The sequence below is a fragment of the Nocardioides ganghwensis genome (assembly GCF_014779655.1).
Lineage (GTDB): Bacteria > Actinomycetota > Actinomycetes > Propionibacteriales > Nocardioidaceae > Nocardioides > Nocardioides ganghwensis.
This window is the reverse complement of sequence record NZ_JACXYX010000012.1, coordinates 1-54,607: the sequence shown is the minus strand read 5'-3', so window position 1 is coordinate 54,607 and position 54,607 is coordinate 1. Positions and strand designations below refer to the sequence as shown.

55 protein-coding genes (1 of these 55 cut by a window edge) are annotated in these 54,607 nt (G+C 72.5%); 21 read left to right on the top strand and 34 right to left on the bottom strand.

Annotated features, from left to right (window positions below; translation table 11 throughout):
• The 3 genes in view from gltX to IEZ24_RS14420 are tightly spaced (at most 23 nt apart) and all read right to left on the bottom strand, a layout consistent with a single transcriptional unit that may run on beyond the window.
• Positions 1 to 828, bottom strand: the 5' portion of a protein-coding gene (gene gltX, locus IEZ24_RS14430) for a glutamate--tRNA ligase (RefSeq protein ID WP_129454681.1). Its footprint begins 639 nt before the window's first position; 828 of the gene's 1,467 nt are visible here — the first part of the coding sequence; it begins with the start codon at positions 826 to 828; its stop codon lies off the left edge, out of view.
• A gap of 23 nt (positions 829 to 851) precedes the next feature.
• The gene (locus IEZ24_RS14425) at positions 852 to 1,664 is read right to left on the bottom strand and encodes a fumarylacetoacetate hydrolase family protein (RefSeq protein WP_129454679.1); all 813 of its coding nucleotides are present in this window, start codon (positions 1,662 to 1,664) and stop codon (positions 852 to 854) included.
• A 22-nt stretch (positions 1,665 to 1,686) separates the two neighbouring features.
• Positions 1,687 to 3,048 (bottom strand): pyridoxal phosphate-dependent decarboxylase family protein, encoded by a 1,362-nt coding sequence (locus tag IEZ24_RS14420; RefSeq protein WP_129454677.1) that lies wholly within the window; start codon positions 3,046 to 3,048, stop codon positions 1,687 to 1,689.
• 92 nt (positions 3,049 to 3,140) lie between these two features.
• Here IEZ24_RS14420 and IEZ24_RS14415 point away from each other — a divergent pair, with 92 nt between their 5' ends.
• Positions 3,141 to 4,046: a 3-methyladenine DNA glycosylase gene (locus IEZ24_RS14415; protein ID WP_129454823.1), complete on the top strand. Its 906-nt coding sequence runs from the start codon at positions 3,141 to 3,143 to the stop codon at positions 4,044 to 4,046.
• Here IEZ24_RS14415 and IEZ24_RS14410 read toward each other — a convergent pair.
• Both IEZ24_RS14410 and IEZ24_RS14405 read right to left on the bottom strand, forming a co-directional pair.
• The gene (locus IEZ24_RS14410) at positions 4,034 to 4,675 is read right to left on the bottom strand and encodes a sulfotransferase family 2 domain-containing protein (RefSeq protein WP_129454675.1); all 642 of its coding nucleotides are present in this window, start codon (positions 4,673 to 4,675) and stop codon (positions 4,034 to 4,036) included. The genes IEZ24_RS14415 and IEZ24_RS14410 overlap by 13 nt on opposite strands.
• Before the next feature lie 41 nt (positions 4,676 to 4,716).
• On the bottom strand, positions 4,717 to 6,267 hold the full coding sequence (locus IEZ24_RS14405; protein ID WP_129454674.1) for an amino acid permease: 1,551 nt from the start codon (positions 6,265 to 6,267) through the stop codon (positions 4,717 to 4,719).
• 226 nt (positions 6,268 to 6,493) lie between these two features.
• Between IEZ24_RS14405 and IEZ24_RS14400 the strand changes: the two genes are divergently transcribed.
• From IEZ24_RS14400 to IEZ24_RS14375, 6 genes are read left to right on the top strand one after another with little or no spacing between them, the layout of a single operon-like run.
• On the top strand, positions 6,494 to 7,870 hold the full coding sequence (locus tag IEZ24_RS14400; RefSeq protein ID WP_129454672.1) for a glutamine synthetase family protein: 1,377 nt from the start codon (positions 6,494 to 6,496) through the stop codon (positions 7,868 to 7,870).
• Positions 7,871 to 7,913: 43 nt separating this feature from the next.
• Entirely contained in the window at positions 7,914 to 8,630 is a 717-nt protein-coding gene (locus IEZ24_RS14395) for a gamma-glutamyl-gamma-aminobutyrate hydrolase family protein (RefSeq protein WP_242498438.1), read from the top strand.
• Positions 8,627 to 10,009 (top strand): aldehyde dehydrogenase family protein, encoded by a 1,383-nt coding sequence (locus IEZ24_RS14390; protein ID WP_242498437.1) that lies wholly within the window; start codon positions 8,627 to 8,629, stop codon positions 10,007 to 10,009. The genes IEZ24_RS14395 and IEZ24_RS14390 overlap by 4 nt, the downstream gene beginning before the upstream one ends.
• A complete protein-coding gene (locus tag IEZ24_RS14385; protein WP_129454670.1) occupies positions 10,006 to 10,794 on the top strand; it encodes a 3-oxoacyl-ACP reductase in 789 nt (262 codons plus the stop codon). Before IEZ24_RS14390 ends, IEZ24_RS14385 begins: the two co-directional genes overlap by 4 nt.
• 4 nt (positions 10,795 to 10,798) lie before the next feature.
• A complete protein-coding gene (locus tag IEZ24_RS14380) occupies positions 10,799 to 11,530 on the top strand; it encodes a FadR/GntR family transcriptional regulator (protein WP_129454668.1) in 732 nt (243 codons plus the stop codon).
• A 48-nt stretch (positions 11,531 to 11,578) separates the two neighbouring features.
• Positions 11,579 to 12,199 carry a pentapeptide repeat-containing protein gene (locus tag IEZ24_RS14375; protein ID WP_224745354.1) on the top strand — a complete coding sequence of 207 codons (621 nt, stop codon included), beginning with the start codon at positions 11,579 to 11,581 and terminating at the stop codon, positions 12,197 to 12,199.
• Positions 12,200 to 12,203: 4 nt separating this feature from the next.
• Here the strand turns inward: IEZ24_RS14375 and IEZ24_RS14370 are convergent, their stop codons facing one another.
• Positions 12,204 to 12,755, bottom strand: a complete 552-nt coding sequence (locus IEZ24_RS14370) for a TetR/AcrR family transcriptional regulator (protein WP_129454666.1) — start codon at positions 12,753 to 12,755, stop codon at positions 12,204 to 12,206.
• Positions 12,756 to 12,891: 136 nt separating this feature from the next.
• On the opposite strand from IEZ24_RS14370, the gene IEZ24_RS14365 reads away from it, so the two are divergent.
• Genes IEZ24_RS14365 through IEZ24_RS14355 form a run of 3 tightly spaced genes read left to right on the top strand, consistent with a single transcriptional unit; the run spans position 12,892 to position 14,829 of the window.
• The gene (locus IEZ24_RS14365; protein WP_129454664.1) at positions 12,892 to 13,503 is read left to right on the top strand and encodes a biotin transporter BioY; all 612 of its coding nucleotides are present in this window, start codon (positions 12,892 to 12,894) and stop codon (positions 13,501 to 13,503) included.
• 7 nt (positions 13,504 to 13,510) lie between these two features.
• Positions 13,511 to 14,221 carry an energy-coupling factor ABC transporter ATP-binding protein gene (locus IEZ24_RS14360; RefSeq protein WP_129454662.1) on the top strand — a complete coding sequence of 237 codons (711 nt, stop codon included), beginning with the start codon at positions 13,511 to 13,513 and terminating at the stop codon, positions 14,219 to 14,221.
• Complete coding sequence (locus tag IEZ24_RS14355; protein ID WP_129454660.1) at positions 14,218 to 14,829, top strand: energy-coupling factor transporter transmembrane component T family protein; 612 nt, start codon at positions 14,218 to 14,220, stop codon at positions 14,827 to 14,829. Before IEZ24_RS14360 ends, IEZ24_RS14355 begins: the two co-directional genes overlap by 4 nt.
• A 17-nt stretch (positions 14,830 to 14,846) precedes the next feature.
• Here IEZ24_RS14355 and IEZ24_RS14350 read toward each other — a convergent pair whose 3' ends face one another.
• The 3 genes from IEZ24_RS14350 to IEZ24_RS14340 are packed head-to-tail and all read right to left on the bottom strand — an operon-like array spanning position 14,847 to position 17,242.
• Positions 14,847 to 15,233, bottom strand: coding sequence for a VOC family protein (locus tag IEZ24_RS14350; protein ID WP_129454659.1), 387 nt, complete (start codon positions 15,231 to 15,233; stop codon positions 14,847 to 14,849).
• 8 nt (positions 15,234 to 15,241) lie between these two features.
• Positions 15,242 to 16,648 (bottom strand): amidase, encoded by a 1,407-nt coding sequence (locus IEZ24_RS14345; RefSeq protein WP_207206770.1) that lies wholly within the window; start codon positions 16,646 to 16,648, stop codon positions 15,242 to 15,244.
• A 39-nt stretch (positions 16,649 to 16,687) separates the two neighbouring features.
• Positions 16,688 to 17,242, bottom strand: coding sequence for an NAD(P)H-dependent oxidoreductase (locus tag IEZ24_RS14340; RefSeq protein WP_129454657.1), 555 nt, complete (start codon positions 17,240 to 17,242; stop codon positions 16,688 to 16,690).
• Positions 17,243 to 17,315: 73 nt separating this feature from the next.
• Here IEZ24_RS14340 and IEZ24_RS14335 point away from each other — a divergent pair, with 73 nt between their 5' ends.
• On the top strand, positions 17,316 to 17,906 hold the full coding sequence (locus IEZ24_RS14335) for a TetR/AcrR family transcriptional regulator (protein ID WP_129454655.1): 591 nt from the start codon (positions 17,316 to 17,318) through the stop codon (positions 17,904 to 17,906).
• Positions 17,907 to 17,930: 24 nt separating this feature from the next.
• Here the strand turns inward: IEZ24_RS14335 and IEZ24_RS14330 are convergent, their stop codons facing one another.
• Positions 17,931 to 18,602: a DUF305 domain-containing protein gene (locus tag IEZ24_RS14330; RefSeq protein WP_207206769.1), complete on the bottom strand. Its 672-nt coding sequence runs from the start codon at positions 18,600 to 18,602 to the stop codon at positions 17,931 to 17,933.
• Between the two features lie 183 nt (positions 18,603 to 18,785).
• Here IEZ24_RS14330 and IEZ24_RS14325 point away from each other — a divergent pair, with 183 nt between their 5' ends.
• Positions 18,786 to 20,579 carry an LVIVD repeat-containing protein gene (locus IEZ24_RS14325; protein WP_129454653.1) on the top strand — a complete coding sequence of 598 codons (1,794 nt, stop codon included), beginning with the start codon at positions 18,786 to 18,788 and terminating at the stop codon, positions 20,577 to 20,579.
• Positions 20,580 to 20,625: 46 nt separating this feature from the next.
• On the opposite strand, the gene cimA is transcribed toward IEZ24_RS14325, so the two are convergent.
• From cimA to IEZ24_RS14305, 4 genes are all read right to left on the bottom strand, one after another.
• Positions 20,626 to 22,308 (bottom strand): citramalate synthase, encoded by a 1,683-nt coding sequence (gene cimA / locus IEZ24_RS14320; RefSeq protein ID WP_129454651.1) that lies wholly within the window; start codon positions 22,306 to 22,308, stop codon positions 20,626 to 20,628.
• Between the two features lie 247 nt (positions 22,309 to 22,555).
• The gene (locus tag IEZ24_RS14315) at positions 22,556 to 22,972 is read right to left on the bottom strand and encodes a hypothetical protein (protein WP_129454649.1); all 417 of its coding nucleotides are present in this window, start codon (positions 22,970 to 22,972) and stop codon (positions 22,556 to 22,558) included.
• A gap of 135 nt (positions 22,973 to 23,107) precedes the next feature.
• Positions 23,108 to 23,614, bottom strand: a complete 507-nt coding sequence (locus tag IEZ24_RS22565) for a zinc metalloprotease (RefSeq protein ID WP_397191109.1) — start codon at positions 23,612 to 23,614, stop codon at positions 23,108 to 23,110.
• Positions 23,615 to 24,289: 675 nt separating this feature from the next.
• On the bottom strand, positions 24,290 to 25,939 hold the full coding sequence (locus tag IEZ24_RS14305) for a serine/threonine-protein kinase (protein ID WP_129454646.1): 1,650 nt from the start codon (positions 25,937 to 25,939) through the stop codon (positions 24,290 to 24,292).
• Between the two features lie 89 nt (positions 25,940 to 26,028).
• Between IEZ24_RS14305 and IEZ24_RS14300 the strand changes: the two genes are divergently transcribed.
• Complete coding sequence (locus IEZ24_RS14300; RefSeq protein WP_242498436.1) at positions 26,029 to 26,385, top strand: TraR/DksA family transcriptional regulator; 357 nt, start codon at positions 26,029 to 26,031, stop codon at positions 26,383 to 26,385.
• A gap of 19 nt (positions 26,386 to 26,404) precedes the next feature.
• Here IEZ24_RS14300 and IEZ24_RS14295 read toward each other — a convergent pair whose 3' ends face one another.
• Positions 26,405 to 26,983 (bottom strand): hypothetical protein, encoded by a 579-nt coding sequence (locus tag IEZ24_RS14295; RefSeq protein ID WP_129454644.1) that lies wholly within the window; start codon positions 26,981 to 26,983, stop codon positions 26,405 to 26,407.
• A gap of 97 nt (positions 26,984 to 27,080) precedes the next feature.
• Between IEZ24_RS14295 and IEZ24_RS14290 the strand changes: the two genes are divergently transcribed.
• Together IEZ24_RS14290 and IEZ24_RS14285 are read left to right on the top strand one after the other, a co-directional pair.
• Positions 27,081 to 28,226 carry a sensor histidine kinase gene (locus IEZ24_RS14290; protein ID WP_129454642.1) on the top strand — a complete coding sequence of 382 codons (1,146 nt, stop codon included), beginning with the start codon at positions 27,081 to 27,083 and terminating at the stop codon, positions 28,224 to 28,226.
• A complete protein-coding gene (locus IEZ24_RS14285) occupies positions 28,223 to 28,867 on the top strand; it encodes a response regulator (protein ID WP_129454640.1) in 645 nt (214 codons plus the stop codon). Before IEZ24_RS14290 ends, IEZ24_RS14285 begins: the two co-directional genes overlap by 4 nt.
• Here the strand turns inward: IEZ24_RS14285 and IEZ24_RS14280 are convergent.
• Genes IEZ24_RS14280 through IEZ24_RS14260 form a run of 5 tightly spaced genes read right to left on the bottom strand, consistent with a single transcriptional unit; the run spans position 28,846 to position 33,790 of the window.
• Entirely contained in the window at positions 28,846 to 29,526 is a 681-nt protein-coding gene (locus IEZ24_RS14280) for a DUF2306 domain-containing protein (protein ID WP_129454638.1), read from the bottom strand. The two genes, IEZ24_RS14285 and IEZ24_RS14280, sit on opposite strands and share 22 nt — an antisense overlap.
• Before the next feature lie 58 nt (positions 29,527 to 29,584).
• Complete coding sequence (gene nhaA, locus IEZ24_RS14275; protein ID WP_207206768.1) at positions 29,585 to 31,450, bottom strand: Na+/H+ antiporter NhaA; 1,866 nt, start codon at positions 31,448 to 31,450, stop codon at positions 29,585 to 29,587.
• Positions 31,447 to 32,535: a branched-chain amino acid aminotransferase gene (locus IEZ24_RS14270; protein WP_129454636.1), complete on the bottom strand. Its 1,089-nt coding sequence runs from the start codon at positions 32,533 to 32,535 to the stop codon at positions 31,447 to 31,449. The genes nhaA and IEZ24_RS14270 overlap by 4 nt, the downstream gene beginning before the upstream one ends.
• Before the next feature lie 24 nt (positions 32,536 to 32,559).
• Entirely contained in the window at positions 32,560 to 33,639 is a 1,080-nt protein-coding gene (locus IEZ24_RS14265) for a 3-isopropylmalate dehydrogenase (protein WP_129454634.1), read from the bottom strand.
• 10 nt (positions 33,640 to 33,649) lie between these two features.
• Positions 33,650 to 33,790, bottom strand: a complete 141-nt coding sequence (locus IEZ24_RS14260) for a hypothetical protein (RefSeq protein WP_165356050.1) — start codon at positions 33,788 to 33,790, stop codon at positions 33,650 to 33,652.
• A 426-nt stretch (positions 33,791 to 34,216) separates the two neighbouring features.
• On the opposite strand from IEZ24_RS14260, the gene IEZ24_RS14255 reads away from it, so the two are divergent.
• The 3 genes from IEZ24_RS14255 (at position 34,217) to IEZ24_RS14245 (ending at position 36,961) form a co-directional block, all read left to right on the top strand.
• On the top strand, positions 34,217 to 34,783 hold the full coding sequence (locus tag IEZ24_RS14255; RefSeq protein ID WP_129454632.1) for an O-methyltransferase: 567 nt from the start codon (positions 34,217 to 34,219) through the stop codon (positions 34,781 to 34,783).
• A gap of 158 nt (positions 34,784 to 34,941) precedes the next feature.
• Positions 34,942 to 35,574, top strand: a complete 633-nt coding sequence (locus IEZ24_RS14250; protein ID WP_129454630.1) for a hypothetical protein — start codon at positions 34,942 to 34,944, stop codon at positions 35,572 to 35,574.
• A 40-nt stretch (positions 35,575 to 35,614) separates the two neighbouring features.
• Complete coding sequence (locus IEZ24_RS14245; RefSeq protein WP_129454628.1) at positions 35,615 to 36,961, top strand: signal peptidase I; 1,347 nt, start codon at positions 35,615 to 35,617, stop codon at positions 36,959 to 36,961.
• Here IEZ24_RS14245 and yczE read toward each other — a convergent pair.
• Positions 36,923 to 37,648: a membrane protein YczE gene (yczE, locus tag IEZ24_RS14240; protein WP_129454627.1), complete on the bottom strand. Its 726-nt coding sequence runs from the start codon at positions 37,646 to 37,648 to the stop codon at positions 36,923 to 36,925. The two genes, IEZ24_RS14245 and yczE, sit on opposite strands and share 39 nt — an antisense overlap.
• A 62-nt stretch (positions 37,649 to 37,710) precedes the next feature.
• Between yczE and yczR the strand changes: the two genes are divergently transcribed.
• Positions 37,711 to 39,162, top strand: a complete 1,452-nt coding sequence (gene yczR / locus IEZ24_RS14235; RefSeq protein ID WP_129454625.1) for a MocR-like transcription factor YczR — start codon at positions 37,711 to 37,713, stop codon at positions 39,160 to 39,162.
• 40 nt (positions 39,163 to 39,202) lie between these two features.
• Here the strand turns inward: yczR and serA are convergent, their stop codons facing one another.
• The gene (gene serA / locus IEZ24_RS14230) at positions 39,203 to 40,798 is read right to left on the bottom strand and encodes a phosphoglycerate dehydrogenase (protein WP_242498435.1); all 1,596 of its coding nucleotides are present in this window, start codon (positions 40,796 to 40,798) and stop codon (positions 39,203 to 39,205) included.
• A gap of 167 nt (positions 40,799 to 40,965) precedes the next feature.
• Between serA and IEZ24_RS14225 the strand changes: the two genes are divergently transcribed.
• Positions 40,966 to 41,538 carry a YdeI/OmpD-associated family protein gene (locus tag IEZ24_RS14225; protein WP_129454622.1) on the top strand — a complete coding sequence of 191 codons (573 nt, stop codon included), beginning with the start codon at positions 40,966 to 40,968 and terminating at the stop codon, positions 41,536 to 41,538.
• Between the two features lie 4 nt (positions 41,539 to 41,542).
• Here IEZ24_RS14225 and IEZ24_RS14220 read toward each other — a convergent pair whose 3' ends face one another.
• The 7 genes from IEZ24_RS14220 to IEZ24_RS14190 all read right to left on the bottom strand — a co-directional run bounded on the left by IEZ24_RS14220 (position 41,543) and on the right by IEZ24_RS14190 (position 49,359).
• The gene (locus IEZ24_RS14220; RefSeq protein WP_129454621.1) at positions 41,543 to 42,256 is read right to left on the bottom strand and encodes a DsbA family oxidoreductase; all 714 of its coding nucleotides are present in this window, start codon (positions 42,254 to 42,256) and stop codon (positions 41,543 to 41,545) included.
• A gap of 39 nt (positions 42,257 to 42,295) precedes the next feature.
• Complete coding sequence (locus tag IEZ24_RS14215; RefSeq protein ID WP_129454619.1) at positions 42,296 to 43,795, bottom strand: purine-cytosine permease family protein; 1,500 nt, start codon at positions 43,793 to 43,795, stop codon at positions 42,296 to 42,298.
• 77 nt (positions 43,796 to 43,872) lie between these two features.
• The gene (gene ilvC, locus IEZ24_RS14210; protein ID WP_275938079.1) at positions 43,873 to 44,901 is read right to left on the bottom strand and encodes a ketol-acid reductoisomerase; all 1,029 of its coding nucleotides are present in this window, start codon (positions 44,899 to 44,901) and stop codon (positions 43,873 to 43,875) included.
• Positions 44,902 to 44,982: 81 nt separating this feature from the next.
• A complete protein-coding gene (gene ilvN, locus IEZ24_RS14205) occupies positions 44,983 to 45,531 on the bottom strand; it encodes an acetolactate synthase small subunit (RefSeq protein WP_129454617.1) in 549 nt (182 codons plus the stop codon).
• A gap of 76 nt (positions 45,532 to 45,607) precedes the next feature.
• Positions 45,608 to 47,365: an acetolactate synthase large subunit gene (locus tag IEZ24_RS14200; RefSeq protein WP_129454615.1), complete on the bottom strand. Its 1,758-nt coding sequence runs from the start codon at positions 47,363 to 47,365 to the stop codon at positions 45,608 to 45,610.
• A 247-nt stretch (positions 47,366 to 47,612) separates the two neighbouring features.
• Entirely contained in the window at positions 47,613 to 48,302 is a 690-nt protein-coding gene (locus IEZ24_RS14195; protein WP_129454613.1) for a 4a-hydroxytetrahydrobiopterin dehydratase, read from the bottom strand.
• 40 nt (positions 48,303 to 48,342) lie between these two features.
• Positions 48,343 to 49,359: a S66 family peptidase gene (locus tag IEZ24_RS14190; RefSeq protein ID WP_129454611.1), complete on the bottom strand. Its 1,017-nt coding sequence runs from the start codon at positions 49,357 to 49,359 to the stop codon at positions 48,343 to 48,345.
• Positions 49,360 to 49,384: 25 nt separating this feature from the next.
• Between IEZ24_RS14190 and IEZ24_RS14185 the strand changes: the two genes are divergently transcribed.
• Positions 49,385 to 49,837 carry a DUF6973 domain-containing protein gene (locus IEZ24_RS14185; protein WP_129454610.1) on the top strand — a complete coding sequence of 151 codons (453 nt, stop codon included), beginning with the start codon at positions 49,385 to 49,387 and terminating at the stop codon, positions 49,835 to 49,837.
• On the opposite strand, the gene IEZ24_RS14180 is transcribed toward IEZ24_RS14185, so the two are convergent.
• Genes IEZ24_RS14180 through ilvD form a run of 5 tightly spaced genes read right to left on the bottom strand, consistent with a single transcriptional unit; the run spans position 49,821 to position 54,404 of the window.
• Complete coding sequence (locus IEZ24_RS14180) at positions 49,821 to 50,276, bottom strand: deoxycytidylate deaminase (protein WP_129454814.1); 456 nt, start codon at positions 50,274 to 50,276, stop codon at positions 49,821 to 49,823. The two genes, IEZ24_RS14185 and IEZ24_RS14180, sit on opposite strands and share 17 nt — an antisense overlap.
• Before the next feature lie 2 nt (positions 50,277 to 50,278).
• Positions 50,279 to 50,695, bottom strand: a complete 417-nt coding sequence (locus tag IEZ24_RS14175) for a VOC family protein (RefSeq protein WP_129454608.1) — start codon at positions 50,693 to 50,695, stop codon at positions 50,279 to 50,281.
• Between the two features lies 1 nt (position 50,696).
• The gene (locus tag IEZ24_RS14170; protein WP_129454606.1) at positions 50,697 to 51,458 is read right to left on the bottom strand and encodes a GNAT family N-acetyltransferase; all 762 of its coding nucleotides are present in this window, start codon (positions 51,456 to 51,458) and stop codon (positions 50,697 to 50,699) included.
• Positions 51,455 to 52,660, bottom strand: coding sequence for a kynureninase (gene kynU, locus IEZ24_RS14165; protein WP_242498434.1), 1,206 nt, complete (start codon positions 52,658 to 52,660; stop codon positions 51,455 to 51,457). Before kynU ends, IEZ24_RS14170 begins: the two co-directional genes overlap by 4 nt.
• Positions 52,661 to 52,712: 52 nt before the next feature.
• A complete protein-coding gene (ilvD, locus tag IEZ24_RS14160; protein ID WP_129454603.1) occupies positions 52,713 to 54,404 on the bottom strand; it encodes a dihydroxy-acid dehydratase in 1,692 nt (563 codons plus the stop codon).
• Positions 54,405 to 54,607 lie beyond the last annotated feature (203 nt).

Sequence of the window (54,607 nt, the reverse complement as noted above, 5' to 3'; positions counted from 1 at the left end):
GCCCTCGGGCAGGAACCCCTGCTCGCGGTAGGCCAGCGCGTGGGCCTCCGGATCGCGCTTGGAGAGCTTCTTGTTGCCCTGGCCCATCACGTAGGGCAGGTGTCCGTAGGAGGGCACCTCCTGCGCGATGCCCAGGGCGACGAGCGCCTCGAAGAGCGCGAGCTGGCGCGGGGTGCTGGAGAGCAGGTCCTCGCCGCGCAGGACGTGGGTGACCTCCATGAGCGCGTCGTCGACGGGGTTGACCAGCGTGTAGAGCGGGTCGCCGTTGGCGCGCGAGAGGGCGTAGTCGGGGACGTTCTCGGTCTCGAAGGTGATGTCGCCACGGACCAGGTCGGTCCAGGTGATCGAGCCGTCCGGCATCCGGAAGCGCACGATGGGCGCCCGGCCGTCGGCCTCGAATGCCGCCCGCTGCTCGTCGGACAGGTCGCGGCAGAAGCCGTCGTAGCCCTGCATCTTGGAGCCCGAGGCCTTGCGGCGGGCGTCGACCTCCTCGTTGCGGCAGTAGCAGTCGTAGGTGTGGGACGACTCGCGCAGGCGGGCGAGGACGTCGCGGTAGATCTCGCCGCGCTCGCTCTGCTTGTAGGGGCCGTGGGGGCCGCCCACCTCGATGCCCTCGTCCCAGTCGAGACCGAGCCAGCGCCACAGCTCGAGGATCGCGTCGTAGGACTCCTGGGTGCTGCGCTCCCGGTCCGTGTCCTCCATGCGGAAGACGATCTGCCCGCCGTGGTGGCGTGCGAACGCCCAGTTGAACAGGGCCGTGCGGACCAGGCCGACGTGCGGCGAGCCGGTCGGCGAGGGGCAGAAGCGGACGCGTACGGGGGTGCTCATGGCGATGGTCGGAACTCTCTAGGTCAGCTGCGCTGGGCGACGGGGTTGGTCAGTGAGCCGATGCCGGCGACCGAGATCTCGACCTCGTCGCCGACCTGCATCGGACCGACACCCTCGGGGGTGCCGGTGAGGATGACGTCGCCGGGCAGCAGCGTCATCACGGAGGAGACGTGGGCGACCAGGGTCGGCACGTCGAAGATCATGTCGGCGGTGGACCCGTCCTGGACGACGTCGCCGTTGAGGAAGGTCTGGACCTGGCGACCGTCGATGAACGCCTGCGGGTCCAGGTCGGTCTCGATCCACGGCCCGAGGGGGCAGAACGAGTCGAACCCCTTGGCCCGGGTGAACTGCACGTCGGACCGCTGGAGGTCGCGCGCCGTGACGTCGTTGGCGATCGTGTAGCCGAAGATGACGTCGGTCGCCTGCTCGGCCGGCACGTCCCGGCAGATCCGCCCGATGACGACCGCGAGCTCGCCCTCGTAGTGCAGGTTGCTGGTCTGCGGCGGGTAGAAGATCGGGTCGCCGGGACCGACGACGGTGGTGTTGGGCTTGAGGAACATCAGCGGCTCGGCCGGCAGGTCGTTGCCCATCTCGGCGGCGTGCGCGGCGTAGTTGCGGCCGATGCCGACGACCTTGCTGCGCGGGATGATCGGCGCGAGGAGGCGTACGTCGCCGAGCGGGTACTGCTCCTCGAGCACCTTGACCCCGACGTAGAGGGGGTCGCCTGCGAGGGCCACGACGACGGAGTCCTCGGCGGGCTGGCCGAACTCGTCGACCTCACCGGTGACGACGCCGAAGCGGGGCTCCTCGCCCGTGCTGAACCGACAGATGCGCATGCGCCGACCCTATCCAGCGCGCCTACCTGCCGGCCGCCCGGTGCAGGGCCGCGATGCTGTGGGCGACGTCGTCGACGGTGGTCGACCAGTTGCTCACGCTCACCCGGAGGACCGCCCGGTCGTGCCAGCGCGAGCCCGTCATCCACGCGGTGCCCTCGGCGAGCATCGCCTCGACCACGCCGCGGGTGCGGGCGTCGTCACCGAAGGACGCGCACACCTGCGTGAAGACGACGTCGTTGAGCACCTCCGCCCCGTCGATGGCGGCGATGCCCTCGGCGAAGGCGGCGGCGTGGTCGCAGAAGCCGTCCACGAGGTCGACGACCCCGTCGCGACCCAGCGCGCGCAGCACCGCCCAGACCGGGAACGCCCGGCCACGCCGGCTGATCTCGGGCACCTTGTCGAACGGCTCCCCCGCCGCGTCGTGGATCAGGTAGTCGCCGTGCATGCCCATCGCCGCGCGCAGCGCCGCCCGGTCGCGCACGATCGCGAGCCCGCAGTCGTACGGCACGTTGAGCGTCTTGTGGGCGTCGGTGGCCCACGAGTCGGCCCGCTCCGCACCCGCCACGAGGTGCCGGTGGCGCGGGGACGCCCCGGCGAACAGGCCGAACGCCCCGTCGACGTGCACCCAGGCGCCGGCGTCGTGGGCCGCGGTCACCGCCTCGTCGAACGGGTCGAACGCCCCGGAGTGCACGTTGCCGGCCTGCAGGCACACGATCGTGGGTCGACCGTCCCCGGCGTCCAGGGCCGCCGCGAGCGAGGCCGCCTGGACCCGCCCCTGGTCGTCCACCGCGACCGGCTCGGGGGCGCCGAGGCCGAGGTAGCGCAGGCTCAGGTCGATCGTGTCGTGCCGCTCGGCGCCCACGAGCACGCGTACGCCCGGGGACCCGACGAGCCCGCGCTCGGCCACGTCCCACCCGGCGCGCCGCAGCACCTCGTCACGGCCCGCGGCCAGGCAGGTGAAGTTGGCCATCGTCCCGCCTGTCACGAAGCCGACGGCGCTGCCGGTCGGCAGGCCGAGCAGGTCGACCACCCACGCCTCGGCCACGTCCTCGACGGCCGAGTGGGCGGGGGTCGGCATCCGCAGCGCGGCGTTCTGGTCCCACGCGCTGACCAGCCAGTCGACGGCCAGCGCCGCCGGGTGCGCACCGCCGATGACGAACCCGAAGAAGCGGCCGCCGGGCATCGCGGTCAGGCCTGGCTCGCAGGCCGCGGCGAGCTCGTCGACGACGGCTGCGGGGTCGGTCGGGCCGTCCTGGAGGTGCCGGTCGAGGCGAGCCAGCATCTCGTCGGCGGTGAGGCGCGGCGGCACCTTCCGGTCGGCGAGCGAGCCCAGCCACCCGACGGCGTGCTCGTGGGCGCGGTCGAGGCCCGAGGTGCGGTCCATGCGGGCAGTGTCCTCCGCGGACGTGCCCCGGTCGAGGGTTCGTCGAAGCGGTCCGGACCGCTCGGGCGCCGTACCGTTGCCGCGTGCACGTGATGTCCGGACCCGAGTGGCGGGCGCGGGCCGAGGCCCACGCCACCCGCGTCGACGCCTTCGTCGAGCCGCACCTCGCGCGCCGCGCCGAGAAGGTCAGGCACCCGGTGCACGACTTCCTCTTCACCTACTACTCCCACCGACCCGCCCAGCTGCGCCGGTGGCACCCGGGGTACGGCGTGGCGCTGGCCGACGCGCAGGCGTACGCCGGGCTCAAGGGCTACGCCCCCCTCGGTTTCGACACGCTCGCTTCGCTCGCTGCTCAACCAGCGGGGGCAGTCACGGTCACCGAGGCGTACGTCGTCTCGCAGCGCCCGCTGCTCACCCAGCTGCACACGCTGCTGTCAGCGACCGCGAGGCGTACGCCGCAGTTCGGCTGCTTCGGCCTGCACGAGTGGGCGATGGTGCACCGCTCGGCCGAGCACGGGACCCGCCACGACTGGCCGCTGCGGCTGGGCCAGGAGGGCACGGACGAGGTCGTCGAGTCGCACCGGATCGGGTGCTCGCACTTCGACGCGTTCCGGTTCTTCACCCCGACCGCCCGCCCGCTCAACACCCTCCAGCCCGGGCGGGACGACCGCGCCGACTTCGAGCAGCCCGGCTGCCTGCACGCCGGGATGGACCTCTACAAGCACGCCTTCCGGCTCTCCCCGATGGTCTCCAGCGACCTGGTCGCCGACTGCTTCGAGCTCGCCCGGGACATCCGGGTGCTCGACATGCGCGCGGCCCCGTACGATCTCACCGACCTCGGGTTCGATCCCGTCCGGATCGAGACGCCAGAGGGCAAGGCGGCGTACGTCGAGGCGCAGCGCGGGTTCGCCGAGCGCGGTGCCCCGCTGCGGGCGCGGCTCGTCGCCGAGTGCGAGCGCCTGCTCGAGGTGCCCGACCGGCAGCCTCAGAACTCGTAGCCGAAGGCCTCGATGGTGTCGGCGAAGACGGTCGCCACGCGGTCCTTCGAGGTGGGCGTGTAGAGCTCGCGGTAGTGACCGGCCGGGCGGGCGTTGCCCTTGGCGCGGGGCAGGTCGGGCTCGCCGGGCAGACGGAGGTGGTCCCAGACCTCCTGGAGCTCGGCGTCGAGGTTCTCGTAGCGCAGCACCCGGTCGAGCACCATCTTGCCGCGGATCCGGTAGAGCCTGCGGTTGTTGGCGAGCTGCTCGATCCAGATCTCCTGGACGTAGGTCTCGAAGTCGGGCAGCTCGTCGCGGTCCTTGTACTTCCAGAAGTAGAGCGAGACCACCGCGTCCCACGGGTTCCGCTCGATCGCGAAGGTGAAGTAGGAGTCGAAGACCTCGGCGCCCAGCAGGTCGCGGGTGGCCTTGGCCCCCATGTGGTTGTAGGCCTTGCGCGGCTGCGGCGGCGACTGGAAGTTCTGCGGCGCACGGCCTCCGGCGGCCTGGCGCAGCTTCTCGTCCTCCGGGCTGATCTCGGTGATGACGTCGTCGGGACCGCACACCTTCGACAGCGCGATCTCCACGCTCGTGCCCGCGGTCTTGCGGGTCTTGAGGAAGACGAAGCGGTGCTGGTGGGACGCGATCACGGGCACGACCCTATCCGTCGACCCGCGGTGGCGGGCCCGACCTACCCGCGGTCCTCCTCGGCCAGCAGCTCGTCCTCGACCGCGCCGCCGTAGCCCTCCGCCTCGGGGTCGCCGTGCATGCCGTGGCTCACGGCGTACTCCTCCTCCGGCGAGAGGATCAGCCGGTGCCGGCCCACGGCCCCGAAGAGCGCCAGGCCGATCGCGTAGACCACCGCGATGGCCACGATGGCCGGGCGGAAGTCGGGGTTGATGAAGACGCCGATGAAGGTGACGCCCGCGATGACGCCGGCGACCACGGCGCCGGGGACACCGACCGGGCTGACGTAGGGGCGCTTGGCGTTGGGGAACTTCTGGCGCAGCAGCACGTACGACACCATCTGCAGGACGTAGGCCAGGACCGCACCCCACACGGCGATGTTGAGCACGATGGCGGTCGCCTGCTCGCCGGCCTCGCCACCGCGGCGGGACAGGATGTCGACGATCAGCAGCACCACGAAGCCGAACGCGGCGCCGGCCACCAGGGACACCCACGGGGTGCGGCGGGCGCCGGTGATCGAGAGGAACTTCGGGTAGTAGCCGGCCCTGCTGAGCGAGTACATGTTGCGGCCGTAGGCGAACATGATCCCCTGCAGGCTGGCGAGCAGTCCGATCAGTGCGAAGAGCGACAGCAGCGCGGCGAGGTCGTCGGACAGGAAGGCCCGGAAGCCGTCGAGCAGCGGCTCGCCCGACGAGCCGAGTGCCTCGGAGCCGACGACGGCCGGGTTGAGGACGAAGACCAGCGTGCCCGTCGCGCACAGCGTGGTCAGGCCGATGATGCCGGCGCGCGGGATGTCGGTCTGCGGCGAGTGTGCCTCCTCCGCGGCCAGCGGCAGCTCCTCGATGCCGAGGAAGAACCACATGGCGAACGGCAGCGCGTAGAGCACGCCGAGCCAGCCGAACGGGAGGAACTCGCTGTTGCCGGGCTCGGGCTCGATGTCCAGGAGGCGGCCGAAGTCGACCGCGCCGTTGGCGATCGCCAGCACGGCGAACAGGACCAGGACGCCGATCGAGATGATCGCGACGACGATGGCGAACTTGAACGAGATCTCGGCGCCCGCCGAGTTCAGCCCGACGAAGACGGCGTACAGCACGATCCACCAGATCCACTGGTCGTCACCGACGCTGAGGCCGAAGAGCTCGTCGGTGATCGAGTCGAGGTAGAGCGCGGAGAACAGCACGATCACGCCGGTGGTGAAGACGTACTCGATCGTCTCGGCGAGCCCGGTCACGAACCCGCCCCACGGACCCATCGCCGAACGGGCGAACGAGTAGGCCCCGCCCGTGTGCGGCATCGCGGCCGACATCTCGCCGATGGAGAACAGCATCCCGAAGTACATGACCACGATGACGATGCTGGCGATGGCCAGGCCGCCCCACCCGGCCTCGCCGATGCCGAAGTTCCAGCCGGAGAAGTCACCGGAGATGACCGCGGCGACACCGATGCCCCACAGGCCCCAGAACCCGGCGGACCGATGGAGCTGGCGCCTGTCGAAGTAGCCCTCCTCGGCGTGGTGGTAGCTCACACCGGAGACGTTGAGGCTCTCTTTGCTCATGTCGGACGCTCCTCGAGGGACTGGGTCGCATGACGGCTCTGGCCGGATGCTAGACCCGCCAATGGCAGGGCCGCTATACCTTTGGACCGCAGATTCTGCTGGCACGACCACGTACGACTTCGACGTCTGGGAGCGCAATGGTTGACTGCTCTTGGCAATGAGCGGATAACTGGTCGCACACAGCAGCCCCTCCCACCCCTGTCGCAGCCCCGTCCCAGGAGGTCCCATGGCACGTGATCGGCACACCTCAGGCCTCCTGTCCCTCGACGAGCTGGCCGCCCTGGTCGACGCCGGCGAGGTGGACACCGTCGTCGTCGGCTTCGCCGACATGCAGGGCAGGCTGGTCGGCAAGCGGGTCTCCTCGCGCCTCTTCATGGAGGAGGTCGAGCCCCACGGTGCCGAGTGCTGCAACTACCTGCTGGCCGTCGACGTGGAGATGAACACCGTCGCCGGCTACGCCATGTCGGGCTGGGAGCGCGGCTACGGCGACATGGTGATGCGCCCCGACCTCTCGACCCTGCGCCTCACGCCCTGGCTGCCCGGCGGCGCACTGGTGATGGCCGACCTCGAGTGGTTCGACGGCTCACCCGTCGCGGCCGCGCCACGCAGCATCCTGCAGCGGCAGGTCGACCGGCTGGCCGAGCGCTCGCTCGTCCCGTACGCCGGCACGGAGCTGGAGTTCATGGTCTTCGACGACACCTTCCGCGACGCCTTCGCCCGTCGGTACTCCGGCCTGCGCCCCGGCAGCGACTACAACATCGACTACGCCATGCTCGGCTCGACCCGGATGGAGCCGCTGCTGCGCGACATCCGCCGCGGCATGGAGGGTGCGGGGATGTACTGCGAGGGCTCCAAGGGCGAGTGCAACCTCGGCCAGCAGGAGATCGCCTTCCGCTACGACCACGGCCTGGTCACCTGCGACAACCACACGATCTACAAGAACGGCGCCAAGGAGATCGCCGACCTGCACGGCAAGAGCCTGACCTTCATGGCGAAGTACGACGAGCGCGAGGGCAACAGCTGCCACGTGCACCTCTCGGTGCGCGGCGAGGACGGCTCGGCGGTCATGGCCGACGAGTCGCGGCCGCACGGGATGTCGCAGCTCTTCGAGCACTGGGTCGCCGGCCAGCTCGCGTGCATGCGGGAGCTGACGCTCTTCCTCGCGCCCAACATCAACTCCTACAAGCGCTTCGTCGAGGGGAGCTTCGCCCCGACCGCCGTCGCGTGGGGCATGGACAACCGCACCTGTGCCCTGCGGGTCGTCGGCCACGGCCTCGGCATGCGCCTGGAGAACCGGGTGCCGGGCGGCGACGTGAACCCCTACCTCGCGGTCGCCGCGATCATCGCGGCCGGCCTGCACGGCATCGAGAACGAGCTGCCGCTGGAGCCCGCGCTCGAGGGCAACGCCTACACCAGTGACGTCGACCGGCTGCCGACGACGCTGCGCGAGGCCGCCGACCTGTTCGAGGGCTCCGCCGTCGCGCGTGCCGCCTTCGGCGACGAGGTGGTCGAGCACTACCTCAACAACGCCCGCGTCGAGCAGCGGGCGTACGACGCCGCGGTCACCGACTGGGAGCGGGTGCGGTGCTTTGAGCGGATGTGACACCACTCGCCCCGACGCCGGTCCCCGACGCCCCGTGATCGGGGTGACGACGTACGTCGAGCGTGCCCGGCAGGGCGTCTGGGACGTCCCGGCGGCCTACCTGCAGTACGAGTACGTCGAGCTGGTGACGCGGGCCGGCGGCGTGCCGGTCCTGCTGCCCCCGCCGGGCACCGGGACCACGCCGGCCCACGAGGTCCTCGACCGGGTCGACGCGCTCGTCCTGGCGGGCGGTCGCGACGTCGACGCCCGGCGCTACGGCGCCGACCCGCACGAGACCGCCGACCCGCCGGCCACCGACCGCGACGAGTGGGAGATCGTCCTCACCCGGGTCGCGCTGGACCGCGGGGTGCCGCTGCTGGGCATCTGCCGTGGCGCGCAGGTCCTGACGGTCGCGTTGGGCGGGACCCTCGTGCAGCACGTGCCCGACCTGCCCGAAGCCGGAGCGCACAAGCACGGCCCCGGCGAGTTCGCCTCGCACACGGTGCGAACGGTCGCGGGCACCCGCGTCGCCGCCGCCCTGGGCGACGACGTGCAGGTGTCCTGCTACCACCACCAGGCCGTGGAGCAGCTGCCCGACGGCCTGCGCGCCACGGCCCACGCCGAGGACGGCGTCGTCGAGGGCGTCGAGCTCGACGGCACCGGCTTCGCGGTGGGCGTGCAGTGGCACCCCGAGCAGACGCTGGACGACCTGCGACTGATGGAGTCGCTGGTGCAGGCAGCACGCGAGCAGATGGACCAGCGATCGAGGGAGATGGTGTGACCGCCGCGATGTTCGACATCGTCAACCCGGCCGACGAGTCGGTCGTGACGAGCGTCCCCGAGCTGGAGGCCGGCGACGTCGACGACGCCGTCGACCGGGCGAGGACCGCCCAGCGGAGGTGGGCCGCGCTCGCGCCGGCGGACCGCGCCGCGGCGCTGCGCTCGTTCGCCGCCGCGGTGGACGCCCACGTCGACGAGCTGGCCGACCTCGAGGTGCGCAACTCCGGTCACCCGCTCGGCCAGGCCGAGTGGGAGGCCGGACACGTCCGCGACGTGCTCACCTACTACTCCGCCGCGCCGGAGCGCCTCTTCGGCCGGCAGATCCCGGTCGCCGGCGGGCTCGACCTGACCTTCGCCGAGCCGATCGGGGTCGTCGGCGTGGTCACGCCGTGGAACTTCCCGATGACGATCGCGTCGTGGGGGTTCGCCCCCGCGCTCGCAGCCGGCAACGCCGTCGTCCTCAAGCCGGCCGAGTGGACGCCGCTGACGTCGCTGCGCCTGGCCGAGCTCGCGCTCGAGGCCGGCCTGCCCGAGGGCCTGTTGCAGGTCGTGACGGGCAAGGGCTCCGTGGTCGGCGAGGCACTCGTCGACCACCCGGACGTGCGCAAGGTCGTCTTCACCGGGTCGACCGAGACGGGCACGCGGGTGATGGCGCGGGCCGCGGCGCAGGTCAAGCAGGTCACCCTCGAGCTCGGCGGCAAGAGCGCCAACATCGTCTTCGCGGACAGCGACCTCGAGAAGGCTGCGGCGACCGCGCCGTACGGCGTCTTCGACAACGCCGGGCAGGACTGCTGCGCCCGCAGCCGGATCCTCGTCCAGCGCAGCGTCCTCGACCGCTTCATGGAGCTGCTCGAGCCGGCGGTGGCCGGCGTACGGGTGGGCGACCCGCGCGACCGCGCGACCGAGATGGGCCCGCTCGTCTCCCGCGCGCACTGGGAGAAGGTCGCCTCCTACGTCCCCGACGACGCACCCGTGGCGTTCCGTGGCACGGCGCCCGAGGGGCCGGGCTTCTGGTTCCCGCCGACCGTGCTGACGCCCTCGCGGGAGGACCGTACGGCGCGCGAGGAGATCTTCGGCCCCGTGGTGGCGGTCCTCCCGTTCGAGGACGAGGCCGACGCGATCGCGCTGGCCAACGACTCCGCCTACGGCCTGTCCGGATCGATCTGGACCCGCGACGTCTCCCGGGCCGTCCGGGTCAGCCGGGCCGTCGAGGCCGGCAACCTGTCGGTCAACTCCCACTCCTCGGTGCGCTACTCCACGCCGTTCGGCGGGTTCAAGCAGTCGGGCGTCGGCCGCGAGCTCGGCCCGGAAGCACCGCTGTCGTTCACCGAGACCAAGAACGTCTTCATCGCCATCGACCCAGCCGAGGAGCCGTCATGAGCACCACCCCCGTCGACCTCACCCAGCGGCTGCGCGACCGCGTCGCCGTCGTCACCGGCGGTGCCTCGGGCATCGGCCTGGCGTCCGCGCGGCGGCTTGCCGCGGAGGGCGCGCGCGTGGTGGTCGCGGACCTCGACCCCGAGACCGGCGGCGCGGCAGCCGAGGAGGTCGGCGGCACCTTCGTCGCGGTCGACGTCTCCGACCGCGAGCAGGTCGACGCGCTCTTCGACTCCGTCGCCGCCTCGCACGGCGCGGTCGACATCGCCTTCAACAACGCGGGCATCTCGCCTCCCGAGGACGACCTCATCGAGTCGACCGACCTCGACGCCTGGGACCGCGTCCAGCTGGTCAACCTCACCTCGGTCTACCTCTGCTGCCGCGCGGCGCTGCGCCACATGGCGCCGCAGCAGCGCGGGTCGATCATCAACACCGCGTCGTTCGTCGCGGTGATGGGCTCGGCGACCTCGCAGATCTCCTACACCGCGTCCAAGGGCGGCGTCCTCGCGATGTCGCGCGAGCTGGGCGTGCAGTACGCCCGGCAGGGCATCCGGGTCAACGCGCTGTGCCCGGGCCCGGTCAACACCCCGCTGCTGCAGGAGCTGTTCGCCAAGGACCCCGAGCGGGCGGCGCGCCGCCTCGTCCACGTCCCGGTCGGGCGGTTCGCCGAGCCCGAGGAGCTCGCGGCGGCCGTCGCGTTCCTCGCCAGCGACGACGCGTCGTTCATCACCGCGAGCAGCTTCCTCGTCGACGGCGGCATCCACGCGGCGTACGTCACCCCGCTCTGATCCCATGACCGAGTCCCGCCTCGCCGAGGAGACGTTCTTCCGACCCGTCCGGCCGGGCAACGCCTTCGAGGACACGGTGCAGCGGCTGCTGCAGACGATCCGGCTCGGCGTGGTCGCACCGGGCGAGTCCCTGCCGTCGGAGCGCGACCTCGCGGTGCGCCTCGGGGTCAGCCGCGACACCGTGCGCGAGGCGCTGCGCTCGCTGGGCGAGGCGGGGTACGTCGTGGCGCGCCGCGGCCGCTACGGCGGGACCTTCGTCGCCGACGAGCTGCCGCACCCCGAGCCGCACGACTCCCCCGGCCCCGACTCGGCCGGCCCCGACGACACCGACCTCGAGGAGGTGCTCGCCCTCCGCGAGGTGCTGGAGGTGGGGGCCGCCCGGCTGGCGGCGTCGCGGACGCTGTCGGCGCCCGAGCGCGACCTGGTCTGGCGTGCGCTCGACGAGGTGACCGGCGCCGACCCCGCCGACTACCGGCGGCTCGACTCGCGCCTGCACCTCGTCGTCGCCGAGATCACCGGCGTGCGCTCGCTCGTCACCCTCGTCGCCGACAACCGCATGCGGGTCAACCGGTTCCTCGACGGGATCCCCCTGCTGGAGCGCAACATCGCGCACTCCGACGAGCAGCACCGGACGCTGGTGACCGCGATCCTGGCGGGCCAGCCCGACGCCGCGGCGGCCGCCGCCGAGGAGCACCTGGCCGGGTCCGCCGCGCTGCTGCGGGGTTTCCTGGCCTGACGGCTCCCGGTCCTCGACCTGTCGGTGCGCCTCGCTAGCGTGGCCGGCATGGAGCCGATGGACGTGACCGGGCAGGCCCACCGCGACCGACACTTCCGCGGCGACGACTGGTACGGCGACGACCTGGGGGCCGCGCGGTTCGTCGAGTGCACCTTCACCGACGTCGACCTCTCCGAGGCCACCACGTCCGGCGCGACGTTCGAGCAGTGCACGTTCCACGGGGGCCGCTTCAACGCCTCGACCCACACCGCGACCGCGTTCGTCGGGTGCGACTTCCGGCGCACGTCGTTCTTCGACGCGACGCTCGACGGCTGCAAGCTGGTCGGCTCGGTCTTCTCCGACTGCACCCTGCGACCGCTGACGGTGACCGGTGGCTCGTGGCTGGGGGTGACGATCCGCGGCACCAACCTCTCCCGCCTCGACCTCACGGGCGTCGACCTGCGCGAGGCGGACCTGTCGATGTCGGACCTCACCCTCACCACCCTCGCCCGCGCCCGGCTCGACCGCGCCGTGCTGCGCCAGGCCAGGCTCGACCGCACCGACCTGCGCGGGGCGAGCCTCGACGGCGTCGACCTGGCTGCCGCCGAGCTGAAGCGGACCCGGCTCGACCTCGCCGGTGCGGTCCTGCTGGCCGAGCTGCAGGGCGCGGACGTCGACACCTCCGCCTGACGCGTCAGCCCAGCCGGGCGCGCAGGCCGTCGATCACGAGGTCGAGGCCGAGGTCGAAGTCGGGCAGCGAGTCGAGCGACCGCTCGACGGCACCGAGGCTGACGGCCTGGCGGGCGGTCTGCTCCTCGAAGGCGTGGCCGAAGACGTAGTGCACGAGCGTCCGCGAGGCGACCGCGACGAGCTCATCGGGCGCGTCGGCGTCGGTCAGCACCTTCTCCAGGTCCGCGACGGGGGCAGCGGCACCGAGGCCGAACGCCCACACCGTCGCGACGACGTCGGCACCGTCGGTGCAGGCCAGCATCGCGTCGCGGAGCTCGGAGCAGATCTCGCGCAGCTGGCCGGGCCACTCGGAGGCCGTACGCGGTCGCGCGCCACGGGCGAGGATCTCGTCGGCCACTGCGGCGAGCAACGCCTGCTTGCTGGCGAAGTGGTGGTAGATCGCGCTCGGCTGGACCTCGAGCTCGGCGCCGAGCCGACGCATCGTCAGCGCGGCCAGGCCGTGGGCGTCGAGCAGTGCGACCGCGTGGGCCAGCACGTCGCTGCGCTTGTGGGCCACCACACACTCCTCGGGTCGCGATCGGGGGCTGGACGTCGTTGACGTCGCTCGTGCGGCCACCCTAACCTGAACACCGTTCAGCCTGAACACCGTTCAGGTCGATTCCCCCGCCTCCCCGTAGAGAGTCCCGAGCCCGATGTCTGCCACCACCCAGCCCGACACCACGCACCCGGACGCCCCCGCGAGCACCTCGTCCCCGTCGCGCGACATCGCGCTGATCGCCGCCTTCGCCGCCCTCATCAGCGCCAGCGCGTACGTCGGCGCCATCCCGGTCGGCAGCGCCGGCGTACCGATCACCCTGCAGACCCTGACGGTCATGCTGGCCGGCTGCATCCTCGGCCCGGCCCGCGGCTTCTCGGCCGTGACGCTCTACCTGGCCCTCGGCGCGGTCGGCCTGCCCGTGTTCGCCGAGCACTCGTCCGGCATCGGCGTCTTCACGGGCCCGAGCGGCGGCTACCTCCTCTCGTTCCCGATCGCCGCGGCCCTCGGCGGCTTCCTCGTGAAGTACGTCGCCCGCGACCGCCGCACCCGGGCGCTCGTCGTCTTCGCCTGCTCGATCGCCGCGAGCATCCTGGTCATCCACCCGCTCGGCATCATCGGGATGATGCTGCACTTCGACGTCTCGTTCCTCGAGGCCGCCACCTGGGACATGCCGTTCTGGCTGGGCGACGTGGTGAAGACCTCGCTCGTGGCGATGATCGCCGCCGAGGTGCACCGGGCCTTCCCGCAGCTGCTGCACCGCGACTGACGACCCCTTGCCCACGATCCAGCTCGACGCCGCTGCGGTCCGGGTCCCCCTGCCCGGGCGCGGCGAGCGCGAGATCCTCGCGCCCACCACGCTGACCCTGACCCAACGCCGGATCGGCATCATCGGCGCCAACGGGTCGGGCAAGTCGACCCTGGCCCGCATGCTCAACGGCCTGGTCCGGCCGACGTCGGGACGCGTCGTCGTCGAGGGCCACGACGTGGTCCGCGACGGAGCAGCCGTACGACGTCTCGTGGGCTTCTGCTTCACCGACCCGGCCGCGCAGCTGGTCATGCCCACCTGCGTCGAGGACATCGAGCTCTCGCTGCGTCGGAGGGTCGAGGACGGCACCACGCGTCGCCAGCGGGCACTCGACGTGCTCGCCGCCAACGGGCTCGCCGAGCACGCCCACGACTCGGTGCACTCGCTGTCCGGGGGCCAGCGACAGCTGCTGGCGCTCGCCGGCGTGCTGGCCCTCGAGCCGACGGTGGTGGTCGCCGACGAGCCGACCACGCTGCTCGACCGGGCCAACACCCGTCGCGTCGCCGACACGCTCTTCGGCCTCGACCAGCAGCTCGTGCTGGTCACCCACGACCTCGACCTGGCCGCGCGCTGCGACCGGGTGGTCGTCGTCGACTCCGCCCGGGTGGTCGCCGACGGGCCTCCCTCGGAGGCCATCGCCCACTACACCTCCCTCGTCGACGGCCTGAGCACCGCATGAGCGACCTGATGGCGGGGCTGCACCAGCCCGGCGACACGATCCTCCACCGGCTGCCGGTCGGCACGAAGGTGCTCGGGCTCGCGGTGCTCAGCCTGGCCATCGTGCTGGTCCGCGACGTCCGCGCCGCACCGGTCTTCCTCGCCGTGACGCTGCTGCTGGCCGCCGTGGCGCGGGTGCCGCTGCGCTCGGTGTGGCGCGCGGCCCGAGGAGTGCTCCTCATCGCGGTCGTGGCCAGCCTGTTCCAGTGGTGGTGGTACGGCGGGGAGAAGGCGGTGGAGACCTTCCTCGACCTGCTCAGCCTGGGCCTGGCCGCCCTGTCGCTGACCGCGACGACCGAGGTCACCGAGATGGTCGACGCCCTCGCCCGGTGGGCGCGCCCGCTGAGGGTGCTCGGCGTCGACCCCGACCGCGTGGCCCTCACGGTGGCGCTCACCATCGGCGCGCTGCCGGGCACCATCGCGCTCGCCCGGGAGACCCGCGACGCGGCCCGGGCTCGGGGGCTCGACCGCAACCCCCGGGCGTACCTCTCCCCGTTCGTCATCCGCGTCGTCGCCCGCGCCCACGAGTCGGGCGACGCCTTGCACGCGCGCGGGATCGGCGACGACTAGCACTGCTGCCCGCGAGGTCAGCCGAGCGGCTGGTCGAGGAACCAGCGGTGCCCGAACGGGTCCCGGAACACCGCCACCCGACCGGCGGGCGGGCTGTCCTCGGGACCGCGGTCGAGGGTGACCCCGGCCGCCACGACGCGCTCGCAGAGGGCGTCGACGTCGTCGACCTCGAGGTGCAGCGAGACCGCAGCACCGCGCGAGGGGTCCGGCGCGGCCACCCCGGCGGACTCGAACTCCGCGGACATCATCCAGCGGCCACTGCCGACCGCGAGCTCGACGTGGCCGATCCGGCCGTCGTCCATCACGATCGGGTCGAGCACGACCTCCGCGCCGAGCACCTCGACGTACCACTCGATCGCGGCCCGCGCGTCGGCGACGCAGAGGTACGGCGTGAGGTCACCCATGCCTCACCTCACCAGCCCGGCGGACGCCTGTCCACCCATGCCGCTCCCGCGTCTGCCATGGCCTGCTCGACCTGGGCGGCCACGCGGAGGAGCAGCTCCTCCTCGGCGGGACGGGCCGCGAGCATGACCCCGACCGGCAGCCCGTCGTCCGTCCAGTGCAGGGGCAGCGACATCGCCGGCATCCCGGTGACGTTCCACGCCGACGTCCACGGCGTGAAGGCCTTCTGGAGGGCGAAGTCGCGCGCCGGGTCGGCGTCGTCGCGCAGCTCGCCGACGAAGGCCGGGGGCCGGGCGAGGGTCGGGGTGAGCACGACGTCGTACGCCGCCAGCGCCGCGAGTGCCGCGGCGGCGTGCTGGCGGAGGCGGCCGATCGCGAGCCCGAGCTCCGGACCACTGACCGCGTGGCCACGCTCGGCGAGCCACCGGGTGAGGGGCCGCAACCGGCCCTCGCGCCCGGGGGGCGCGGCCGACATGGCGGTGAGGACGGCCCAGCAGGTCTCGAAGTCGACCACCGCGTCGCGCGGGATCGGCACGGGCACGTCCTCGACGTCGTGGCCGAGGGAGGCGAGCAGGTCGGACGCCTCGCCCCAGGCGGCCACCGAGGAGGGATGGACGTCGACCTCGGTGATGACCGGGGCGATGAAGCGGGCGACGCGCAGGCGGCCGGGGTCACGGTCGCAGGCGTCGAGGAACGGACCGCTCGGCGCGGGCGCCCAGAACGGGTCGCCCACCCGTCGCCCGGCCAGGACGTCGAGGAGCGCGGCCGCGTCGCGGACCGTACGGGCGAGGGTGCCGGCCGTCGCGAGCCCGACCGGGTCGCCGTACCGAGGCGCGCCGCTGATCCGGCCGCGGCTCGGCTTGAGCCCGACGAGCCCGCAGCACGACGCCGGGATGCGGATCGATCCCCCGCCGTCCGAGCCGGGCGCGACCGGGAGCAGGCCCGCGGCCACGGCCGCAGCCGCTCCGCCGGAGGAACCGCCGGCCGTACGCGTCGGGTCCCACGGCGTGACGGCGGGCGGAGCCACGTCGGGCTCGGTGTAGCAGGGCGAGCCGAACTCCGGGGTGTTGGTCTTGCCCAGGCTCGGCATTCCGGCCGCCTCGACGGTCAGCACCAGGTCGTCCGAGACGTCGGGCACGAAGTCGTCGTACGCCGCCGAGCCGAAGGTGGTGCGCACCCCTGCGGTGGGGTGCAGGTCCTTGATGCCGGTCGGGACGCCCCAGAGCGGACCAGCGTCCTCGGGCCGACCCGCCCCGGTCAGCCGGCGCGCGTGCTCACGCGCCTGCTCGTGCGTCGTGGTGACGAAGGCCCCCACCCGGTCGGCACGGCCGGCGAAGTGCTCGACCAGCTCGAGCGGCGACACCTCGCCGCGGCGTACGGCGTCGCCCTGCTCGAGCGCGGTCAGGTCGTGGAGCACACGCCGACCGTAGCGAGCGTGTCGAACCCGAGGCGACCGTCAGGCCGCGACGTCGACCTCGTGCGCGACGAGGGCGTCGAGCGCGCCGAGGAAGCGCCGCACGGCCGCCTCGTCCTGCAGCGGGTCGCCGTCCACGGCGGGCTCGTCGACGACGATGCCCTCGACCACGACGGCGCCGGCGATGGTCGCGGAGTGGCGCGCGTGCTCGTGCGACCACTTGCCGCCGTACGGCGTGGGCGTGGCGCCGATCGCCGCGAAGGGCTTGCCGACGATGGCGCCCTGCCCGTAGGGCCGCGAGAGCCAGTCGATGGCGTTGTTGAGCACGGCCGGCATGGTGCCGTTGTACTCCGGCGTCACGGCGAGGACGCGGTCGGCGGCGGCGACGGACTCGCGCAGGGCGGTGGCGGCGGCGGGAGCGGTCTCGCCGTCGAGCTCCTCGTTGTAGAACGGGACGGCGTCGATGCCCTCGACGACGTCGACGGTCACGCCGGCCGGGGCGTGGTCGCGGAGGTGCTCGGCGATGCGGCGGTTGAGGGAGCCGGCGCGGTAGGAGCCGAGAAGGACGGCGACACGGGTCTGCTTGTCAGTGGTCATGCCCGCCTAAACGGACCATGGTCCGCTTCTATTCCGGTGCGGCCGGACTTTTCCCGCACCTAGGCTGGCGGGCGTGACCCACCTGCTGCCGCTCGCGGACGATCCCGCGCCGGAGCGGGCGGACGCGGCGCGCAACCGCGAGGCGATCCTCGCGGCGGCACTGCGCCTGGTCCGGACCCGCGGCGTGGGGTGCGTGACCATGGAGACGGTCGCCGCGGAGGCCGGTGTCGGCAAGGGCACGCTGTTCCGACGGTTCGAGAGCCGCGAGGGGCTCATGGGCGCCGTGCTCAACGAGTCGGAGACGGCCTGGCAGGCGAGCGTCATCTCCGGTCCCCCGCCCCTCGGGCCGGGTGCGCCGCCGATGGAGCGGCTGCTGGCCTTCGGGCACTCCCGGCTGCGGACGAACCTGACCCACGCCGAGCTCATCGCAGCGGCCGGCCGCCCCGGCGCCCGGTCGGCGGCAGCGCTGTCGTTCGCCAACATGCACGTCCGCTACCTCCTCGGAGAGCTCGGCGTCACCGGCGACCTGCTGATGCTCGCGACCGCGCTCCTCGCGCCGCTGGAGATGGTCGTGCTGGACCAGCAGGTCAACACCGAGCACATCTCGCTCGAGCGGATCGAGGCCGGGTGGGACGACCTCGTGCACCGCGTGGTCGGTCGCTGACCCCGGCGGCCCCGTGGGGACGGGTCACCCAGCGAGCTCGGCGAGCTTGCGCCTCATCGCCGCGATCTCGACCTGCTGGTCGGTCCCGATGTGGCTGGCGAGCTGGAACACCTCGGACTCCTGGCCGCCCTCGCCCTCGGTCAGCAGCGACTCGACCATCACCACCGCGCCCTCGTGGTGGCGGATCATCCCCTGCAGGAACAGCCGGTCGAAGCGCGGTCCCGACGCCCGCTCCAGCCGGGCCATCTCCTGCGGCGTGAGCATCCCCGGCATGCCGTGCTCGCCGTCCGAGTGCCCCGCGTGCATGCCGGACACGCTCTCGCCGCGTCCGGTCAGCCATCCCTCGAGCTGCTCGATCTCCGCGACCTGGGTCACCTCGATCCGCTCGGCCATCGCCGACAGGTCGGGGTCCGCTGCGCGGGCCTCGACGAGCGCCGTCATCTCCAGCGCCTGCTGGTGGTGCGGGATCATCCCCTGCACGAAGGCGACGTCCGCGTCGGTGTACGCCGGCTCGTCGACGCTCTCGGCCTCCTCCGGCGACAGCGTGGTGCCGGACTCCCCCGGAGCACCGAGCTGCACCACCGGGGCCGCCGCGTCCTCCGGCTCGGCCTCGGAGGTGCACCCCACGAGGCCGACGAGCATCACGACGAGCGCGGCGGCGGTCCGGCCGGGGCGGCGGTCTCGGGTCGTCGGCATGGAGTCTCCATTCACGAGGTCCTGCCACATTCTGGGTCTGGCGGTGGGGAGCTGTCATCGCTACTTTGGCAGGTCATAGTAGGTCGACCACGCCGCGGACCTTCCGGACCGAGCACCACGTGCCGACCTGAGCTTGGGAGGGCCACCGCGATGTCTCGTCAACCCCGCCGGAAGAGGACCACGATGCGCGCGGCGGGGGTGATCACCCTGGCGGCCGCACTCCTGCCCGCGACGGCGTACGCCGCGGACGACCCGCGCGAGGACCTCGCGCCCGGCTACTTCCCGTGGTCGGAGGCGAGCAGCAACATCGAGCTGCTCGACAACGACCCGCGGGTCGCGCCCTTCGACGCGCCGCCGGGGAACTTCGGCTTCGTCAACTCCGACCTCGCGTTCTCCGGCGACCGCGCGTTCGTCGGCAGCTTCAACGGCTTCCAGGTCTACGACCTCTCCGACCCCACCGACCCGGCGCTCGAGGCGTCGTTCGTCTGCCCGGGCGGCCAGGGCGACGTCTCCGTCCACGGTGACCTGCTCTTCATGTCGGTCGAGGAGACCCGCGGACGGATCGACTGCGGCGCCCAGGGCGCACCCGGCGCGGTCAACCCCGAGCGGTTCCGCGGCGTACGGATCTTCGACATCAGCGACGTGGCCAACCCCGTCCAGCTCCCCGGCGTGCAGACCTGCCGCGGGTCCCACACGCACACGATCGTCACCGACCCCGACGACCCGGAGAACATCTACATCTACAACTCCGGCACGTCCGGGGTCCGCTCGCCGCTCGAGCTCGCCGGCTGCGAGAACGCCGCGCTCACGCAGAGCCCGGTCACGACCGGCAACCCGACCCAGTGGCGCATCGACGTCATCAAGGTGCCGCTCGCCGCTCCGGAGACGGCCGCGATCGTCAGCCAGCCGCGGATCTTCACCGACCCCGCCACCGGCGCGTTCAACGGCCTCCAGAACACGCTGCCCTGCGCCCAGCAGCCCGTCGGCTGCCTGCACCCCTCGGGCACCCAGTACTCCCCGACGCCCAACACCAACACCTGCCACGACGTGACGGCCTTCCCCGCGCGTGAGCTGGTGGCGGGCGCCTGCCAGGGCAACGGCATCCTGCTGGACGTCGAGGACCCGGAGAACCCCGTACGCCTGGACGCGGTCGCCGACCCCAACTTCTCCTACTGGCACTCCGCGTCGTTCAACAACGACGGCACCAAGGTGATCTTCACCGACGAGTGGGGCGGCGGCACCAGCGCGCGCTGCCGGGAGACCGACAAGCCGGAGTGGGGCGCCGACGCGCTCTTCGACATCGCGGGCGACCAGATGGAGTTCGCGAGCTACTACAAGATGCCCGCCGCGCAGACCGTCAACGAGAACTGCGTCGCCCACAACTCCTCACTGGTGCCCGTGCCGGGACGCGACATCCTCGTGCAGGCGTGGTACCAGGGCGGCCTGTCGGTGATCGACTTCAGCGACACCGCCAACCCGGTCGAGATCGCCTACTTCGACCGCGGACCGGTCAACTCGCCGTTCCCGATCCCGGACCCGTCGAACCCGAACCGGATCAACCTCGGTGGGCTGTGGTCGACCTACTGGTACAACGGCCAGGTCTACGGCAGCGAGATCGCGCGCGGCTTCGACACCTTCGGCCTGCTGACCAGCGACCTGCTGAGCGAGAACGAGCTCGACGCGGCCCGCGAGGTGCGGCTCGAGGAGTTCAACGCCCAGCACCAGCAGAAGATCGTCTGGAAGCCGAGCTTCAACGTCGCCGGCGCCTACTACGACCAGGCCGTGCGGTCCGGTGCGCTGGCAGGCAAGACGCTGGCGACCGTGACCAAGCACCTCGACAAGGCCGAGGAGCTCGCCGGCAAGGGCGAGGTGGCCTCCGCGAAGGAGCAGCTGACCAACGCCATCCGCGCGCTGGGCGACAGCGGCGACCAGGGCGAGCTCAAGCAGGCCCTCCGGGAGCTCCGCGACAGCCTGTGACCGCGTACGGGCGCCGCCGCCGCAACGGTGGCGGCGCCCGTACGGGTCAGCGGTGGTGCCGGCGCAGGCCGAAGGTGAGGCCGTCGACCAGCGCGCCCCACGACGCCTCGATGACGTTGGCGCCGACGCCGACGGTGACCCACGACGACTCCCCGTCGGTGGTCTCGATCAGCACGCGGGTGATCGCGTCGGTGCCGTGGCCCTGGTCGAGGATGCGCACCTTGTAGTCGATGAGCTCGAACTTCGCGACCTCCGGGAAGGCCTGGCCGATCGCCTCGCGCAGTGCCGCGTCGAGGGCGTTGACCGGGCCGTTGCCCTCACCGGTCACGACGTAGCGCACGCCCTCCGAGCCTGGTTTCGAGACAGGTCGCTCGTCCGCTGGCGCGTCCGAGCCGAGCCCCCTCAACCTCCTCACCTCGTCCGGTGACCTCGCAGGCTCGGCCCCCGGTGTTCGCAGCTTCACCGTCGCCTCGGAGATCGCCTCGCCGTCGGGGCGGGTCTCGGTGATGACCCGCCACGACTCGACGTCGAAGTAGGACGGCCGCGTGCCCTCCACCTCCTCGGCGAGCAGCAGCTCGAAGGAGGCGTCGGCGGCCTCGAAGGTGTGGCCGCGCTGCTCCATCTCCTTCACCCGGGCCGTGACCCTCGTGACGAGCTCGCGGTCGTCGGAGAGGTCGTAGCCGAGCTCCTTGCCCTTGAGCTCGATCGAGGCGCGGCCGGCCATGTCGGAGACGAGCAGGCGCATGTCGTTGCCGACGACGAGCGGATCGAGGTGCTGGTAGAGGTTGGGGTCGACCTTGATGGCGCTGGCGTGCAGCCCGGCCTTGTGCGCGAAGGCCGACGTGCCGACGTACGGCTGGCGGGACGCGGGCGGGACGTTGGTGACCTCCGCGACGGCGTGGGCGATGCGGGTCGCCTCGCGCAGGAGCCCCTGGGGCAGGACGGCGCGGTCCAGCTTGAGCTCGAGGTTGGCCACGACGGTGACGAGGTCGGCGTTGCCGGTGCGCTCGCCGTACCCGTTGATGCAGCCCTGCACGTGGGTGGCGCCGGCCGCCACCGCGGCGAGGGAGTTGGCGACCGCGCAGCCGCTGTCGTTGTGGGCGTGGATGCCGACGCGGGCGCCGGTCGACTCGATCACGTCGAGGACCACGTCGAAGACCCAGTCGGGCAGCATGCCGCCGTTGGTGTCGCAGAGCGCGACGACCTCGGCGCCCGCCTCGGCGGCCGTGCGCAGCACCTCGAGGGCGTAGGCCCGGTTCTCGCGGTAGCCGTCGAAGAAGTGCTCCGCGTCGAGGAAGACCGTCTGCCCCTCCGCGCGGAGGTGGCTGACGGTGTCGCGCACCATCGCGAGGTTCTCCTCCAGCGTCGTGCGCAGCGCGAGCTCGACGTGCCGGTCGTGCGACTTCGCGACGAGGGTGACCACCCCGGCGCCGGAGTCGCGCAGCGCCGCGACGAGCGGGTCGTCGGCGGCCCGTACGCCGGCGCGGCGGGTGGCGCCGAAGGCCGCGAGCCGCGCGTGGCGCAGGTCGAGCTCCTCACGCGCGCGCCGGAAGAACTCGGTGTCCTTGGGGTTGGCGCCGGGCCAGCCGCCCTCGATGTAGCCCACGCCGAGGTCGTCGAGCTGGCGGGCGATGACCAGCTTGTCGGCCACGGAGAGGTTGAGCCCCTCCTGCTGGGCGCCGTCGCGCAGGGTGGTGTCGTAGACGTGGAACGAGCCGTGCAGGTCCATCGGAGGTCTCTCGGTCGAGGCGGGGGTACAAAAAAACCTCCTGGGGTGCAGGAGGTCGGCGCGGCGGGGAGTCCCGTCGCGCTAGGCAATGATGATGGTGCTGGTGCTCACGGGTCCGATCGTGCCACGCCCCGCCCGGCCGTGAGACGCCCGTCTCGGAATCCGGTCGGCCACGCGCGACTGCGTCCCGGGCGCCGCCCCCACGACGGCCCCCGGGACGCAGCGTGTCCCCCAGATCAGCAGCCGGTCAGCAGGCGTACGCCTCCGCGCCGGCGATGTAGGTGGTGACCATCTGCTCCGGCAGCGGCGAGCCGTCGGCGAAGTACTCCAGGCCGATGCCGTCGGCGCCGTTGGGGTTCGTCCGGCCGGTGTGCTTCGGGTCGCCGATCGTCATCTTCTCGAAGATCTTGAGTCCGACCGGGAGGCCCGCCTCGCGCAGCGCGGCGTACCCCGCCTCCTCGGCTCCCTCGCACTCGGCGGCGTAGCCCTCGAACTCCGCCCCCATCGCGGCCGAGACCACGAACCAGTTGGCCGAGGTCGGCCCCGACAGGGAGTACATCGGGACGAAGCAGTGGTGCGCGCTGGCGCTCGTCGCCGTGACGGCGATGGCCGCGGCAGCTGCGCCGGCGACGACGCCGAGGCGTCGTACGGTGGTGGTGCTCATGTGGTGTTTCCCCTCGTGATGGGACCCCCTGCGGATCCCGGCACCACCAGTCCAGCGGTGGTGCGGGCCACCGACCACGGTCAGTGACCCGCACACTTCCCGCACAGTTCGCGCGGGGCGTCCGTGCTGAGGACCTCAGGAGAGCGCGCGGTACTCCGTCCACGCCATCTGCATCCGCGCGGCCTGGCCGGCGGTGAACTCGGTCATGCAGGAGTCGTAGGTGTAGTCCATGAAGTTGGTGATGGGGTCGACTCCCCCGCCCTCGCAGGTGTCACGTCCGGTCGGGCACTGGAAGGCCGGCGAGGCCTCGGGAGCGGTGTCGGCCACGTAGTCCCCCGGCTCGGAGCAGCCGCCCTGGAACGTGTGGTAGAGCTCGAGCCAGTGGCCGACCTCGTGCGTGGCGGTGTCTCCCTCGCCGTAGACGGTGTAGACCGAGGAGTCGCCCGTGTCGTTCTCCACCGTGGGCAGGCTGCGGTAGTCGACGACGACGCCGTCGCGGTACTGGGGCAGCGGGTCGCCGAGGGTGGTCTCAGGGGTGAAGTCGGAGGGGAAGTAGGCCCAGCCGAGCAGCGACTGCGCCAGCGAGGCGGAGTAGATGTTGAGCGTCTCGGAGGTGCTGTCGTCGTAGAAGTACTTCTTCATCTTCACCTCCTTGCCGCTGCCGCGGTAGAAGCGGGGAAGCCCGCCGTTGGACGAGACCAGGTTGAACCACTCGGGCTGCTTCACGCGGTCGATCTCCTCGAGCACGAACGAGAAGCCGGTGCCGGCGAAGCCCTCGTTGAGCACCCTGATCTGCTCCGCCACCCGCTCGTCGGACAGGTAGCCGCCGTCCGCGCTCCTGTCCTTGTAGACGACGTTGAAGCGGACCGGGATCTCGACCGGCTCGAACGCCGCGGCGGCGGTGGCTCCCGGCTTGGCCCGGGCGGACGTACGCGCCGCGCGGGCCGCCTTGGCCAGCGGGTCCTTGTGGACGACGTGGAGGTCGTCGCGCGGGATGGTGCCGGCCGGGCCCTTGGCGACGTCGCCGTACTCGATGCAGTCGGTCGAGGTGTCCTTGGCCGGCGCACCGAACGTCGGCGTCGACATGCCCATCCCGAGGGCGAGCGCGGTGGCCGTGACGCCGAGGCGTTGCAGGGCACGGGTGGTGGGGTTCATCAGGGGGGTCCCCTCTCGTCAGAGTCGGTCGAGGGGAACGTAAGCCTCCGCGGGGACCCGCGGGAAGACCACTTCGGGGTGGACTTGCCGGAGAAGACCTCGGAGCCGGACCTCGGAGCCGGACCTCAGAGCGGACCTCGGAGCGGACCTCGGAGCCGGACCTCAGAGCCAGCCGGGCAGCCGCACGTCGGAGAACGGCGCGCCGTCGTAGGGCGTCCAGCTGGTGCCCTGCGCCGACGCGGCCGCGCCCAGCCCCGAGCCGGCGGCCGCGACGAGCAGCGTGACCAGCAGCCACGGCACTCCGCGGCGGGCGAGCGGGTCGACCAGCCGGTGCACCGGCGAGCGGACGCGCTCGGCGCCGGGACCCCACCAGGCCGAGACCGCGAAGGCGCCGCCGACGGCCGCGAGCGAGGTGGTCATCGAGAGGGACGCGGCGAAGCAGAGCAGTGCGACGGCGCACGCGATCCCCGCGCTCCAGAGGAGCAGGACGACCGACCCGCCGAGGCCGGCGACGACGTGCCACGGTGCGGCCAGCAGCACCTGGAGGCCGTCGTACCACCTCGCCCCGCGCCGGTCGCGGCGGTTGCCGGCGGACGCGGCGGCGAGGGAGCCGCTGCGCAGCAGCCAGGTCGCGACGAAGAGGACGGCGAGACTCACGTAGGGCGCGAGGACGATGCCGCCGGTGACGACGCCACCGAGGGCGAGGAGGGTCAGCGACCGACGCAGGCGCTGGCCGGTGGGCACCCGTTCGCGTGCAGGGGGGCCGTAGTCGGTGACGTACTCGGTCGGGCCGTCCGGCCGGTGGTCGTAGGGGTCCGTCGGGGCGGTCCAGTCGTCGGACCAGTGCACGGGCTCGTCGACCGGCGCTGGCGGCGCGGCGGCGGTGCCGACGTGCGTCGGCGCGGCGTACGCCTCCTGCGCGAGCGCCGCGTAGGGCAGCGTGACGGGCGCCGCGGCGTGGTGGTCCCGCGCCGGCGCTCCTTCGTCGTGCACGTCGGACGGCGACCTCAGGTCCTCGAGCCAGTCGCGGACCTCGTCGAGCGACGGCCGGTCCTCGGGCGACGGTGCGAGCGCGTCCTCCACGAGCTCGAGCACGTCGGGGTCGAGCCCGGTGAGGTCGTGCTCGCCACGGCGGACGCGGTCCATGATCGCCATCGACGGCCCGCGGCCGTAGGGCGCGCGGCCGGTGCCGGCGTAGGCGACCGTGGCGGCCCAGGCGTGCACGTCGGAGGCCGCGGTCGCGTCGTCGCCGTAGAGGATCTCGGGGGCGAGGTAGCCCGGCGTCCCGAGCAGCCAGCCGTTCATGGTGATGCGCGAGTCGTCGGCGACGCGGGCCAGGCCGAAGTCGATGAGGATGGGCGTACGGCCCTCCATCATCACGTTGGAGGGCTTGATGTCGCGGTGCAGCACCCCGACGTCGTGCACCGCCTCCAGCGCCTCTGCGAGGCAGTCGGCGAACCACAGCAGGTCGTCGTCGGCCAGTGGCCCCTCCTCCTGCACGTGGTCGTGCAGCGAGAGGCCCGGGACGTAGCGGGTGGCGACGAAGGGGATGTCGCCGAACGGGTCGGCGTCGACGATCTCCGCGATACGACGGCTGCGGACCCTGCTCAGCGAGCTGACCTCGCGCGCGAGCCGGCGTCGGGCCTCGTCGTCGCCGACGACGTGCGGGCGCAGGACCTTGATCGCCACCGGCCGCTCCCCCGGCTTCTGGCCGAGGTGGACCACGCCCATGCCACCCTCGCCGAGGCGGGCACGCAGCGCGTAGCCGCCGACGGTGAGACCGGGCGGCGGCGCCTTCGGGGACGTCGTCACGGCACGAGGATACGGGCGCCGAGCCGTGGTCACCCCGATCCGCGCGCCGTGCCGGGAGCGCTGTCGTACGGGTGGGTCACCATGGGGTGGTGGACGAGGTGATGCACGAGACCCGGCGCCGCCTCGCTGCCGAGCGGGAGCAGGCACTCGCGCGGCTGGCGAGCCTGACCGGCGACTACGACTCCGTGGTGGCCGCCTCGCTCGACACCAACGCCGACGACGAGCACGACCCGGAGGGCGCGACGATCGCCTTCGAGCGCTCCCAGATCGGGGCGCTGGTCCGGCAGGTGCGCCACCACCTCACCGAGATCGACGCCGCGCTCGAGCGCCTCGAGGCGGGCTCGTACGGCGCGTGCGAGCGCTGCGGGTCGGCGATCGGGGATGCGCGGCTGGAGGCCCTGCCGGCCGCCCGGACGTGCATCAGGTGCGCCTCGGTGCGTGGCTGAGGTGCGAGCGCAGCGAGCCTCAGCTGCGCGCCGGCCGCCGGATCGCGGTGACCACGGCGAGGCCGATGCCGCCGACGAGGAGCAACAGGCCGAGGAGCAGTGGGCCGTACTGGATCGCGTCGTAGTAGATGCGCGGGTGGATCGGGGCCAGGTGGAGCTCCTGGACCGGGGTCGCGTCGACGTCGGCGCAGGTCGCGACGACCACTCCGTCCGCGGGTGCCGTGAAGGTGGACGACGCCTCGGGCTGCGCGACCCACGGCTCTTCGAGGAACACACGCTCGTCGCGCGGCACCGGGATGACCTCGATCGGCGCTCCGTCGTCGCCTGCGAGCGTGCAGACGGGATCGATGAGGCTGCGGTCGCCCCAGATCGCGTAGGCCTCACCAGCCCCTTCGACCGAGACGCGGTGCGCAGCTCCGTCCCTCGGGACCGCCACCTCCGGTTCCCACCACCATCGCTGTCCCACGAAAGAGGTCACGGCGAGGGTCGCGATGACCAGCGCGAGCCCCACGACCACCATCGTCGCAGCCCACGGGACCGCCGTACGTCGCTCCCGGACGGCCACGCCTCCGCTGCTCCGACTCGTGTCCTCGTGCACGTGCCGGAGGCTACGGCCTGCACCTCGGAGCGGCGGGGCACCACACTCGGTCATCCGGCCGATCCGGGAGGCACGCGCAGGGCACTACCGTTCAGGCGTGCTCACCCTCGCGCGGTCCGTCTGGCACCTCCCCGCGCCCGCGGACGCGCGCCCGGCCACCCGCTGGGACGCAGCGGCGGTCGCGGTGATCGCCGTGCTCGCCGTGCTCGAGGTGGCCGTCTGGCGGCCCGACCTGGCGTGGCGCTGGGTGTCGCTGGCGGTGTTCCTGGCGTGGCTGCCGACGCTGCTCGTACGCCGCACACGTCCACTGGTGATGGCCGGTGTGTTCGCCCTGGTGGCGACCGCGTCCCTGGCCGTCGGGTGGCTCCAGGGCACGACGCCCGAGGACCTCGGCACGGCGATCGTCGGGCTCCTGATCCCCTACTCGCTCACCCGCTGGGCGGGCGGCCGTGACCTCGTCGTCGGGCTGGGGCTCTTCCTCCTCGTCGCCGTGACCTCGCTCGTGACCCAGCCTCTCGTGCCGGCCGACCGGATCGGCGGGTCGGCCGTCATCGTCGCCGCCGCGGCGACCGGAGCCGCGGTGCGGGCGCGGTCGTTGCTGCACACCCGCCAGCTCGACGACGTACGCCGTGGCGAGCGCGAGCGGCTGGCCCGCGACCTCCACGACACGGTCGCCCACCACCTGACCGCCATCGCCATCACCGCGCAGGCCGGGCTCGCCGTCGCCGACCGGCAGCCCACGGCTGCGCGCGACGCCCTCAGGCGCATCGACGAGGAGGCCACCCGCACCCTGGCCGAGACCCGCAAGGTCCTGCAGGTGCTGCGCACCGAGGAGGCGCCCGACCGACCGCCCGACCGACCCCTCGACGACCTCGCCGGACTGGCCGCCAGCGCAGGACCGGGCCCCGCGGTCGAGGTCGCGCTCGCCGACGACCTCGACCTGTCCGCGACGCTCGCGGCGGCGGTGCACCGCATCGCCCAGGAGGCCGTCGCCAACGCCCGCCGCCACGCCGTCGACGCCACGACGGTGCGCGTCGACGTCCGGCGCAGGCTGGACCTCGTGGAGCTCACGGTGACCGATGACGGCCGGCACCCGGGCCACCCCCGCGCGGGGTCGGGCGACGGCTTCGGGGTGGTCGGGATGACCGAGCGCGCCGAGCTGCTCGGCGGGCGCCTGTCGGCCGGTCCCGCGGCCGGCGGCGGCTGGCGGGTCAGTGCGCTGCTGCCGGCGGAGCCCCGATGAGCCTGCGCGTGCTGGTCGCCGACGACCAGGAGATCGTGCGCACCGGTCTGGCCATGATCCTCGGCGCGCAGGACGGCATCGAGGTCGTCGCGACCGCCGTCGACGGCCAGGACGCCGTGGAGCAGGCCCGGGACCTGCGCCCGGACGTGTGCCTGCTCGACATCCGGATGCCCCGGCTCAACGGCATCGAGGCGACCCGCGCCCTCGCCGGTCCCGACGTCGCGGACCCGCTGGCGGTCGTGGTGGTCACGACCTTCGACCTCGACGAGTACGTCTACGGCGCGCTGCTCGCGGGCGCGAAGGGCTTCCTGCTCAAGGACTGCGGCCCCGAGCTGCTCACCCACGCCGTACGGGCTGCCGCGGACGGCGGCTCGCTGATCGCACCGAGCGTGACGACGCGGCTGCTGAAGGGCTTCGCCACGCGGGACACCCCCGCCGATCCCGTGTCACCGCTCACCGACCGGGAGGAGCAGGTGCTGGTCGCGGTCGCCCGGGGGCTGACCAACCACGAGGTCGCGGCCGAGCTCTACATCTCGCTCAGCACGGTGAAGACCCACCTCGGCTCGCTGATGGGCAAGCTCGGCGTCCGCAACCGGGTCGAGCTCGCCCTCTGGGCCTATCAGACCCGGCGCCTCGACTGACCCGACCGAGCCTGGCTGCGCCGCACCAGCCACTCGGCCACGGCCAGGTTGACGACCCACGCGACCGTCATGCCCGCGGCCTTGAGGTTCCCGCCCGGCTGGTCCACGAGCAGGACCATCGGCCCGAGGACGATCGCCTGCGTGCCCGCGCCCTGCGCGACGGCGTACGCCCGCGCCATCCACCGCTGGTGCGTGCGGACGTCGCGGCGGCGGATCGCGAGGACGCCGAGCACCAGGCCGGCGACCATCAGCGACCCGAACACCAGCCGGGACAGCATGAGGGCGTCGTTGTCGTGGGCCGGGAGCGGGTACCAGACCGCCATCCACAGCCCGCTCAGCGCCGCGGCCAGGCCGGCGGGCACGAGGACCCGTCCGCTCCAGCGGTGCCACCGTGGGCGCCGGGCCCGGAAGGACGGCATGAACTGGAACGCGCCGAGCACGGTGTAGACGCAGGCACCGAGGACGTGCACCACGACGGGCAGCGGCGAGTCGAAGAAGCGCTGGTTGCGGGCGTCGGCCTCCCCCGCCGCGAGCTCCGCGACCCGGAAGACCCCGGCCGCGACGGGGACGAGCGTGAGCGCGAGCAGGCTCGCCGGGATCCACCACTCGCGGCGAGGTCGGGTCGGGACGTCGGGCCGATGCGGGGCGATGGTCGTCATGGCGACGAGCCTCGCCGCGACGGGCGTGCGCACGCATCGGCCCGCGGGCCGCAGCGGGTCAGCCGATCGGCCGAGGTGCGCGCCCGGAGGCCTCGAGCGCAGCGATGAGGGTCCGGGCGTCGTGCGGACCGACGTGCCGGTCCTCGCCGACGAAGAACGTCGGGGTCCCGCGTACGCCGCTCTCCTCCGCCGACGCGACGTCGTGCGCGACGTGACGGGCCAGCGCGTCGTCGTCGAGGTCGCGCATGAACTGCTCGACGTCGAGGTCGAGGTCGGCGGCGTAGCCGACGAGGTCCTCGAGCTCGAGCTGGTCCTGGTGGGCGAAGAGCACGGCGTGCATCTCCCAGAACCGGCCCTGGCGAGCTGCCGCCTCGGCCGCGAGGGCGGCCAGCTCCGCGTGCGGGTGGACCGGGAGCGGGAGGTGGCGGGTGACGTAGCGCAACCGGTCGCCGAAGTGGGCGCGCAGCTCGTCGCCGACGCCGCTGACGCGGGCGCAGAACGGGCACTCGTAGTCGAGGTACTCCACGAGGGTCAGCTCGGCGTCGGCGGGCCCGAGGACGTGGTCGCGCGAGGGGTCGACCGGGCGGCTGAGGAGGGTCGGCAGGGCCGCGTCGCGCTGGCCGAGGAACCGGGCGGCGAACCGGAAGGCCAGCCACCCGGCCAGGCTGGCCAGCACGGCCGCGAGCAGGACGCCGACCCGGGCCTGGTCCTGCAGCCGGGACGACTCGAAGGCGAGGCTGATGATGAGGAGCGAGACGGTGAAGCCGATGCCGGACAGGGCGCCGCCGGCCAGGGTGTGGCCCAGCCCGACGCCCTGCGGCAGCCGGCCCCAGCCCAGTCGTACGCTCGCGAACGCGCCGAGGAAGATGCCGACCGCCTTGCCCACGACCAGGCCGAGCACGATGCCCCACATCAACCGCGAGCCGAGGGCGTCACCCAGCACGCCGTCGCGCAGGTCGACCCCGGCGTTGGCCAGCGCGAACACCGGTACGACGACGTGGCTGGTCGGGGTGTGCAGGGCCTCCTGCAGTCGCTCGTTGACCGAGATCGCGCGGGTCAGCGAGCGGCGGGCGGCCCGCTGCACGCCCGGCATCGGCGACTGCCGGAAGGCACGGAAGCTGCGCGCGGCGTCCTCCACGTCGGACCGGCGCGGGTCCAGGGCGGGCACCAGCAGGCCGCTGAGCATGCCCGCGATGGAGGCGTGCACGCCGGACTCGACGGTGGCGATCCAGAGGACGAGGACGACGAGCACGTAGGGCGCGGCCTGCCACACGCCGGCGCGGTCGAGCCCGACCAGGACCGCCAGGCACGCGGCCGCCACGAGCAGCGCGCCGACCGAGAGGTCGTCGGAGTAGACGACGCCGATCACGCTGACGGCGACGATGTCGTCGATCACCGTCAGCGTGAGCAGGAAGATCCGCAGCTGGGTCGAGACGGCCGGCCCCACGAGCGCCATCACGCCGAGCAGGAACGCGGTGTCGGTGCCGATGACCGCACCCCACCCGGCCGCCGCCTCACCGGACGGGTTGAGGGCGAGGAAGATGCCGGCCGGCACCAGCATGCCGGTGACGCCGGCGACCAGCGGCACCACGACCCGGCTGCGGTCGGTGAGCTCGCCGATGGCGAACTCCTTGCGCACCTCGAGGCCGATGACGAAGAAGAACACGACCATCAGGCCGTCGTTGACCCAGTGGTGCAGGTCCATCGACAGCCCACCGTCCCCCAGCCGGATCGACAGCTCGGTGTGCCACAGGTCGACGTAGGACTGCGACCACGGCGAGTTCGCCCACACCAGCGCGACCAGCGCCGCGACGACGAGCAGCCCGGCGGAGCCGGACTCGGTGCGGATGAAGTCGCGCAGCGACCGCGGGCTCTGCGCCTCGAACGCCGCGGAGCCGGTGCAGGCGGACTGCTCGGTGCTCACACCACGCGGTGCATCCAGCCGAAGGTGTCCTCCGCGCGGCCGAACTGCATGCCCACGAGCGCCTCGCGGATCCGCATGGTCAGCTCGGTGCTGGCGGGGGCCGGGGTCACGCCGTGGGGCGAGCGCAGCTCACCGACCGGCGTGACCACCGCGGCGGTGCCGCACGCGAAGACCTCGGTGATCTCTCCGGAGGTGACGCCGTCGCGCCACTCGTCGATGCTGAACTTGCGCTCCTCGACCGCGTGGCCGAGCTTGCCGGCGAGCTCGATGATCGACGCACGGGTGATGCCCTCGAGGATCGTGCCGGTCTCGGGGGTGACGATGCTGCCGTCGGCGTGGACGAAGAACAGGTTCATCCCGCCGAGCTCCTCGATGTAGCGGAACTCCTGGTCGTCGAGGAAGACGACCTGGTCGCAGCCCTGCTCGATCGCCTCGCGCTGGGCGGCCAGCGACGCGGCGTAGTTGCCACCCGTCTTGGCCGCGCCCATGCCGCCGCGACCGGCGCGGGTGAAGGTCTCCGAGAGCCAGAGGTTGACCGGCTTGATGCCGCCCTTGAAGTAGGCGCCGGCGGGCGAGGCGATGACCATGAAGGTCACGTGCTGCGCCGGGCGTACGCCGAGGAACGTCTCGGAGGCGAACATGAACGGGCGCAGGTAGAGCGACTTCTCGCCCTCGCCGCCGCCGGAGGCGTTGTCAGGCACCCAGCGCTGGTCGGTCTCGACGAGCGCGTCCACGCACGCGACGAAGTCGTCGACCGGGAGCTCGGGGAAGGCCAGGCGCTTGGACGAGCGCACCATGCGCGCGGCGTTCTGCTCGGGCCGGAAGGTCCAGATCGAGCCGTCGTCGTGCCGGTAGGCCTTCATGCCCTCGAAGGTCTCCTGCGCGTAGTGCAGGACCGCGGTCGCGGGGTCGAGCGTCAGCGGGCCGTAGGGCTCGATCCGGGCAGCGTGCCAGCCCTCGTCGGGCGTCCACTCGACCGTGAGCATGTGGTCGGTGAAGTAGGTGCCGAAGCCGGGGTTGGCGAGGATCTCGGCCAGCCGGGCGTCGTCGACGGGCGTGGGGTTGGCGGTGGTGCTGATCTGCATGGGGTCAACCTACTCAGGTTCGGCTCAGAGGCGGGCGGCGATGGCGTCCCCGACCTCGCTCGTACGACGGCTCGTCCCGGGCTCGCGCTCGGTGAGGTCGGCCAGCACGGCGGCCTCGATCGCGGCGGCGGCGTCGGGGTGGCCGAGGTGGTCGAGCAGCAGCGCGCCGGACAGGATCGCGGCGGTCGGGTCGGCCTTCTGCTGCCCGGCGATGTCGGGGGCCGAGCCGTGGACGGGCTCGAACATGGACGGCGCCGTCCGGTCGGGGTTCACGTTGCCGGAGGCGGCCAGTCCGATGCCGCCGGTGATGGCGGCGGCGAGGTCGGTGATGATGTCGCCGAAGAGGTTGTCGGTGACGACCACGTCGAAGCGTGCCGGGTCGGTGACCATGAAGATCATGGCGGCGTCGATGTGGATGTAGTCGGTCGTGACGTCGGGGTGCTCGGCCGCGACCTGCTCGAACAGGCGCCACCACAGCGACCCGGCGTTGACCAGGACGTTGGTCTTGTGGACCAGCGTCACCTTCTTGCGCGGGCGCTTCTCGGCGCGGGCGAAGGCGTCGCGGATGACCCGCTCGACGCCGTACGCGGTGTTGACCGACACCTCGGTGGCGATCTCGGCGGGGGTGCCGACCCGGAGGGCGCCGCCGTTGCCCGTGTAGGGGCCCTCGGTGCCCTCGCGGACCACCACGAAGTCGATCTCCCCCTTCCTCAGGACCGGCTCCGCCAGGGGTGAGGCGGTGCCGGGGAAGAGGCGCGACGGACGCAGGTTGACGTAGTGGTCGAGCTCGAAGCGCAGCTTGAGCAGCAGGCCGCGCTCGAGGATGCCGGGGGGCAGGTCGGGGTCGTTGGGCTTGCCACCGACGGCTCCGAGCAGGATCGCGTCGTGCTCGCGGATCTCCGCGAGCACCGAGTCTGGCAGCACCTCGCCGGTCGCGAGGTAGCGCTCGGCGCCGAGGTCGTAGCGCGTCGACTCGAACTTCACCGGGGACGCGACCTCGAGGACCTTGAGGGCCTCGGCGGTCACCTCCGGGCCGATGCCGTCGCCGGGGATGACGGCGAGGGTGGGCGTGCCGGTGGGAGCGGTCTGCTGGGTGTCTGGCATGCGGCTGACGTTAGTTGTCGTCGGGCCGCTGGCCGCCGCCGTCTCGCAGGTCAAGCGCCGTCTGCAGCGCCAGCGCGACGTTCTCCGCGCTGCGCGGGTTCTCGGGGTCGTGGGCCGCGGGGCCCCAGGCGTCGGGGTACAGGTCGTACATCGTTCTCACTCCTGGTCACGTGGTGTGCGGGTGGTGAGTCCGAAGCTGCCGACACCGCGGCGGGTGACGGAGCGGGGGTGCGGGGATCGCCCGGGCCCGGCTGCCGGCCGACGAGCGTGCGGATCGCGCAGTGACTGCGTGGACCCGCCACGGAGGCGGCGGCTTCGAACTCGGCTGGGCTACTGCCCAGCGGAGGGGAGAAAGGCCGGGTGGCGGAACCTCGTCAACGCCGAACACCGCGACGAGGTGGCCTCTCTGTCAGGCCCCGCCGCGGCGATCGATAAGTACGAAGACGCTCCGCATGGTGAGCCGACTGTACGACCGCCCCCGGGTGCCGCGCAGCGCATTTCCGCAAACGTGTCAGATCGTGAGATGTCGGCCCGCCCACTGGGATCGGAGCCGAGGGGTGACAGACTCGACGGCCTCATGTCTGCTCCCCCGGATCTCCCCGACATCGTCCAGCGCGCCTTCGACGTGTGCCGCCAGGCCGGCTACGTCGCGTTCTGCCGCAACGAGACCGGTCGGCTGCTCGCGACCCTCGCCGCCACCCGCGGCGGCACGATGGCGGAGTTCGGCACCGGCTGCGGCGTCGGCACGGCGTGGCTGCGCAGCGGCGTGCGCAACGGGGCGAGGATCCTCACCGCCGAGCTCGACGAGTCGCTGGCCGGCGCGGCCTCGAAGATCTTCGACGACGACCACAAGGTCGAGGTGCTGGCCGCCGACTGGAACGTGCTGCGTGAGCACGGCCCGTTCTCCCTGCTCTTCCTCGACTCGGGCAGCCCGTCGGAGGTCGGCGTCGACGCCGTCATCGACCTCGTCGAGCCCGGCGGCATCGTGGTGCTCGACGACTTCGCGCCGTGCGAGTCCTGGCCGCCGATCACCTACGGGCGGGTCGACACGCTGCGCGAGCAGTGGCTCACCGACGACCGGTTCACCGCGGTCGAGGTGATGGTGGCGGCCGACGCCTCGGCGGTCATCGCCACGCGTCGCTGACAGCACGCGTGACTAGGTGTCAATACCGGACTGACTAGATTTTGCCGAACGGCAGATTTCTTTACCTTGTCGTTCCTACGGTGTGCCTGCACTCAGTGCCGGGCGTCCCGACCGGGCGCCCGACCCTTCGCACGTTCTCGGTTGGAGAGACACACACCATGATCAAGCCGTCCCGTCGCGCCCAGAAGCTCCTGGCCGCGGCCACCACCCCCGTCGCCGTGGTCGCGGCGGGCGCTCTCGTCTACCAGGCCTCCTACGCCGCCTTCACGGGCCAGACCCGCAACTCCGGCAACGAGTGGGCGACCGGCTCGGTCCGGCTGACCGACGACGACAACGGGCAGGCCCGTTTCCGCGTGGCCAACATGCTCCCCGGCGACACCGAGACCAAGTGCATCAAGGTGACCGCCGACGCGAGCGTGCCCAGCACGGTGAGGGGCTTCACCATCAACCCGGTCACCTCCGTGCAGGGCCTGGAGAACCGGATCATGATCACCATCATCGCCGGCAACGGCGGCGGCTTCGCCGACTGCGCCGGGTTCGCCCCGCTCCAGGACGCGACCAACGGCGTCATCGTCGCCGACGCACCCCTGTCGATGGTCTCCCAGAAGAACACCTTCGAGACCGCGATGGGCGGCTGGGACGTGCCGTCCGGCGTCAGCAGCCGCACCTACAAGATCACCTGGGAGTTCGACACCACCGGCATGACCCAGGCGCAGATCGACCAGATGCAGGGCGCCAAGACCGGCGTGGACATCCAGTGGGAGATGCGGACCGCAGAGTCCACCCCCTGATCCCTGCTCGGCCCCACCTTCTCTTCTCGGAGCAACACGCGTGCGCACGTCACCACCCGACGCAGCAGCCGGGTCCGGATGGACCCGGCTGCTGCTCGTGCTCGGGTCACGTGCCTACCGGGCGATGCTGCTCACCCTGACCGTGGTCGCCGCGGCACCGCTGGTGGCCGGCTGGGGGTCGTACGTCGTGGCGTCCGCCTCGATGGAACCCTCGATCGCTCCGGGCGACGTCGTCCTGGGTCGGCCGTCCGCGACCGACCACCGGGTGCGCGTGGGCCGCGTCTACGTCTTCGACGACCCGGCGCGCGGCGGTCGGCTGCTGGTCCACCGCGTGGTGGAGCGGCGGGACGACGGCGACTACACCACCGCGGGCGATGCCAACGACGTCACCGACATCACCCCCCTGGAGCCGGCGGCCATCCGGGCCCAGGCGATCCTCCTGGTCCCCCTGGTGGGGCTGCCCGTGCACTGGGCGCGCACCCGGGACTGGCTGCCGCTCCTCGTGTGGATCCTGGCCAGCAGCGCGGCCTTCGTGCTCGCCGGGCAGCGGCTCGACACCCAGCGCCCCTCACGCCCGCGAGGCTCCCGTACGGCGGTCGCGACCGCCGTGGCCGTGGGAGCCGTCGCCGCGGGAACCGCCGGGTCCGCCGGTGCCACCTTCACCGACAGGACGACCGCCTCGGGCAGCGAGTGGACGGCCGGGGCCTGGGCGCAGCCGTACGTGGGAGCGGTCCTCGCCGACTCCCCCCGGTTCCTGTGGCTCCTCGACGAGACGGCAGGAACGGCCACCGCCCAGGACAGGTCCGGCAACGCGTTCCTCGGCGACTACGAGCCCGCCGCGGTCCTCGGCCGGCCGGGTGGCCTGCCGAACAACCCCGGCACGTCGATGACCACCAGCGGCGGCCTCGCCCTCACCAGCGCGTACACCGCCGGCTCACCGGCCACGCACTCGATGGAGCTCTGGTTCAGGGCCGCCCCCCGGAGCGCTGGCCCCCTGATCGGTTTCGGGTCCAGCGCCACGCCGGGCGCACCCCCGCAGGAGGACCGCGTCGTGCGGCTCGCGCCGTCCGGGCAGATCACCTACGGCGACTGGGACTCCAACCCGAGGAGCCTCATCGCCACGCCGGGCGCCTACGACGACGACGTCTGGCACCACCTCGTGGTGGTCTCCACCGCCGCGAACGGCGGGCGGCAGAGCACGGTCGTCTACGTCGACGGGGTCGCGCGAGCCAGTAGCCTGACCTCGAAGGTCGACGACTACGCCAGCCACGTGCGCGTCGGCGGCGGGTCCGGGACCGCCACGTTCAGCGGCTCCGTCGACAACGTCGCGGTCTACCACTCCGCGCTCTCAGCGGGTCGTGTCGCGGCCCACTGGGCCGCGCGGTAGCGCCACGGTGAACCACGGGAGCATCAGCTGGGTCAGCGGCCCGATCGCCAGGGCGTACGCGACGGTGCCGATGCCGAGCACGCCGCCGAGCAGGAGTCCGATGACCACCACGGTCACCTCGAGGCCGGTGCGGACCAGGCGCAGCGACAACCCGGTGCGGCGGGACAGCCCGGTCATCAGCCCGTCGCGCGGCCCGCGCCCGAGCTGGGCACCGATGTAGAGCGCGCTGGCCAGCCCGCAGAGCACCACGCCGCCGACCATCAGCCCGATCCGGCCCGGCAGTGCGTCGGGGCGCTGGAGGACCGCGAGGGTGGCGTCGGCGGACAGCCCGACCACGACCGCGTTGCTGATCGTGCCGAGCCCGGGCACCTCCCGCAGCGGGACCCAGAGCACCAGCACGACGAAGCTGAACAGCACGACGGCCTGGCCGAGGGTCATCGGCACGTGGCGGACGAAGCCGGAGTGCAGCACGTCCCACGGCGCGAGCCCGAGCGCGCCCCGCACCATCAGCGCGAGCGAGACGCCGTAGAGGAACAGGCCCACGTAGAGCTGGGGCAGGCGGCGCGCGAGCCTGCCGGCGCGCAGCTGGGCGATCGGGCCGAGGTCGACGAGGACCCCGCGGGGGGCGCGGGGGGCGTGGACGGTGTCGGCCGGTGCGCCGCCGAGGTCAGGGGTGGTGCTGGTCATGGCGACCATGATTCCCGCGATTGGCCTTGTTGCCCATAGCCAATCCTGGGACAGTGGCCTGCATGAGCCGCGTGATCAGTGCCCAGCGCATAGCCACTCTCGTCGGCGACTTCCCCCGCTCCCCCGCCTACGTCGGCCTCGCCGACAGCCTGCGGGTGCTGATCGGTGACGGACGTGTCGGCATCGGCGTCCGACTGCCGAGCGAGCGTGACCTCACCGCGGCGCTCGACGTCTCGCGCACCACGGTGACGCGGGCGTACGAGGTGCTGCGCGAGTCGGGCTACGCGGACGCCCGCCGCGGCGCGGGCACCTTCACCACGGTCCCCGGCGGGCGGCGCCGGGCGCACGACCGGTCCCTGCTCCCGGGTGTCAGCGGCGACGACGTGATCGACCTCAACTGCGCCGCCCACTCCGCGCCGCCGGGCCTGGTCGAGGCCTACCAGCGCGCCACCGAGCAGCTGCCGGCCTACCTCAGCGGGCCGGGCTACTTCCCGCTCGGCGTCCCCGCCCTCCAGGCGCGGATCGCCGCGGCGTACGAGGCCCGTGGCCTGCCGACCGTGCCCGAGCAGGTGATGGTGACCGCGGGAGCGCTGGCGGCCGCCTCGATCGTCGCGCGGGCGTTCACCGCCCCGGGCGAGCGGGTCGTGGTCGAGTCGCCGACCTATCCCAACGCGACCCAGGCCGTCCGTCACGCCGGTGCACGCCTGGTCCCGGCCGCCGTCGACCCCGACGGCTGGGACCTCGACGCGCTCGCCGCCACGCTGCGGCAGACGTCGCCGCGCCTGGCCTACCTGATCCCGGACTTCCAGAACCCCACCGGACACCTGATGTCCGACGCGCAGCGCGAGGAGCTCGCCACCGCGCTCGCCCGCACGCGGACGGTCGTCGTGGCCGACGAGGCGCACCAGGCGCTGGCCCTGCGCCCGGGGCTCGTCGACGCGATGCCGCGCCCGCTGGCGGCGTACGCCGACGACGCGATCACGATCGGCAGCGCGAGCAAGTCGTTCTGGGGCGGCCTGCGCCTGGGCTGGGTGCGCGCGCCGCTGGCCGAGATGGACCGGCTCGTCCACGCCCGGATCGGCCTCGACCTCGGCGCACCGGTCTTCGAGCAGCTGGTGCTGGCCGACCTCATGGACCACGCCGACGAGGTCCTGCCCCTGCACCGGGAGCGGTTGCTGGCCGGCCGCGACGCGCTGGTGGCAGCCGTGCGCGAGCACCTGCCGTCGTGGCGCTTCCGGGTGCCGGACGGCGGGCTGGCGCTCTGGTGCGAGCTGCCCGAGGCGCTCGGCACCGCGACCTCGGCGGAGGCCGAGCGGCGCGGCGTGATCGTCGCGCCGGGTCCGGTGTTCGCCGTCGAGGGCGGTCTCGACCGCCACGTCCGCATCCCGTGGACCGCGTCGCCCGAGAGCCTCACCGAGGCCGTGCGCCGGCTGGCGGCCGCCTGGGACCACGTGAGCTCGGACGCGACCCGGCCGGCGACGCAGGGCGCCGCCGGCCGGGTGATGGTCGCGTAGGAGGCCGTCGGGCCCCTGCCCGACTCCTGCCAGGCCGCTGTCAGGACAGGTCGACCGCGCGCACGGTGGCGGCCTGCATGGCCGTGGCGATCTCGGCGAGGGTGTCGGCCGGGATGGCCGAGTCCACGCTCAGCGCGACCAGTGCCTCGCCGCCGCGGTCCTGGCGGGAGACCTGCATGCCGGCGATGTTGACCGCGGCGTCGCCGAGGATGCCGCCGACGACGCCGACCATGCCCGGGCGGTCCTCGTAGGTCACGAAGGCGAGGTGCGTGGTGGGCTCGATGTCGACGTCGAAGCCGTTGACCTCGACCAGCCGCTCCTTCTGCGACAGGCCGACCAGCGTGCCGCTGACCGAGACCTGCGTGCCGTCGGCGAGAGTGCCGCGCAGCGTGATCAGGTTGCGGTGGTCGGGGCTCTCGGCCTCGGTCACCAGGCGCACCTCGGTGCCGCGCTCGGCGGCGAGGAGCGGGGCGTTGACGTAGGAGACCTGCTCCTCGACGATGTCGGCGAACACGCCCTTGAGGGCCGCGAGCTCGAGCACCTTGACGTCGAACTCGGTGATCTCGCCGCGGACCTCGACGTCCAGCTGCTGGGCCACCTCGCCGGCGAGGGCGGTGAACACCCGGCCGAGCTTCTCGGTGAGCGGGATGCCGGGCCGGACGTCCTCGGCGATGACCCCGCCCTGGACGTTGACGGCGTCGGGGACGAGCTCGCCGCTCAGGGCGAGCCGGACCGAGCGGGCGACGGCGATGCCGGCCTTCTCCTGCGCCTCGTCGGTCGACGCCCCGAGGTGCGGCGTCGCGACGACGTTCTCGAGCTCGAAGAGCGGGCTGTCGGTGCAGGGCTCGCTGGCGAACACGTCGAGGCCGGCGGCCGCGATCTGCCCGGTCTTGAGGGCGTCGTAGAGGGCATCCTCGTCGACGATCCCGCCGCGGGCGGCGTTGACCAGGACGAGGCTGCGCCTGGCCTGCGCGAGCTGGTCGGCACCGATGAGGCCGAGGGTCTCGGGGGTCTTGGGCAGGTGGACGCTCATGAAGTCGGACTCGGCGAGCAGCGTGTCGAGGTCGACGAGGCGGACGCCCATCTGGGCGGCGCGGCCGGCCTGGACGTACGGGTCGTAGGCGATCACCTTCATGCCGAACGCGCTCAGTCGCTGCGCGACGAGGACGCCGATGCGGCCGAGGCCGACGATGCCGACGGTCTTCTCGTAGAGCTCGATGCCGGTGTACTTCGAGCGCTTCCACTCGCCGCCACGCAGTGCGGCGTGGGCGGGGCTGATGTGGCGGGCGGCGGCGAGCATCAGCGCGACGGCGAGCTCGGCGGCGCTGACGATGTTGCTGGTCGGGGCGTTGACGACCATCACGCCGGCCTGGGTGGCGGCCTTCACGTCGACGTTGTCGAGCCCGACACCGGCCCGCGCGACGACCTTGAGGCGGTGCGCCGCGGCGAGCGCCTCGGCGTCGACCTTGGTCGCGGACCGGACCAGGATGGCGTCCACGTCGGCGATCGCCGGCAGCAGCTCGGCGCGGTCGGCGCCGTTGCAGCTGCGGATCTCGAAGTCCGGCCCGAGCGCCTCGATCGTGGCGGGGCTCAGCTCTTCGGCGATGAGTACGACTGGCTTGGCGGGTGCGTTCACAGCGGGGTCCTCGTGATGATCAAGGGCGGTCCGGGACTGCACGACGCTGTGCCCGGCACACACTACCCGTGGGTCGGGCGTGCACCCCATCGCCCCACATACCGGGACGTCGGCCTGCCGGAGCGGCCACCCGACCCGATGTCCCCGGTCGCGCCTACGCTGCGGGGATGGGTGCGATGGACGACGCCGAGCGGCTGGAGCTGGCGACCGTCGAGGAGTGGAGCGGGTGGCTGCGCGAGCACCACGCCCGGCCCGGCGGGGTGTGGCTGGTGACGCCGCGCAAGGCGGCGGACAGGCCGTTCTCCTACGAGGAGTCCGTGCTCGAGGCGCTGCGGTTCGGCTGGGTCGACTCGACCGTGCGCCCGCTCGACGAGCTCCGCTCGATGCAGTGGTTCGCGCCCCGCCGTCGCGGCAGCATGTGGACCCGCATCAACAAGGGCCGCGTCGCGCGGCTCGAGGCGGCCGGCCTCATGGAGCCCGCCGGCGCTGCGGCGGTGGCCGTCGCCAAGGACACCGGCATGTGGACCCTGATGGACGACGTGGAGGACTGCGTCGTGCCCGACGACCTCGCCGCCGCCTTCGACCGCCACCCCGGCTCCCGCGCGCACTGGGAGTCCTGGTCACCGTCCGCGCACAAGATGATCCTGGCGTGGATCGTGCTCGCGAAGAGGCCGGAGACCCGGGCGGCACGGGTCGAGTCCACGGCCGAGCAGGCCGCCCGCGGCGAGAGGTCGCGCTGACGCGTCAGATCGCGCAGCCGTCTGGACCGCACGCCTCGCCGCCGTCGCCCGTCGCGAGCACCTCGATCCTCGGGTGCGACTCCGACCAGGCGCGGTCGAGCACCTGGCTGAAGACCTCGACCGGTTGCGCGCCGGAGACGCCGTACTTCTCGTCGACGACGAAGAACGGGACGCCGCTCGCCCCGTAGGCCTGCGCCTGCTCGATGTCGGCGTGGACCTCGGCGGTGAGCTCGGTGCCCGCGAGCACCTCGTCGACGCGTACGGCGTCGAGCCCGGCTGCCACGGCGACCTCGCGCAGCACGTCGTGGTCGGCGACGTTGCGGGCCTCGGTGAAGTACGCCTGGAGCAGTGCCTCCTTCACCCGCCCCTGGAGCTCGGTGCCGCCCTGCTGGTGCGCGAGGTGGATGAGCCGGTGGGCGTCGACGGTGTTGAGGTGCAGGGTCTCGGAGAGCCGGTAGACCAGGCCCTCCTCGGCCGCGACGGCCTCCACCCGGTCCTGCATCTGCTGCGCGCCCGCGGGCGACTGGCCGTACTTGCGGGCCAGCATCGACGCCGTCTTCTCCGTCGGCGTGGTCGGGGCGCCGGGGTCCAGCAGGTACGACCGCCAGTGCACCTCCACCTCGTCGGCGTGCTCGAACTCAGCGAGCGCCTTCTCGATGCGGCGCTTGCCGATGTAGCACCACGGACAGACGACGTCGGACCAGATCTCGATCTTCACGCCCGGCCCAACACCCGCCCCGACGTGCGTGTTCCCGCGTCAGGCCTCCTGCCGGCGCACCGTGCCCCGGCGGGCGACGTACGTCACCGCGAACCCCAGGACCAGGGCGAGCAGCACGCCCAGGTTGGCGTAGGGCCAGTTGCCGTCCCAGTAGGGCCCCGCCGGGTCGTCGACGTAGGTCCCGAGGCCGAGTGGCCCGAGGAAGTAGCCCTGCCAGTTGTTCCACGCGGCGTCGACGGCGAAGTTGTTGACCACCAGCCCCCAGCCGACGACCGAGGCGCCGACCATCGTGGCGACCGAGGTCCAGTCGACGGCGCCGTAGCGACCGCCGCTGTCGAAGAGCGCCTCGTCGTCGTAGTCCCGGCGGCGCAGCGCGATGTCGGCGACCATGATCCCCGCCCACGCGGCCAGCGGCACGCCGAGCGTGATCAGGAAGCTCTGGAACGGGCCGAGGAAGTCCTCGGCGAAGAAGACCACCCACACGGTGCCGCACGTGAGGATCACCCCGTCGATGAAGGCCGCGACGGGCCGCGGGACTCGTACGCCGAGGGAGAGCAGGGTCAGGCCCGAGGAGTAGATGCCGAGCACGGCACCGCTGACGAGGGCGAGGATCGCCGTCAGCAGGAACGGCACGAGGAACCACGTCGGCAGCAGCGTGCCGAGGGTGCCGATGGGGTCGGCGACGATGCTCGCGCTGAGGTCGGCCGAGGAGGCGGCGAGCAGCAGGCCGAACACCACCAGCAGCACCGGTGCGACCGCTCCGCCGAAGGTGTTCCACCCGACGATCGCGGAGCCCCTCGCGTCGCGGTGCTGGTAGCGCGACCAGTCGGCCGCGATGTTGATCCAGCCGAGCCCGAAGCCGGTCATCAGCATCACGAGCGCGCCGACCACCTGCTGGGTGCTGCCGGCGGGGACGGCCTGCACGGCCGACCAGTCGATCTCGTCGAGCGTCAGGCCGACGTACACGATCGTCGCGATGCCGGTCAGCCAGGTCAGCACAGACTGCATGCGCATGATGACGTGGTAGCCGGCCACGCTCGCGGAGACGATGAGGGCCGCCACGACGACGGTGGCCACCACCTGGGTGGTCGTGCCGGCGGACCAGCCGAGCTGGTCGAAGATCGTGGCGGTCGCGAGCACGGCGAGGATCGCGAGGAACGTCTCCCAGCCGATCGAGACCAGCCACGAGACGACGCCGGGCAGCTTCTGTCCCTGCACGCCGAAGGCCGCCCGGCTCAGGATCATGGTGGGCGCCGACCCGCGCTTGCCCGCGATCGCGATGACCCCGCACAGCGCGAACGACACGACGACGCCGACCACCGTGACGACCAGGGCCTGCGCGAACGAGATCCCGAACCCCAGCACGAACGATCCGTAGCTGATGCCGAAGACCGAGACGTTGGCCGCGAACCACGGCCAGAACAGGTCGCGCGGGCGTGCGGTCCGCTCCGACTCCTCGATGATCTCGATGCCGGTGGTCTCGACGCCGAGGCGTCGGGTCCGCTCGAGCCCGGACGCGGGCGTGGTCGTGTTGCTCATGACGGCATCGTCCCACGCGTACGGCGCGCCGGATCGCCCCTTCAGGTGGTCCGACGCGCCGTACGGATGAGCCGGGGTCAGCGGGCGGCGGTGCCCTCGGTGTAGTCGGAGTCGTGCGACTTCACCCAGGCCATGAGCTTGCGCAGCTCGCGGCCGGTCTGCTCGATGGGGTGCGACTCGCCCTTCTTGCGGAACTCGGTGAACTCCGGCGAGCCGTTGTCCATGTCGGTGATGAACCGGTCGGCGAACGCACCGCTCTTGATGTCGGCGAGCACGTCCTGCATGTTCTTCTTCACGTCCGGCGTGATCACGCGCGGGCCGGAGACGTAGTCGCCGAACTCGGCGGTGTCGGAGACCGACCAGCGCTGCTTGGCGATGCCGCCCTCGTACATGAGGTCGACGATGAGCTTGAGCTCGTGGAGGCACTCGAAGTAGGCGACCTCGGGCTGGTAGCCGGCCTCGATGAGCGTCTCGAAGCCGTACATCACCAGCTGCGAGGCGCCGCCGCACAGGACGGCCTGCTCACCGAACAGGTCGGTCTCGGTCTCCTCGGTGAACGTGGTCTTGATGCCGCCGGCACGCAGGCCGCCGATGGCCTTGGCGTACGACAGGGCGAGCGGCCAGGCGTTGCCGGAGGCGTCCTTCTCGACCGCGACCAGGACCGGGACGCCGCGCCCGTCGACGTACTCGCGGCGCACGAGGTGGCCGGGGCCCTTGGGGGCGACCATGAAGACGTCGACGCCCTCGGGCGGGGTGATGTAGCCGAAGCGGATGTTGAAGCCGTGGCCGAAGACCAGGGTGTCGCCCGGGGTCAGCGCCGGCTCGATCTCCTCGGCGTACAGCTTGCGCTGGTGCTGGTCGGGGGCGAGGATCACGATCAGGTCGGACTCCTCCGCCGCCTCGCGGGGCGTGAGCACGCGCAGGCCCTCGGCCTCGGCCTTGTCGCGGCTCTTCGAGCCGGGCTGCAGGCCGATGCGGACGTCGACGCCGGAGTCGCGCAGGGACAGCGCGTGGGCGTGACCCTGGCTGCCGTAGCCGATCACGGCGACGTTCTTGGCCTGGATCAGGCTCAGGTCGGCGTCGTCGTCGTAGAACATCTCAGCCACTGGGGGCTCTCCTTCATGGGTTGGTGTCACTCGGTGATCGAGCAGCCGCGAGGTACGGGGGCGGCGTGTCGAGATCTGGGGTCAGGTGGCGATGGCGGACACTGGTGCGGGTACGGCGACCGGGCGCTGCGGGCGCTCGCTGATGGAGCGCGAGCCCCGACCGATCGCGACCATGCCGGACTGCACGAGCTCACGGATGCCGAAGGGCTCCAGCACGCGCAGCAGGTCGGCGAGCTTGGCGGCGTTGCCGACGGCCTGGATGGTGACCGCGTCCGGCGCGACGTCGACGACCTTCGCGCGGAAGAGCTGGACGGCGTCGAGCACCGCACCACGGCTGGCCGCGTCGGCGCGGACCTTCACCAGCAGCAGCTCGCGGTTGACCGAGCCGGGCCCGTCCAGCTCGACGATCTTGATGACCTCGACCAGCTTGTTGAGCTGCTTGGTGACCTGCTCGAGCGGGGACTCGTCGACATTGACCACGATGGTCATCCGGGAGATCTCCGGGTGCTCGGTCGGGCCGACGGCGAGGCTGTCGATGTTGAACCCGCGGCGGGAGAACAGGCTGGCGATCCGGGCGAGGACGCCCGGCTTGTTCTCCACCAGCACGGACAGGGTGTGCTTGGTGCTCATCGACGTCCTCGCTTCGCTCCGGGCGCCGACGAGGCACCGGTCAGGCTGTGTGGAATGGTGATCTCGCTTCGCTCGCTCACAGGTCATCCTCGTCGAACTGGGGCGCGAGGTCCCGTGCGTACTTGATCTCGTCGTTGCTCGTGCCGGCGGCCACCATCGGCCACACCATCGCGTCGCGGTGCACGCGGAAGTCCACCACGACCGGCTGGTCGTCGATCGCCATGGCCTTCTCGATCGTGGCGTCCACGTCGTCCGGCGACTCGCACGCCAGGCCGACGCAGCCGTAGGCGTCGGCGAGCTTGACGAAGTCGGGGATGCGCTTGGAGTGCAGGTCGGTGTTGGAGTAGCGCTCGTTGTAGAAGAGCGTCTGCCACTGCCGCACCATGCCGAGCGACTCGTTGTTGATGATCGCGACCTTGATCGGGATGTCGTTGATCGCGCAGGTGGCCAGCTCCTGGTTGGTCATCTGGAAGCAGCCGTCACCGTCGATCGCCCAGACCGTGGTGTCGGGCATCCCGACCTTGGCGCCCATCGCGGCGGGGACGGAGAAGCCCATCGTGCCGAGGCCCCCGGAGTTGATCCAGGTGTTGGGCTTCTCGTAGTCGACGAACTGGGCGGCCCACATCTGGTGCTGGCCCACGCCCGCGACGTAGATCGACTCGGGACCGGCGATGTCGCTGAGCCGCTCGAGGACGTACTGCGGGGCCAGCGAGCCGTCGGTCGGCGCGTCGTAGCCGAGGGCGTAGCTCTTCTTGACGCCGGCCAGGAACGCGATCCACGCCTCGTAGTCGCCGTCGGCACCCTCGGCCTGGAGGAGCGCGACGAGCTGCGCGATGACCTCCTTGCAGTCGCCGACGATCGGCACGTCCGCGTGGCGGTTCTTGCCGATCTCGGCCGGGTCGATGTCGGCGTGGATGACGAGGGCCCCGGGCGCGAACGAGTCGAGGTTGCCGGTGACGCGGTCGTCGAAGCGCGCGCCGAGGCTGATGATGAGGTCGCTCTTCTGCAGCCCGGCGACCGCGGCGACGGTGCCGTGCATGCCCGGCATGCCGAGGTGCTGGGGATTGCTGTCGGGGAAGGCCCCGCGCGCCATCAGCGTGGTCACGACCGGGATGCCCGTGAGGGCGGCCAGCTGCGCGAGCTCGCGGTCGGCGCGAGCGCGGATCACGCCTCCGCCGACGTAGAGGACGGGCCGCTTCGCCTCGCGGATCAGGCGCACGGCCTCCTTGATCTGCTTGGCGTGGGGCGTGGTCACGGGCCGGTAGCCGGGCAGGTTGAGCTCGCTCGGCCAGGCGTACGTGGTCTGCGCCTGCAGGGCCGACTTGGCCACGTCGACGAGCACCGGGCCGGGGCGCCCGGTCGAGGCGATGTGGAAGGCCTCGGCGATCGTGCGCGGGATGTCGGCGGGGTCGGTGACGAGGAAGTTGTGCTTGGTGATCGGCATCGTGATGCCGCGGATGTCTGCCTCCTGGAAGGCGTCGGTGCCGATCATCGAGGCGCCGACCTGACCGGTCACGGCCACCAGGGGCACCGAGTCCATGTGCGCGTCGGCCAGCGGCGTGACCAGGTTGGTCGCCCCCGGCCCCGACGTCGCCATGCACACGCCCACCCGGCCGGTCGCCGCGGCGTACCCCTGGGCGGCGTGCCCGGCCCCCTGCTCGTGACGGACCAGGATGTGCCGGATCCGCGTGGAGTCCATCAGGGGGTCGTACGCCGGGAGGATCGCGCCGCCCGGGATGCCGAAGATGTCCGTGACGCCGGCCGCCTCGAGGGACGTCACCAGGCTCTGCGCGCCCGTGACCGATCCGCTGCCCTGTCCGCCCTGCTCCGTCATGTCCTTCTCTCCTGCGTCTGGCTGTCCACCAACTGAGCCCATAAAAAAGCCCCTCGGCCCGGTGGGCGACGAGGGGTGACGCGCGTGCTTGTGGCCGGAGGGCCTCAGCTCACGCGTCGCGTGCGTACAAGAATCTCGGTGCGCATGCGACAACCGTCGTCGCCGGGACGGTCCGGCGTCAAGCGAGTGTGACAGTCGTCCCAAGATGTGGAACAGCCGTCTCGGAATGTGGCGGGCGGGAGGCCCGTCACCCGCGGTCGAGCGGGGTGCAGATGCAGGACCGGTTGCCGTCGGCGTCCTCGACGACCCAGTAGGACGGCGCCGCGGCGTCGCTGACGAGCCGCCCGCCGGCGTCGAGGACCGCCTGCAGCCGCCTCTCCCCCTCGTCGTGCGGCACCCACACGTCGAGGTGCCAGCGCTGCTCGTGGTCCTGCTCGGGCAGCACCGGCCCGGCGTCGTCCTCGCTCGCGGCGGGCTCCTGGAACCAGAGCGTCGACACCTGGCCGCTGGGGTCGACGGGCTCGCCGCCCTGCACCTCGCCGCCGATCAGGGCGGCGTAGAACGGCGCGAGCCTCGCGCCGTCCGCGGTGTCGAGCCCGGGCTCGACCTGGGTCAGCCCCGACACGTCGGCGGTCGCGCCCAGCTCGGCGGCGAAGCCGCTGATCCGCCGGGCCAGGTCGACGTCACGGCTGGTGATGCCGCCCACGTCGTGGCTGGAGAGGGTCACGATCACCTCGGGGTAGGTCAGCGAGATGTCGGGGTGGTGGTCGGCCTCCTCGGCCGCTGCGCCGATCCTGTCGACGAGGGCGAGCCCGGTGGCGAAGTCGCCGGTGCGGAAGCGGGCCCGGAGCCGGTTGAGCACCTTGCGCCAGTCGTCGAGTCCTGCGGCGAGGATCTCGTCGTGGGTGAGCCTGGTCTTCGGGTCCGGGTCGCTCATGCGGACGACACTGCCACGGCCCACCGACAGCGGCTACCCGTCAGGCCAGCGTCTGGGTGATCTCCCGTGTCCCGCCGTCGACGACGACCCTGGCCAGCGCCCCGTTGACGAGCGGCAGGTGGGGCGGCACGTGCCCGATCTCGAGGTCCCACACGATCGGCAGGTCGAGGCGGCCGAGCGCGTCGAGCACCGCCCCGCGTTGGGTGAGGTCCGGGTGGTCGGGGGCGTTCGTCCGGCCGACCAGCACGGCTGCGGCGCGGTCGAACCACCCGGCGAGCCGCATGCCGTGGAGGTAGCGGCAGATGTCGACCGCGTGGTCCTCGCACGCCTCGACGTAGACGACGGTCGGGCCGTCCAGCCCGTCTGCCCACGCCCGCACGTCGCCGTACGGCGTGCCGGCGAGGTGGGCGACGGTCTCGATGCAACCGCCGATGAGTCGACCGGTGACGTCGAGGCTGCCGCCGCCCTCGACCTCCCACCGGCCGTCCCCCACGTGCTTCCACGTCGTCGCACGCGGGTCCTCCTCGAAGCGCCACCAGTCGGTGACGAGCCCGGACCCGCGCTGGACGAACGGACCGGCGCCACTGACGAGCTCGAGCCAGTGCAGCAGTCCGTCGGGGACGGCGTACGGCGTGTCGGCGAGGTTGTCGCCGTGCAGGGTCGCCCACCCGAGGCGGGTGGTGATGGGGAGCATCACGGTCGTGAGGTCGGAGAAGCCGACCAGCCACGTCGGCTCGACAGCGGCGAGGGCGTCCCAGTCCAGCAGGTCCACCAGGTCGATCGCCGTCTCGCCGCCCCACGGCGGCACCACGCAGGCGATGGCCGGGTCGGCCAGCATCCGGGTCAGCTCGGCCGCCCGCTGCTGCGCCGGGGCCGAGGTGAGGCCGGTGCCGTCCATGCACTCCCCGACCTCCACGTCGTACCCGCGCCCGCGCAGCCAGTCGATGCAGAAGTCGATCCGCGCAGCCGCATCACCCGAGGCCCCGGCGGACGGGGAGGTCACGCCGATGCGGTCACCCGGACGGAGGGGACGCGGGAAGCGGAGTGGTGGAGCCATGGACTGATTCTGACAGTCTGTGTCCATGGGTTTCGGTGACGTGGTGCAGCAGGCCATCCATGCAGGCACCGGCGTGCCGCGGCTCTACGCTGCGGCCATCAGGATCGGCCTCGGACCGGCCGGCGCGGTCGAGGTCCTGCGGATCTCGCAGGCCGCCCTGTCCGCGGCCGCCACCCACGGTCGCGGCGTGCCCGGGCGCAGCAACGCCCTGCGGCACTTCATGTGGCAGGCCGCGCTCACCGCGCGCTTCGGGGCCGACGCAGCGCGATCGATCGCCGCGGCGCAGGAGTCCGGGACCCCCAACCGGCGCGACTCGCGCGTCGACGAGCACAACAACGCGGCCGGTCAGGCGTACGGCGCCGAGCACGCCGACGACCTGGCGGGGCTCTCGCCGTCCGAGGCGATGACGAGCCTGGTGCCCGTGGCGCTGGCGATGTGGGAGGCGGGCGAGCTGGTGTGGGTCAGGCCCAGGAGGTGAGACCCGGGCGGTCGTGCTCGCCCCCCGGCCAGACCGCGCGCACCACCCCGGCCGCCGCCAGGGCCTTGCGGCACCCCGGGCAGGGCGGGTCGGTGATGTACGCCGTCGCGCCCTTGGTGTCGCGGGTCGCGAAGAGCAGCGCGTTGACCTCGGCGTGGATCGCGATGCAGAACCCCGGGGTGCCCGGCCGGTCGTAGTCGCCGAGCCCGGGCACGTCGTCGTACCCGAGCTGGCCGCGCGGGCACGCGCCCGCCAGGCAGTCGTCCTCGCCCGGAGCGGCCCCGTTGTAGCCGGTGGCGATGATCCGGTGGTCGATGGTGAGGACCGCGCCGACGCGTCGGCGGGTGCACTTGGCCCGCGCGGCGACGGCGGTGGCGATGCCGAGGAAGTAGTCGTCCCAGCCGGGGACCTGCCCGGGGACCTGGGTCGCGTCGGGGATGCTCACGGGAGTACGGACTGCCCGATCTCGCCGGGGTTGTAGGCGACTTCCCAGCGGAACCCGTCGGGGTCGGCGAAGTAGCCGGAGTACCCGCCCCAGTCGCGCTCGCTGGCCTCGCCGACCTGCGAGGCGCCCGCCGCGCGGGCCTGCTCGAGGACGGTGTCGACGCCCTGCGTGGTGGCGAGGTTGTGCGACAGGGTGACGGGCGGCGTGCCGCCGCGGGCCGGTGCGTGGCCGACCTCGGCCGCGAAGCCCGTCTCGACCCACAGGCTCAGCACGACCTTCTCGGCGACCCGGAACATCAGCACCTCCCCCGGCACGTCGAGCTCGGGCTCCCAGCCCAGCCCGTCGACGTAGAAGCGACGGGTCACGTCGAGGTCGGTCACCACGAGGGTGATGAAGCTGACGCGCTGGTCCATCTCAGGCCTCCTGCTGGGCTTCCTGCTGCGGGCGGGCGGCCAGCCGGGCGCGCTGGCGGCCGTCGTCGTCGAAGTTGTCGTCGTCGAGCCAGGCGTCGAGGGCCGCGCGGACCCGCGGCCACTCGAGGTCGGTGATCGAGAACCAGTCGGTGTCGCGGTTGCGCCCCTTGTAGACGAGGGCGTTGCGGAAGCGGCCCTCCCAGATGAAGCCCAGCCGGATCGCGGCGCGCCGAGACGGGCCGTTGAGGCTGTCGCACTTCCACTCGTAGCGGCGGTTGCCGAGGTCGTCGAAGACGTGGCGCGCCAGCAGCGACATCGCCTCGGTCGCGGCCCGGCTGCGCTGCAGCTGGCGGCCGAAGGCGATCTGGCCGACCTCGATCGAGCCCATCTCCGGGTCGATGCGCATCAGCGAGCAGAAGCCGACCGCGCGGCCGGTCTCCGTCGCCACGATCGCGAGCATCACCCGGCCGGGGTCTGCCGCACCGTCGTCGACGATCGCCGCCATCTCGTCGCGGGCGCGCGGACGCTCCCACGACAGGTAGGTCCAGATCGGCTCGTCGTCCTCGCGGCACAGCGCGGCGAACAGGTCGTCGACGTGCTGGGGGCCCACCGGCTCGAGTCGGACCCCCCGTCCCTCGAGGACCACGTCCTTCGCAGGTGCCGTCGCCCCCGTCCACTCGACGGGTCGCCCCAGCGGCTGGCCGTGGTCGTTGGTCGTCCGGGTCCGGGTCGCCGAGAGCCGCACCCCCACCGGGCCGGTCATCGCAGCGCCTCCGCCACGGCCGCGATGCCGCGCTCGACCTCGTCGAAGGAGGTCGACAACGGCGAGAGCCCGATCCGGAGGCCGCCCGGGTCGCGGTAGTCGGGGATCACGTCGCGCCGCCACAGCCGGGCGGTGACCTCGCGCATCCGGTCGTGGTGGAGCGTCACGTGACCACCGCGGAGCGCCGCATCACGGGGCGAGGCGAGGGTGACCTCGGGCAGCGTCGCGTCCGCGAGCTCGACGGCGTACGACGTCAGCGCGACGGACTTGGCACGGATCGCGTCGATGCCGGCCTCCTCGACGAGCTCCAGCATGCTCTGCATCGCGACCATGCCGAGGATCGGCGGCGTGCCGGAGATGAACCTCCGCATGCCCGGCGCGGGCGTGTAGCCCGGCCCCATGAGGAACGGGTCGGCGTGGCCCATCCAGCCCTGGATCGGCTGCGTGAGCTCTCCCTGGAGGCGGGTGTTGACGTAGCCGAAGGCGGGCGAGCCGGGACCGCCGTTGAGGTACTTGTAGGTGCAGCCGACGGCCAGGTCGGCGTCCCACTCGTCGAGCGCGACCGGGACGGCCCCGGCGGAGTGGCACAGGTCCCAGAGGACGAGCGCGCCCGCGGCGTGCGCGATGCGGGTGAGCTCCGGCGCGTCGGCGAGCCAGGCCGACCGGTACGCGACGTGGTTCAGCACCACGAGGGCGGTGCACTCACCGACGGCGTCGGTGAGCTGGTCGGCGGTGACGCCCGTCGACGTGTCGACCTCGATCCACCTCAGGGTCAGGCCGCGCTCGGCGGCGATCCCCTCCGCGACGTAGCGGTCGGTCGGGAAGTTGTCCGTGTCGATCACGATCTCGGTGCGGCCCGGATCGGTGCGTACGGCGTGGTCGACGGCGGCGCGCATCAGCTTGTAGAGCCAGACCGTGGTCGAGTCGCCGACGGCGGTCTGGCCGGCCGCCGCGCCGAGGGTGACCCGGCCGAGGTCGTCGCCCAGGCGGGTCGGCAGCTCCATCCAGCTCTCGTCCCAGCCCCGGATGAGCCGACCGCCCCACTCCTGCCGGACGAACTCGCCGAGGCGGTCGGCGGCGGACGCCACGGGTCGGCCCAGCGAGTTGCCGTCGAAGTAGACGAGGTCGGTGTCGGCGCCGACGAACCGCTCACGGAACCGGGCGAGGGGGTCGGCGGCGTCAAGCTCTGCTGCGGTCGTCACCACGGCAACCTATCGCCGCCCGTTCCCCACGCGACATGCACCGGGCCCACGGTCAGTAGCAGACCGCACCGTGGGCCGCCGACTGGACGACCTTGCGGTACTTGCCGAGCACGCCGCGGGTGTACTTCGGCGGCAACGGCTCCCAGCCCTCCGCGCGGGCGGCCAGCTCGGCCTCGTCGACGTGGACGTCGAGGGTCATGTTGGCCACGTCGAGGGTGATCTGGTCGCCGTCGCGGAGGAACGCGATCGGACCGCCGTCACTGGCCTCGGGCGCGATGTGGCCGACGCAGAGTCCGGTCGTTCCTCCTGAGAAGCGGCCGTCCGTGATGAGCAGGACGTCCTTGCCGAGGCCGGCGCCCTTGATCGCGCCGGTGATGGCCAGCATCTCGCGCATGCCGGGGCCGCCCTTGGGGCCCTCGTAGCGGATCACCACGACGTCGCCTGCCTTGATCGCGCCCTCACCCAGGGCGTCGAGGGCCTTGCGCTCGCCGTCGAAGACGCGGGCCGTGCCGGTGAAGGTCGAGTCGTCGAACCCGGCGCTCTTGACGACCGCGCCCTCAGGTGCCAGCGAGCCCTTCAGGATCGTCAGCCCGCCGGTGGCGTGGATGGGCCGGTCGAGCTGGCGCAGGATCTCGCCGTCGAGGGGCTTGGGGTCGAGGGCGGCGAGGTTCTCCGCCATCGTCTTGCCCGTGCAGGTGAGGACGTCGCCGTGCAGGTGCCCGGCGTCGAGCAGGGCGCGCAGCAACACCGGGATGCCGCCCACCCGGTCGAAGTCGGTCCACACGAACCGGCCGAACGGCTTCATGTCCGCCAGGTGCGGGACCTTCCGGCCGATGCGGGTGAAGTCGTCGAGGGTCAGGTCGACCTCGGCCTCGCGGGCGATCGCGAGCAGGTGCAGGACGGCGTTGGTGGAGCCGCCGAGGGCCATCGCCATCGCGATGGCGTTCTCGAAGGCGGGCCGGGTCATGATCTGGCGCGCGGTGATGCCCTGGCGCAGCATCTCGACGACCGCCTCGCCCGACTTGTGGGCGAAGCCGTCGCGGCGGCGGTCCACCGCCGGCGGGGAGGACGAGCCGGGCAGCGACATGCCGAGAGCCTCGGCGACGCTGGCCATGGTGTTGGCGGTGTACGCCCCGCCGCACGCACCCTCGCCGGGGCAGATCGCCCGCTCGATCTCGTCGACCTTCTCGCGCGAGATCTTGCCGGCCAGGCAGGCGCCGACGGCCTCGAACGCGTCGATGATCGTGACGTCCTTGCCGTCGACCTGACCGGGCATGATCGTGCCTGCGTAGAGGAAGACGCTCGCCAGGTCGAGGCGGGCCGCGGCCATGAGCATGCCGGGCAGGGACTTGTCACAGCCGGCGAGCAGCACGGACCCGTCGAGCCGCTCCGCCATCATCACTGTCTCCACCGAGTCGGCGATGACCTCGCGGCTGACCAGCGAGAAGTGCATGCCCTCGTGGCCCATGGAGATGCCGTCGGAGACCGAGATCGTGCCGAACTCCAGCGGGAAACCGCCCGCGGCGTGCACGCCGTTCTTCACCGCCTTCGCGAGCCGGTCCAGCGAGAGGTTGCACGGCGTGATCTCGTTCCAGCTCGAGGCGACGCCGATCTGCGGCTTCTCCCAGTCGTCATCACCCATGCCCACCGCGCGGAGCATGCCCCGGGCGGCGGCCTTCTCGAGTCCGTCCGTGACATCGCGGCTGCGGGGCTTGATGTCGGGTCCGTCGGCTGCGTGGGTCATGGCGTCAGGCTAGTGGCCGCTCCCCCGGATGGCCCCGTGCGTCTCACCCGGTCGCCACGTCCGCCCGGTCAGCCGGTGCGGCGGCGTCGGATCTCCTGGCGTCGTCGTTCGAGCTGTTCCTCGCGCCACTCGACCTCGGCGACGAACTGGTGCACGGCCGGATGGTCGACCGGGACCCCCCACCGCTCTCGCTCGCGGCGCCG

Excerpts from the sequence above, each read along its gene's own strand:
- IEZ24_RS14425 (WP_129454679.1), bottom strand. The coding sequence starts at position 1,664 with ATGCGCATCTGTCGGTTCAGCACGGGCGAGGAGCCCCGCTTCGGCGTC.
- IEZ24_RS14420 (WP_129454677.1), bottom strand. The coding sequence starts at position 3,048 with ATGGACCGCACCTCGGGCCTCGACCGCGCCCACGAGCACGCCGTCGGG.
- IEZ24_RS14415 (WP_129454823.1), top strand. The coding sequence starts at position 3,141 with ATGTCCGGACCCGAGTGGCGGGCGCGGGCCGAGGCCCACGCCACCCGC.
- IEZ24_RS14405 (WP_129454674.1), bottom strand. The coding sequence starts at position 6,267 with ATGAGCAAAGAGAGCCTCAACGTCTCCGGTGTGAGCTACCACCACGCC.
- IEZ24_RS14400 (WP_129454672.1), top strand. The coding sequence starts at position 6,494 with ATGGCACGTGATCGGCACACCTCAGGCCTCCTGTCCCTCGACGAGCTG.
- IEZ24_RS14385 (WP_129454670.1), top strand. The coding sequence starts at position 10,006 with ATGAGCACCACCCCCGTCGACCTCACCCAGCGGCTGCGCGACCGCGTC.
- IEZ24_RS14380 (WP_129454668.1), top strand. The coding sequence starts at position 10,799 with ATGACCGAGTCCCGCCTCGCCGAGGAGACGTTCTTCCGACCCGTCCGG.
- IEZ24_RS14375 (WP_224745354.1), top strand. The coding sequence starts at position 11,579 with ATGGAGCCGATGGACGTGACCGGGCAGGCCCACCGCGACCGACACTTC.
- IEZ24_RS14365 (WP_129454664.1), top strand. The coding sequence starts at position 12,892 with ATGTCTGCCACCACCCAGCCCGACACCACGCACCCGGACGCCCCCGCG.
- IEZ24_RS14355 (WP_129454660.1), top strand. The coding sequence starts at position 14,218 with ATGAGCGACCTGATGGCGGGGCTGCACCAGCCCGGCGACACGATCCTC.
- IEZ24_RS14350 (WP_129454659.1), bottom strand. The coding sequence starts at position 15,233 with ATGGGTGACCTCACGCCGTACCTCTGCGTCGCCGACGCGCGGGCCGCG.
- IEZ24_RS14340 (WP_129454657.1), bottom strand. The coding sequence starts at position 17,242 with ATGACCACTGACAAGCAGACCCGTGTCGCCGTCCTTCTCGGCTCCTAC.
- IEZ24_RS14330 (WP_207206769.1), bottom strand. The coding sequence starts at position 18,602 with ATGCCGACGACCCGAGACCGCCGCCCCGGCCGGACCGCCGCCGCGCTC.
- IEZ24_RS14325 (WP_129454653.1), top strand. The coding sequence starts at position 18,786 with ATGCGCGCGGCGGGGGTGATCACCCTGGCGGCCGCACTCCTGCCCGCG.
- cimA (WP_129454651.1), bottom strand. The coding sequence starts at position 22,308 with ATGGACCTGCACGGCTCGTTCCACGTCTACGACACCACCCTGCGCGAC.
- IEZ24_RS14315 (WP_129454649.1), bottom strand. The coding sequence starts at position 22,972 with ATGAGCACCACCACCGTACGACGCCTCGGCGTCGTCGCCGGCGCAGCT.
- IEZ24_RS22565 (WP_397191109.1), bottom strand. The coding sequence starts at position 23,614 with ATGAAGAAGTACTTCTACGACGACAGCACCTCCGAGACGCTCAACATC.
- IEZ24_RS14285 (WP_129454640.1), top strand. The coding sequence starts at position 28,223 with ATGAGCCTGCGCGTGCTGGTCGCCGACGACCAGGAGATCGTGCGCACC.
- IEZ24_RS14280 (WP_129454638.1), bottom strand. The coding sequence starts at position 29,526 with ATGACGACCATCGCCCCGCATCGGCCCGACGTCCCGACCCGACCTCGC.
- IEZ24_RS14270 (WP_129454636.1), bottom strand. The coding sequence starts at position 32,535 with ATGCAGATCAGCACCACCGCCAACCCCACGCCCGTCGACGACGCCCGG.
- IEZ24_RS14265 (WP_129454634.1), bottom strand. The coding sequence starts at position 33,639 with ATGCCAGACACCCAGCAGACCGCTCCCACCGGCACGCCCACCCTCGCC.
- IEZ24_RS14260 (WP_165356050.1), bottom strand. The coding sequence starts at position 33,790 with ATGTACGACCTGTACCCCGACGCCTGGGGCCCCGCGGCCCACGACCCC.
- IEZ24_RS14255 (WP_129454632.1), top strand. The coding sequence starts at position 34,217 with ATGTCTGCTCCCCCGGATCTCCCCGACATCGTCCAGCGCGCCTTCGAC.
- IEZ24_RS14250 (WP_129454630.1), top strand. The coding sequence starts at position 34,942 with ATGATCAAGCCGTCCCGTCGCGCCCAGAAGCTCCTGGCCGCGGCCACC.
- yczE (WP_129454627.1), bottom strand. The coding sequence starts at position 37,648 with ATGACCAGCACCACCCCTGACCTCGGCGGCGCACCGGCCGACACCGTC.
- yczR (WP_129454625.1), top strand. The coding sequence starts at position 37,711 with ATGAGCCGCGTGATCAGTGCCCAGCGCATAGCCACTCTCGTCGGCGAC.
- IEZ24_RS14225 (WP_129454622.1), top strand. The coding sequence starts at position 40,966 with ATGGGTGCGATGGACGACGCCGAGCGGCTGGAGCTGGCGACCGTCGAG.
- IEZ24_RS14215 (WP_129454619.1), bottom strand. The coding sequence starts at position 43,795 with ATGAGCAACACGACCACGCCCGCGTCCGGGCTCGAGCGGACCCGACGC.
- ilvN (WP_129454617.1), bottom strand. The coding sequence starts at position 45,531 with ATGAGCACCAAGCACACCCTGTCCGTGCTGGTGGAGAACAAGCCGGGC.
- IEZ24_RS14200 (WP_129454615.1), bottom strand. The coding sequence starts at position 47,365 with ATGACGGAGCAGGGCGGACAGGGCAGCGGATCGGTCACGGGCGCGCAG.
- IEZ24_RS14195 (WP_129454613.1), bottom strand. The coding sequence starts at position 48,302 with ATGAGCGACCCGGACCCGAAGACCAGGCTCACCCACGACGAGATCCTC.
- IEZ24_RS14190 (WP_129454611.1), bottom strand. The coding sequence starts at position 49,359 with ATGGCTCCACCACTCCGCTTCCCGCGTCCCCTCCGTCCGGGTGACCGC.
- IEZ24_RS14185 (WP_129454610.1), top strand. The coding sequence starts at position 49,385 with ATGGGTTTCGGTGACGTGGTGCAGCAGGCCATCCATGCAGGCACCGGC.
- IEZ24_RS14175 (WP_129454608.1), bottom strand. The coding sequence starts at position 50,695 with ATGGACCAGCGCGTCAGCTTCATCACCCTCGTGGTGACCGACCTCGAC.
- IEZ24_RS14170 (WP_129454606.1), bottom strand. The coding sequence starts at position 51,458 with ATGACCGGCCCGGTGGGGGTGCGGCTCTCGGCGACCCGGACCCGGACG.
- ilvD (WP_129454603.1), bottom strand. The coding sequence starts at position 54,404 with ATGACCCACGCAGCCGACGGACCCGACATCAAGCCCCGCAGCCGCGAT.